At 60.6% G+C, this 40,711-nt stretch carries 33 protein-coding genes and 1 pseudogene (1 of these 34 only partly in view); 13 read left to right on the forward strand and 21 right to left on the reverse strand.

Going from position 1 to position 40,711, the window contains the following annotated elements:
• On the forward strand, nucleotides 1–642 hold the 3' portion of the coding sequence (locus tag H097_RS14950) for a DeoR/GlpR family DNA-binding transcription regulator (RefSeq protein ID WP_032860652.1). It extends 138 nt beyond the left edge of the window; only the last 642 of its 780 coding nucleotides appear in the window; its start codon lies off the left edge, out of view; its stop codon occupies nucleotides 640–642.
• 4 nt (nucleotides 643–646) lie between these two features.
• On the opposite strand, the gene H097_RS14955 is transcribed toward H097_RS14950, so the two are convergent.
• From H097_RS14955 to H097_RS14965, 3 genes are read right to left on the reverse strand one after another with little or no spacing between them, the layout of a single operon-like run.
• A complete protein-coding gene (locus H097_RS14955; protein WP_032860654.1) occupies nucleotides 647–2,062 on the reverse strand; it encodes a glycerol kinase in 1,416 nt (471 codons plus the stop codon).
• 25 nt (nucleotides 2,063–2,087) lie between these two features.
• Nucleotides 2,088–3,326, reverse strand: coding sequence for an NAD(P)/FAD-dependent oxidoreductase (locus tag H097_RS14960; RefSeq protein ID WP_032860655.1), 1,239 nt, complete (start codon nucleotides 3,324–3,326; stop codon nucleotides 2,088–2,090).
• Entirely contained in the window at nucleotides 3,313–4,722 is a 1,410-nt protein-coding gene (locus H097_RS14965; RefSeq protein WP_032860656.1) for an NAD(P)/FAD-dependent oxidoreductase, read from the reverse strand. The genes H097_RS14960 and H097_RS14965 overlap by 14 nt, the downstream gene beginning before the upstream one ends.
• Before the next feature lie 589 nt (nucleotides 4,723–5,311).
• Between H097_RS14965 and H097_RS14970 the strand changes: the two genes are divergently transcribed.
• The 4 genes from H097_RS14970 to H097_RS14985 all read left to right on the forward strand — a co-directional run bounded on the left by H097_RS14970 (nucleotide 5,312) and on the right by H097_RS14985 (nucleotide 14,414).
• Nucleotides 5,312–5,827: a sigma-70 family RNA polymerase sigma factor gene (locus tag H097_RS14970; RefSeq protein WP_032860657.1), complete on the forward strand. Its 516-nt coding sequence runs from the start codon at nucleotides 5,312–5,314 to the stop codon at nucleotides 5,825–5,827.
• Complete coding sequence (locus H097_RS14975) at nucleotides 5,824–6,753, forward strand: FecR domain-containing protein (protein ID WP_032860658.1); 930 nt, start codon at nucleotides 5,824–5,826, stop codon at nucleotides 6,751–6,753. The genes H097_RS14970 and H097_RS14975 overlap by 4 nt, the downstream gene beginning before the upstream one ends.
• A 75-nt stretch (nucleotides 6,754–6,828) precedes the next feature.
• The gene (locus H097_RS14980; protein WP_082445596.1) at nucleotides 6,829–9,240 is read left to right on the forward strand and encodes a TonB-dependent siderophore receptor; all 2,412 of its coding nucleotides are present in this window, start codon (nucleotides 6,829–6,831) and stop codon (nucleotides 9,238–9,240) included.
• 161 nt (nucleotides 9,241–9,401) lie between these two features.
• The gene (locus H097_RS14985) at nucleotides 9,402–14,414 is read left to right on the forward strand and encodes a glycosyltransferase (RefSeq protein ID WP_032860659.1); all 5,013 of its coding nucleotides are present in this window, start codon (nucleotides 9,402–9,404) and stop codon (nucleotides 14,412–14,414) included.
• Nucleotides 14,415–14,441: 27 nt separating this feature from the next.
• Here H097_RS14985 and H097_RS14990 read toward each other — a convergent pair whose 3' ends face one another.
• A complete protein-coding gene (locus tag H097_RS14990) occupies nucleotides 14,442–15,770 on the reverse strand; it encodes a PLP-dependent aminotransferase family protein (protein WP_032860661.1) in 1,329 nt (442 codons plus the stop codon).
• 91 nt (nucleotides 15,771–15,861) lie between these two features.
• Between H097_RS14990 and H097_RS14995 the strand changes: the two genes are divergently transcribed.
• From H097_RS14995 to yghX, 3 genes are read left to right on the forward strand one after another with little or no spacing between them, the layout of a single operon-like run.
• Nucleotides 15,862–16,752: a DMT family transporter gene (locus H097_RS14995; RefSeq protein WP_032860662.1), complete on the forward strand. Its 891-nt coding sequence runs from the start codon at nucleotides 15,862–15,864 to the stop codon at nucleotides 16,750–16,752.
• A gap of 51 nt (nucleotides 16,753–16,803) precedes the next feature.
• Complete coding sequence (locus tag H097_RS15000; RefSeq protein WP_032860663.1) at nucleotides 16,804–17,298, forward strand: PaaI family thioesterase; 495 nt, start codon at nucleotides 16,804–16,806, stop codon at nucleotides 17,296–17,298.
• 46 nt (nucleotides 17,299–17,344) lie between these two features.
• Nucleotides 17,345–18,232, forward strand: coding sequence for a YghX family hydrolase (gene yghX / locus H097_RS15005; protein ID WP_032860665.1), 888 nt, complete (start codon nucleotides 17,345–17,347; stop codon nucleotides 18,230–18,232).
• Nucleotides 18,233–18,281: 49 nt separating this feature from the next.
• On the opposite strand, the gene H097_RS15010 is transcribed toward yghX, so the two are convergent.
• Nucleotides 18,282–19,160, reverse strand: a complete 879-nt coding sequence (locus tag H097_RS15010; RefSeq protein ID WP_032860667.1) for a LysR family transcriptional regulator — start codon at nucleotides 19,158–19,160, stop codon at nucleotides 18,282–18,284.
• Between the two features lie 132 nt (nucleotides 19,161–19,292).
• On the opposite strand from H097_RS15010, the gene ampC reads away from it, so the two are divergent.
• Nucleotides 19,293–20,435 (forward strand): class C beta-lactamase, encoded by a 1,143-nt coding sequence (gene ampC, locus H097_RS15015; protein WP_032860668.1) that lies wholly within the window; start codon nucleotides 19,293–19,295, stop codon nucleotides 20,433–20,435.
• 151 nt (nucleotides 20,436–20,586) lie between these two features.
• Here the strand turns inward: ampC and H097_RS15020 are convergent, their stop codons facing one another.
• The 7 genes from H097_RS15020 to norR all read right to left on the reverse strand — a co-directional run bounded on the left by H097_RS15020 (nucleotide 20,587) and on the right by norR (nucleotide 27,178).
• Nucleotides 20,587–21,054 carry an SCP2 sterol-binding domain-containing protein gene (locus H097_RS15020; RefSeq protein WP_032860669.1) on the reverse strand — a complete coding sequence of 156 codons (468 nt, stop codon included), beginning with the start codon at nucleotides 21,052–21,054 and terminating at the stop codon, nucleotides 20,587–20,589.
• Nucleotides 21,048–21,938, reverse strand: a complete 891-nt coding sequence (locus H097_RS15025) for a U32 family peptidase (protein WP_032860670.1) — start codon at nucleotides 21,936–21,938, stop codon at nucleotides 21,048–21,050. Before H097_RS15025 ends, H097_RS15020 begins: the two co-directional genes overlap by 7 nt.
• A gap of 10 nt (nucleotides 21,939–21,948) precedes the next feature.
• Nucleotides 21,949–22,944 (reverse strand): peptidase U32 family protein, encoded by a 996-nt coding sequence (locus H097_RS15030; protein WP_032860671.1) that lies wholly within the window; start codon nucleotides 22,942–22,944, stop codon nucleotides 21,949–21,951.
• Between the two features lie 90 nt (nucleotides 22,945–23,034).
• Nucleotides 23,035–24,270, reverse strand: coding sequence for a gephyrin-like molybdotransferase Glp (glp, locus tag H097_RS15035; protein WP_032860672.1), 1,236 nt, complete (start codon nucleotides 24,268–24,270; stop codon nucleotides 23,035–23,037).
• Nucleotides 24,267–24,821, reverse strand: a complete 555-nt coding sequence (moaB, locus tag H097_RS15040) for a molybdenum cofactor biosynthesis protein B (protein WP_032860673.1) — start codon at nucleotides 24,819–24,821, stop codon at nucleotides 24,267–24,269. Before moaB ends, glp begins: the two co-directional genes overlap by 4 nt.
• Nucleotides 24,822–24,912: 91 nt before the next feature.
• Nucleotides 24,913–25,560 (reverse strand): pyridoxamine 5'-phosphate oxidase, encoded by a 648-nt coding sequence (gene pdxH, locus H097_RS15045; protein WP_032860674.1) that lies wholly within the window; start codon nucleotides 25,558–25,560, stop codon nucleotides 24,913–24,915.
• 100 nt (nucleotides 25,561–25,660) lie between these two features.
• Nucleotides 25,661–27,178 (reverse strand): nitric oxide reductase transcriptional regulator NorR, encoded by a 1,518-nt coding sequence (gene norR, locus H097_RS15050; protein ID WP_032860733.1) that lies wholly within the window; start codon nucleotides 27,176–27,178, stop codon nucleotides 25,661–25,663.
• Nucleotides 27,179–27,368: 190 nt separating this feature from the next.
• On the opposite strand from norR, the pseudogene H097_RS15055 reads away from it, so the two are divergent.
• A pseudogene (locus tag H097_RS15055) lies at nucleotides 27,369–27,806 on the forward strand (hemerythrin domain-containing protein); the annotation flags it as partial.
• A gap of 113 nt (nucleotides 27,807–27,919) precedes the next feature.
• Here H097_RS15055 and H097_RS15060 read toward each other — a convergent pair.
• On the reverse strand, nucleotides 27,920–28,351 hold the full coding sequence (locus tag H097_RS15060; RefSeq protein WP_032860675.1) for a membrane protein: 432 nt from the start codon (nucleotides 28,349–28,351) through the stop codon (nucleotides 27,920–27,922).
• A gap of 10 nt (nucleotides 28,352–28,361) precedes the next feature.
• Nucleotides 28,362–29,549 carry an NnrS family protein gene (locus H097_RS15065; RefSeq protein ID WP_032860676.1) on the reverse strand — a complete coding sequence of 396 codons (1,188 nt, stop codon included), beginning with the start codon at nucleotides 29,547–29,549 and terminating at the stop codon, nucleotides 28,362–28,364.
• Nucleotides 29,550–30,063: 514 nt separating this feature from the next.
• Here H097_RS15065 and H097_RS15070 point away from each other — a divergent pair.
• A complete protein-coding gene (locus tag H097_RS15070) occupies nucleotides 30,064–30,765 on the forward strand; it encodes a Crp/Fnr family transcriptional regulator (RefSeq protein ID WP_032860678.1) in 702 nt (233 codons plus the stop codon).
• Nucleotides 30,762–30,962 (forward strand): hypothetical protein, encoded by a 201-nt coding sequence (locus H097_RS15075; RefSeq protein ID WP_032860680.1) that lies wholly within the window; start codon nucleotides 30,762–30,764, stop codon nucleotides 30,960–30,962. Before H097_RS15070 ends, H097_RS15075 begins: the two co-directional genes overlap by 4 nt.
• Here the strand turns inward: H097_RS15075 and H097_RS15080 are convergent.
• The 3 genes from H097_RS15080 to H097_RS15090 form a co-directional block, all read right to left on the reverse strand.
• Nucleotides 30,956–32,797, reverse strand: a complete 1,842-nt coding sequence (locus H097_RS15080; RefSeq protein WP_032860681.1) for a VWA domain-containing protein — start codon at nucleotides 32,795–32,797, stop codon at nucleotides 30,956–30,958. The genes H097_RS15075 and H097_RS15080 overlap by 7 nt on opposite strands.
• Before the next feature lie 73 nt (nucleotides 32,798–32,870).
• Nucleotides 32,871–34,292, reverse strand: a complete 1,422-nt coding sequence (locus H097_RS15085; protein ID WP_032860682.1) for a cbb3-type cytochrome c oxidase subunit I — start codon at nucleotides 34,290–34,292, stop codon at nucleotides 32,871–32,873.
• Nucleotides 34,293–34,295: 3 nt separating this feature from the next.
• Nucleotides 34,296–34,736 carry a cytochrome c gene (locus H097_RS15090; protein ID WP_032860683.1) on the reverse strand — a complete coding sequence of 147 codons (441 nt, stop codon included), beginning with the start codon at nucleotides 34,734–34,736 and terminating at the stop codon, nucleotides 34,296–34,298.
• Nucleotides 34,737–35,001: 265 nt separating this feature from the next.
• Between H097_RS15090 and H097_RS15095 the strand changes: the two genes are divergently transcribed.
• Nucleotides 35,002–35,877 carry a LysR substrate-binding domain-containing protein gene (locus H097_RS15095; RefSeq protein ID WP_032860685.1) on the forward strand — a complete coding sequence of 292 codons (876 nt, stop codon included), beginning with the start codon at nucleotides 35,002–35,004 and terminating at the stop codon, nucleotides 35,875–35,877.
• On the opposite strand, the gene H097_RS15100 is transcribed toward H097_RS15095, so the two are convergent.
• The 4 genes from H097_RS15100 to fae form a co-directional block, all read right to left on the reverse strand.
• The gene (locus tag H097_RS15100; protein WP_032860735.1) at nucleotides 35,824–37,197 is read right to left on the reverse strand and encodes an MFS transporter; all 1,374 of its coding nucleotides are present in this window, start codon (nucleotides 37,195–37,197) and stop codon (nucleotides 35,824–35,826) included. The genes H097_RS15095 and H097_RS15100 overlap by 54 nt on opposite strands.
• 104 nt (nucleotides 37,198–37,301) lie before the next feature.
• On the reverse strand, nucleotides 37,302–38,735 hold the full coding sequence (locus H097_RS15105; RefSeq protein WP_032860688.1) for an NAD-dependent succinate-semialdehyde dehydrogenase: 1,434 nt from the start codon (nucleotides 38,733–38,735) through the stop codon (nucleotides 37,302–37,304).
• The gene (locus tag H097_RS15110) at nucleotides 38,732–39,766 is read right to left on the reverse strand and encodes an aldo/keto reductase (protein WP_032860690.1); all 1,035 of its coding nucleotides are present in this window, start codon (nucleotides 39,764–39,766) and stop codon (nucleotides 38,732–38,734) included. The genes H097_RS15105 and H097_RS15110 overlap by 4 nt, the downstream gene beginning before the upstream one ends.
• A 10-nt stretch (nucleotides 39,767–39,776) precedes the next feature.
• Nucleotides 39,777–40,289 (reverse strand): formaldehyde-activating enzyme, encoded by a 513-nt coding sequence (gene fae / locus H097_RS15115; protein WP_032860693.1) that lies wholly within the window; start codon nucleotides 40,287–40,289, stop codon nucleotides 39,777–39,779.
• Between the last annotated feature and the right edge of the window lie 422 nt (nucleotides 40,290–40,711).

Here is a 40,711-nt window from a genome sequence, read left to right on the forward strand (position 1 = left end):
GGCCAGGTCACCAAGTTCCACGGCGGTGCCTCGCTGCCACCCAGCGGTGAACATGAGAACGCGTTCCAGATCCGAATGAATGAATTCTCCCAGGAGAAACGTGCGGTGGCGCGGTTCGCCGCCGGGCTCTATGCGCCGGGCGACAGCCTGTTGATCGATACCGGTACCACCACTCTGTTTTTTGCCCGTGAACTGGCAAAGCTCAACCGCATCACTGTCATCACCAACTCCTTGTTGATCGCCTCCGCCATTGGCACCAGTGGTAATCGCGTATTCATGATCGGCGGCGAATACCGCCCCGAATCGGAACAGAATATCGGCGCCCTGGCCATGGAGCAGATTGCACGCTTCAACGCCGAACATGCCGTGGTCACGATTGGCGCCCTGAACACCGACGGTGCCTTCGACTTCTCCATCGAAGAGGCCGAAATCACCCGCGCCATGATCGCCCGCACGCGCTACCTCACGGTCATTGCCGACTCCTCGAAAATGGGCAAACACGCACTGTTCCAGGTATTTCCCCTGGAGCGCATCGATCGCTTGATCATCGACCGCAAACCCCTGGGCGAGCTGGCCAAGGCCCTGGCACAGGCCCAGGTTGAAGTACTGGAGGCCCCTGCCCTGACCCGGCCTGAATGGTGACCGGTCAGCGCCAGTCGCGGCAACGGGTGACCGCATCGCTGAACGAGGCACGCCACTGCCGGGCTTGCTCGGCACTGACTTTGGGGTGAAAGGTGGTACTGGTGTTACGCGGCGGCTTGAGCGCCACGCCAATACCTTTGGCTGCCAGCGCCGCGCAGCCAAACGCAGTCAGTTCATCAAAACGCTGGGTGACAATGCAACGCTGCAAGGCATCGGCGAGAAACTGCGCGAAATACGGGCTGCGCGCCAAGCCACCATCGATGGACAGGTGATCGGTCACGCTGAGAAATTCGTCCATCGCCGTGATCACTTCAACACTGCGCAACGCCACGCCTTCGAGCACCGCCTGACACATATCCTGGCGCGTGGTGCTGCCATTCATGCCCACCCACAGGGCCGCCGCACTGCGATCCCAATGCGGGCAGGCCAACCCGGACAACGCCGGCACAAAGGCCAACTGTCGACCAATCGCCGGCGGCTCGTCGAACGCCGCCAGCTCCGAAAAGTCGCTGAACAAACCGAGGCGCCCGGCCCACTCCACTGCCGAACTGGCATCGTAGACACCACCGTCCATGGCATAAGTGGGCTTGCCGTCGATCTGCCAGGCAATGGTCGCCAACAGGCCCTTATCCGGCGCGCGGATGATCTGCTCGCCGGTCAATGTCAGGGCAAACGCCCCGGTACCGAAGGTGATCTTGGCGTCGCCCTCATTGCGGCAGCCATGGCCATACAGTGAGGCTTGCTGGTCAACAATCGAGGCGGTAATCGGCGTAGCGCCGATCTCACCAAAGTGCCCGACGGTGTCGCGGATCTGCGGCAACGTTTCCATTGGCACGCCAAACAGCTCGCAGAGCTGGCTGTCCCACTGCCCGGTCGCCAGGTTCATCAGCGAGGTGCGCGAAGCGGTGGTGACGTCAGTGGCGAAGACCCCGGTCAGGCGGTCGAGGAAATACGCATCGGTGGTGCCCAGGCGCAGCCTTCCGGCCCGCAAGGCGCTCTGCGCGGCCGGCAGATTGCGGATGATCCAGGCCAGCTTGCTCGCCGAAAAGTATGGATCCAGGGGCAACCCCGCACGCTCCAGGGTCAGGGCCTCGCCGCCATCACCACGCAGTTGGGCGATCTCGGCCGAGGTGCGATTGTCCTGCCAGACAATGACCGGCGATAACGGCTCACCGGTCTTGGCGTCCCACGCCAGGCAACTCTCGCCCTGGTTGGCCAGGCCGATGGCATCTACCCGGCCGGTGGCCTCCAGGCAACGCTGCAGGTTATTGAGCAACTCCAGCGGGTCGTGCTCCACCCAACCGGGGTGGGGATGATGCTGCTGGTGGCGTAACGAGAGCTGGATATCAGCAGACCCATTTTGGCTCACCACCAACACACGGGTGCTGGTAGTGCCTTGATCGAGCGCGGCAATGCGCATAGTGAAGACTCCTCGGCAGGTCTTGTTATTGGCCGACAAAGTCGACTTCGAGTTGCTGTACGCCCTGGGGCAGGTTCAGGCTGGCGATGGGGATCAGCAGCCTGCGCTCGGGCAGCGAACTGCCGGCGCGCGACCAGATTTCCTTGCCATCGGCCCGCACCACCAGGCGCCCTTTCACCGCACGGCTGACACGCAGTTGCAGGTGCTGCATGCCCACCACAGAAGAGTTGCTCAAGCACTGCGGCACGCACAGTTTCAAATCGCCCTTGCAGGCAATCTCGATACTCGGCGTGGCAGCCGGCAACTGCCCCTGCAGATCGCGGGCGATCATCGTAGCGATCTTATGACCTTCGCGAAACGACCAACCTGCCGTCTCGACGGGGCGCAACAGATTACCTGCGGCAAAGTAGGCCGGGTCGCTACAGCGCCCGTATTGATCGATATACGGGCCGCCGCTTTTCGGGTCGAGCCGCAAATCGCTCAGGCGCACCAGGCTGGATTCGGGGGTGAACTGGCCGGTGAGCAGCACGCCGTCACAGTCGAAGGTCCTGGTCTGCCCGTCGGCCAGGCGCACCGTCGCGCCCTCCACCCGCCCGGTACCGTGGATTTCCAACAGCTGCGCGCCGAAATGCATCGGCACCCCGCACAGCCGTGGGAACAGCGACAGCGGCCAGCGCGCCGTGGCCCGAAGATTGGCTTCGATCATCGCCACCGGCTTGATCCCCGCGCGTCGGCAACTCATGACGGCCGACAGGCTGACCAGTTCGGTACCGACAATCAGCGGGCGCTCAAAGGGCTTGAGGTGTTCCAGGTACAGATAGGATTGGAACGCACCGGTATTGATCACCCCCAACGGGCGATCGCCGCCCAGCAGGCGTGCCGAGCGTGGCGTTTCCCGCGCACCGGTGGCGATCAGCACCCGGCGTGCCTGGATCACCTGGGCGCCGTCAGGGCTCACCACCTCCAGGCGCCCGCCCTGGCCCATCTGCGTCACCGAGTGTTTGACGCGGATCTGCACCCCCGCCTTCAACGCCTGCGCGACATTTTTGCGCGCATACGCAGGCCCCGTGTAAATCCGGCCATATTCGCGCAAGCCAAAGGGTGGATGCCCACAATGACGCGGGATGCCGCCAGCTTCGGGATCACGTTCGAGCACCACGACCTTGTCGACACCCAGCTTGCGCAGGGTCATCGCCGCCGACAGCCCCGACGGCCCGCCACCGATAATCGCGACATCAATGTTTTCGACTTCAATGGGCTTCATGACAAACACCTGTTGCAAGGGGAATGGCCAGGTGGCCAGCGCTCAGCTCGGCTACCCGCGCCCCACAATAAAAACCCTGGCAGCGCCCCATGCAGGCCCGCGTACGGCGCTTCAACCCACCCAGGTCACCGGGCGGCAGCGCGCTGGCCAAGGCATTCTCGATTTCCCGTAGCGTTACCATTTCACAATGGCACACGATTTCGCCGTAGCCCGGGCGCTGGTAATCGCGCGGTAGATGTTCAGCGAGGTTAGGCAGCGTCGGCCATTGCAGGATGGGTGCGGGAACCGGTGTGTGCTCGCGCTGATAGAGGCTGAACACGTGCCGGGCAATGCCCAGCGCTGCCGTCAGGCCGGTGGAGCGGATGCCTCCTACGCTGATCCAGTTCTTACCTTCGACCCGCTGCACCCGATACTCTTTCTTTTCCGTGGCCGGCCGCAGCGCGGCATAGGTGGCAGTGACCGGCATGCCTTCGAGTGCTGGAATACGCTCGACTGCGGCATCCACCAACTGGCGCAACACGTCGCTGTCGAGGCCTGCGTGCAGGCGGTCTTCCTGCTCTTCAGCGGTAGGCCCCACCAACAGGTTGCCGTAGACCGTGCGAGTGAGGACGATACCCTTGGTGCGCTCATTGGGCACCGGCAGGATGATATTGCCCAGATAGCGCGCGGCCGCCTTATCGAACACCACGAACTGACCTTTGCGCGGATGAATGGAGAAGCTCGATGCACCCAGCAACTGTTGCTCCAGCACATCGCCGAACAACCCGGCGCAATTGATGATCGTGCGCCCCCGCACAAACCCGTTGGTGGTCTCCAGGGCCCAGAGTTCGCCATCAAAATAGCCGCCGTTGACCTCGGTGTTGAACCGCACCTGCGCCCCATGCATCATCGCCTGGAGCAGGTAACCCAGGGGCGCTGACCACGGATCGATAAGAAACTCGCCAGGCACCTCGACCGCCCCCAACGCGTTGTGCGCCAGGTTCGGCTCCAGGGCACGCACCCGCTCGCGGCCGATCAGGTTGACATCGGCAATCCCGTTGGCGTGCGCCTGCTCGACAATGCCTTGCAGCTTGCCCAGGTCATCCTCGTTCCAGGCCACTACCATCGCACCGGTCTTGAGCAGCGGCAGCGACATCTTCTGGTGGATCTGCAGGTACTCCTGGTACCCGTCCTTCATGCATTGCAGCTCCAGGCTACCGGTTGGCGCATCGAAGCCCGTGTGCAAGATCGCGCTGTTGCCTTTGCTCGCCCCAGACAGGATATCCGGGCTTTTTTCCAGCAACAGCACCCGCGCGCCCTCCAGGGTAAAACGCCGGACCATCGCGCATCCCACCACGCCACCGCCCACAACGATGACGTCGTAGATACCGCTCTGATTCGGGAAGGGTTTCGTCATGATCAAGCCTATGGGTGAAGTGAGCGCATGTATTGCCTTGGAGGGGTGCAGGGCATATGCCACTGACCGAACCGGGGTTGGAATGACCGATTGGCCATAGCCGTTCACTCACTGCCCAAGGGCTCTGCGGCAGGGCAAGCATCCTCAGCCATGCAGACATCTAATGTTTATTGCTATCCGGCCTTTAAACACAACGTGGAAAAGGCTGACCGATTCGTTGCGCACAGAACTGATCCTGTCAAAAAGGCGTTACTGTGGATTCGATCAACACACATAAAATCGCTACATAAATACACAACCACTTAAAAATGGTTACCTTTAAATACCTTAAGGCATAACCAAGACCGATTCCCCAAGGCCATATCGCGCTCATCCACATCTGTTCAGTCAAAAAAACCAAGTAAATGTGACCGATATAAAAAATTAACCCTATAAACCCCGCTTATTGACGACGCGGAACCGTCTTTCTGCGGCGCCTCCTAGAAAAACGTTGAAAGGGCCGGTTCTGAGACCGAGGCTCCCTCGCCCATTGCAGCCGTCAGTCAGAAACAACTAGAATAAGATTAATTCCCACTTACGAATTTTTCGCATGAAACCAGCCCAGCCCGCCGAAGCCGCGACGCTTGAAGCCCTGTACCGCGGCTACCACGGCTGGCTGCTGAGTTGGCTGCGCCGCCGTGTGGATTGCTCCCATCACGCCGCCGATGTAGCGCACGACACGTTTATCCGCCTGCTGTCGGCCGGGCCTTACGTCGCGCCCCGCGAACCGCAGGCCTACCTTGCCACCGTGGCCCGTCGTTTATTGATGGACAAGAATCGCCGGCGTCGCCTGGAACGGGCTTATCAGGACGAACTGGAACGCTGTGCCCAGTACCTCGACCAGGCGCCCTCGCCCGAGCAGATTTTGCAAGCGGTGCAGGTGCTGGAGGCGATTGACCGGGCCTTGGCGCGAATGAAGCCACGGATTCGCGAAACCTTTATCCTGCGTCACCTCGATGGCCTGGACCAGGCACAGATCGCCGAGCGCCTCGGGGTTTCGGTGCGCACCGTACAACAAGACCTGGTGGAAGCCCTGCTGGCCTGCGATGCGTGCGCCCAGCCATGACCCCGGCCATCCTGCGCCAGGCCGCCGAATGGCTGGTCCGCCTCGACCATCAGCCCGACGCCGCCAGCCAACAGGCCTTCCATGCCTGGTTGGCCGCCGACCCGCAACATCCCTTGGCTGTTGCGCGCTTGCAGGGCCACCTGTCACCCCTCAAACAAGCCCCGGCCCGTGCGGCATTGCGCCGGGCGCGCCAACAGCCGAAGGCGATCAAGGGCCTGGCACTGGGCCTGTTAATCGGCTTGCTCGCCCTGCCGGTCTATCAGTACAGCCAGCGTGGTTATCTGTTCGCCGACCTCAGCACTGCCAGTGGCCAGTGGCAGCAACAACGCCTGGACGATGGCAGCGCACTGCAACTGGACGGTGGTTCGGCCGTCGATCTGCACTTCGATGCCAACCAGCGCCGTGTGCGCCTGCTGCAGGGTGAATTGCTGGTGGATGTGGCCAAGGATGCCCGGCGCCCGTTCTATGTCGATACCCCGCAAGGCAGCATTCGGGCGCTGGGCACGCGTTTTATCGTCGAACGCAGCGGCGATGCGACGGTGGTCAGGATGCTTGAATCGTCCACCCGCATCGACAGCGGTACACAACAACTGACGCTCAACCCCGGCCAGCGTGTGCGCCTTGAGGCAAGTGGCCCGGGGCGCGTGGAAGCATTCGATGCCCGCGCCCACGAAGCCGCCTGGGATACCCATCAACTGTTGGCCAGCGACGAGCCCCTGGCCGATGTCCTGGAGCGCCTGGGCCGTCATCGCAGCGGCCTGTTGCTGTTCGATCGCCAGGCCCTGCACGGCTTGCGGGTCACGGTGATGCTGCCGTTCGACGACCCGGCGCGGGCCTTGCGCCTGCTCCAGCGCACATTGCCGATCGAGATCAGCAGCTACACCCCATGGGTCACCCGTGTGTCTTTGAAAAAACAGCGCGAATAATTCTCAATAAAGTCTGCGTGTTTTCAGTTCTGCCGCGTCCTTTTCTTGGCCAACATCCAAAGGAGCAGCGATTCCATGTCTTCCACCCCGTCCCCCCGTGCCAGCCTGCTGCTGGCCAGCCGCTTGTTGTTTGGCTGCCTGCCGCTGGCACTGCCAGCCATTGCCTGTGCGCAGCAACAGGTCCAGGCCTTTGACATCGCCCCAGGAACCCTCGGCGAAGTCCTCGGCCGTTATGCCCAGGCCGCCGGCACGCCGATTGTGTTCCAGTCGCAACAAGTGGCCGGCCTGAACAGTGCTGGCCTGCGCGGCAGCTACAGCGTGGCGGAGGGCTTTGCCAAGGTCCTGGAAGGCACGGGCTTCACGGCGCAGGCCAGCACCGATGGCTACCAGTTGCAGGCACTGACCGAGGCCAGCGGCACCCTGGCGCTGGCGGCCACCGAGATCACGTCGAACCAGTTGGGCACAGTCACTGAAGGCACGGGTTCCTACACCCCAGGCACCATCGCTACCGCCACACGCATGGTTCTGACGCCCCGGGAGACCCCACAGTCGATCACCGTGATCACCCGCCAGCACATGGACGACTTCGGCCTCAATGCCATTGACGATGTGATGCGCCACACGCCTGGCATCACCGTCTCGACCTATGACAGCGAGCGCACCAACTATTTTGCCCGTGGGTTTTCCATCGAGAACTTCCAGTACGACGGTATCCCGACCCTGCGCAACTCGGCCTACTCGTCCGGGCAAACCCTCACCGACATGGCGATCTACGACCGCGTGGAGATTCTCAAGGGCGCCACCGGCCTGCTGACCGGTGCCGGCGCGCCGGGCGCGACCCTCAACCTGATCCGCAAAAAGCCGACCCGTGACTTCAAGGCCAGTGTCGAACTGGGCGCCGGCAGCTGGGATAACTATCGCTCCCAGGTCGACGTCAGCGGCCCGTTGACCGAGCGCGGCAACATCCGTGGGCGGGCCGTGGCGGCCTATCAGGACAAGCATTCGTTCATGGAACGCTACCAGCGCAAGACCAGCGTGTACTTCGCCACCCTGGAAGCAGACCTCGACGACGACACCTTGCTGACCGTGGGCGTTGACTATCAGGACAACGACCCGCAAGGCTCGGGCTGGTCCGGTAGCCGCCCGTTATTCAACACCAACGGTGACCGTATTGACGTCAAGCGCTCGTACAACAACGGCGCCAAGTGGAGCCGCTGGGAACAGTACAACCGTGGCGCATTCGCCACGCTGGAACGCAGCTTCGCCAACGGTTGGGTGGCCAAGGCGCAACTGACCCACCAACTCAGCGGTTACTACGCGCCCCTGGGTTCGATACAGAGCGCGCCCAATCCCACCACCGGCCTGTCTACCGTCTATGCCAACAAGTTCACCGGCCAGACCCGCGCCAATGCCGCCGATGTCTACGTCAGCGGCCCATTCAACCTGCTGGGACGCGAGCATGAGCTGGTGGTCGGCGGCTCGGCCTCCAGCTCCCACTGGAAAGGCAAGGACTATGGCAGCCCCAAACACCCCAACGGCAATGTGGTGGACTTCTGGAACTTCGACGGCAATATTGCCGAACCTGACTGGGGCGCACCCACCTACATCAACGACCTGACCACCCGCCAAAGCGCGGGCTACATGAGCGCACGCTTCAACCTGACCGACCCGTTGAACCTGTTCCTCGGCGCCCGCGTCGCCAACTACAAATTGCGTGGTACCGACGACTCCACGGAAACCGGGCGGCTGGTGCCCTACGCGGGCGTAACCTACGACCTGAACGAAAACTTCACCGCCTATGCCAGCTACACCGATATCTTCATGCCGGAAAGCTACAACCGCGACCGCAACAACAAACTGTTGGAACCCTCCGAAGGCAAGAACTACGAGGGCGGTTTAAAGGGTGAATTCTTTGGCGGCCGACTCAATACCAGCCTGGCCTATTTTGAAGTCCACCAGAGCAACCGAGCAGAAGCCGACTCCGAGTACAACGCCGCGCCGACCAACCCATCATTGGGTTATGCCTCCAAGGGTATCGAAGCCAAGACCAAGGGTTTTGAGGCCGAAATGTCCGGTGAACTGGCGCCCGGCTGGCAGGCCCAGGCAGGTTACACCCACAAAATCATCCGTGACGAGAGCAGCAAGAAAGTCTCGACCTGGGAGCCGGAGGACCAGCTCAGTTTCTACACCACCTACAAACTCCAGGGCCCACTGGACCGCTTGACCGTGGGCGGCGGTGCGCGCTGGCAGAACCGCAGTTGGCAGGAGCTGTACAACCGCTACAAGGGCAAGAATGAGGAGTTTGCCCAGCAAGCCTACTGGCTGGTGGATGTGATGGCGCGTTACCAGGTCACTGAGAACCTGTCAGCGACGTTGAACCTGAACAATGCGTTCGACAAGAAGTACTACACCAACATTGGGTTCTATAACACCGCCTACTACGGCGACCCGCGCAATGTGATGCTTACCACCCGCTGGAATTTCTGATTCACCGACCTGGAGCTGTCGACAGGCGTTGCTTGAAACATAAGGCAAAAGCCTATTGACAGAACGAGGGAATCATCTTGGGGCAAACAACTACTCATAGCTCATGCCATGGCAGTTGTTTACCCCAAGACCTCTCCTCGATTCCTCAGGCGGCAACCCTTATGAACAGTGTTTCCAATCACATGACTGCGCAACCTCGCCCATTCTGCGCACCAAACTCTCTCTCGCCACAGCCGCCCTCCCGGCCCAAACGTGAAGCCCCGGCCCCATCAGAATCAACCGAAAGCGCTCGCACCCAAGGCGATCGCGAGTTAGCCATGGCGTATCACTCGGCACTGCTCCTGGCCGCCAATCGCGAAAGAAATGTCACGATCAACACTATTGCTCCCGACTCCACATTCGGCCAATGGTGGGCCCAGCTGAAAGAGGCTTTTCACTCACCCGAAGTCCGTCAGTGGATTGAAGATAAAGGCATCAACACAGGGTCGATCACACTCAACCCGGAGTCAGGCCAGATCTCTTTCAAGCGTCAACGCCACCTTGATCCCGAACAGAAGCGATTCACCGTCGGGCAAGACGACTGGCAATGGGCTGCAATCAGCGGGCCTATCCTCCAGGCCGGACGAGTCCTCTCTGCAGGCCGCGCCGACACTACGTTCACCCCACCTGCAACCGATCTCGATCAACCGGTTCCATATGAGTTGATCGGGCATTTTTATAAAGAACAGCCGAACCTTACGCAGCCTTCGATGCGCCAGCGTGCGGTGGAAATTGACCGCAACCAGGGTTTTACAACACTCGATCCGAGCACCTTTGCAAGTTTGATTAAATCGCGCAGCGAGGACGCACTTCAAAACCAGAAAGCTTATTTGGGCGACATTTACGATCGACACCAAGCCAGCGCCGAGCTCCGTCACTTGGCAACGTCAGTGGAGGGTGGCATCGAATATGCCGGGCAAATCAAGGATGAACTGAAGAAGAGGATGATTGATCTGTCCCTGGACAGCACCTATCAGGCAACCACCCACCCCCCATCGAACAGGGTCAGTCTCCTGCAATTCATTGAAGATCATGGTTGGGATATTCCCGACCATCATGAGCAACTGGTGAATCTTGCGAGCGCCCTCTCCACTCCCACACCCAAGGCACCCGTCAATGGCAACCTGGGTGGCGCACTGACCTGGCCCGCACCGCTTGAGCAGGACAGCCTGGAGCAATTGAAAGCAGATCTGCGTACAGGCACGTTAGGCGCCATAACACTCCTCCCCTTTAACAGGGTTCTGGATTATCTGCTTGATGGCCGGCCCATCTCTCCTGAAGAGCAGAGTAATCCACGCGTGTTGATTGATACCCTGGTCAATTCCCCCAGGGGCAAGGCACTGGGTCAGGCCATCCAGGGCACATTCGAGGCGCGCAGTGTTAAAGGCAGCGCTGCTGACTGGCTACTGGCGGCCTTGAACGTGGAGAACGACGGCCGTACGAGTGACCAGACGAAAAATCAATCACACGGCGAGATTCAAGGTTACCGATTGGTCTCGCCTGACAATACGGGTAAATCCCCCTCAACGATCATCAAGGAACTGGTCAATCACCTCGTCGCCAAAGGCATAGCGTCGTCCTCCGAAAAAGCTGCGGTCCAGGCTCATCTTTTGCTGGCCAATCGGGCGCCAGCGTTCCTGGTCAAGGGCATTCCGAATCAGGTAGTCGTGGGCACCCACAGTTGGGTCAGCCTTGTCACGGCGACCGCCCGCATAGAAGCAAAATCGCCTGGAGCAACTGCGGCGATGAGCTACACGCAAATCATGCTCGAAGCCGGTGTTGCACCGATCACTGATGAAGAACGTCGTGTTGAATATGCGGCCCAAAACGAGGCAATCAAAGACTGGGGGGTCGCCAACGGCTTGAGCTACCCCGTAGATAAAGTCGCCTTGAATGCCGTCCGCGAGGCGTTCAATGCACAAATCCGCGAGCTGAAAGAGGCTTCCGAAACGCAACTCCCAGGCATGCCCACGACCCAAAATATTGCACTGGAACAATTGAAGAAAGCTCTGCCGGAGATGGACCCAAAACTGTTCACCCAAAAATGCATTACCTCGAAACCCTCCAGCAGGTTTTTTCCGGGGCCTTACTCGATACTGGATATGTATATTGATGGTCGTGGGCTGCGCGGAACACCTGACTCGGCTGATAACTGGGGAGAGCCCGGCCGTCACCTTATAAAGTCCGTTACTTCTGGGGCCGTCGATCTTCCTCCTGATGGAAAACCGGCGACATGGGTCGCCTCATCGGAGGCTATCAACATCAACGATGTCATGACAAAGCTTCAAAAGCTGCCACGCCCGCTGGACGCATTTAATGAGACCTTTGCGGGCTATGCCAAAGCTGTCAAAAAAGCTACGTCAGCACAACTCAAACTCCTAATTTCGAAACTGCCACTGGAAGACCGGAAGAACCTGGAGTTCGGCAAACTAACCATCCGTAAAGAAATCAAATACCTCAGAAACGATCACCCCACTCGCGTTGAACCAGGCGTTCTACTGGTCAAGACCGAACGCAACGGCAACGTCATGACGTACGCAATCGATCGTTTGAAGGGTACTGTGACCAGGCAACCCAACCAGAATTATAAGGAGTATGCCCCGAGCAGCAGCTTTATGAGTTCCTCAGGCGGTAAAAGATTCGATGTGGTAAAACCTGCAGGTCAGTACTCGCCTGAAATAACGAATGAAAATAACGCTGCACAGGGCGTACCTAATAGTTTCAGCAGTGCCAGAACTCAATATATTGTTGATGCCATGATCACGGACATGGACCTACCAGCGGTAGAACGATACGCCAAAGGGGCAACGACCTTTGACACTGAAGTACCGACCTATAAGATACTTGAAGAAATTGCGCTGAGTTTGATCCCACTCAGATCAGCCATAAAGAATTTTATAGAGGGGAAAGTTAGTGACGGCCTTATCGACCTGGCCTTTGACATCTTCGGTTTTGCAGTTGGCCTGGGTGCCGCTGCCAAGGGCGCCAAGGCCTTTGCCGTCGGAGCATCGGCACTTTCAAAAGTAGGCCAAGTCGGCAAAATTATAGGCCGGGCGGCGGTGGGCGCACTTAATCCACTGGGCGGAATTGATGACCTGGCACGTGGTGTTGTATTTGTCGGGCGTAAGGCCCTGCACGGGGTCAAATACCTACGCGGCTCTTACCGCAGTCTCAATCTGCTGGAGTTGGCAAAAAAGTCTGATATTGCCGAAGGCACCTACAAGGCAACCAATAGCGCACGTGAAAGCAAAACCTTGGCTAAGTTCGATGAGGCAAGCAATAAATGGTACGCCTTTGATCCGCGTACAAAATTAGCATACGGTAAACCGCTGGATAACTTTGTCGTGGCCACTCCCAGGCTAAACGATCCCGACAGCCTGTATACAATCGGTAGCAATGATGCAGTAAAGACCGCGAGTCAGCAGCACGGCCTGGCGGCAACCGGTACATTCAAGATTGGACAAGAGACGATTGAAGGTAATGTCGTCATGTTTCAAGGCAATTGGCATCAGTACGACGCGTTGAAGAAACGAGCCTTTGGTCCCCCACTAAGCGATTTCAAACCGAGCCGGGTGGCGGCCAATGGTGAGGTCAAATCACTCCACGCCGACTTACTGGATTATGAAGTCAAGCATATAGATCCGGACGAGCTAAAGATCAGGGGATTGCAAGGCAATATCTATGTGGGCCGGAGTAACAAGGAGTATGTAAAAGTTAATGGGAAGCTTTATTCCTCGCACTTGAAAGAGGGTCAACGAGTCATCCGTCATGCCAGGGGAGCAGGCCCGGACATACCCATCAAGGATCTGGGCCCTTCTGGATGGGGTCTCGCCTCAAGAGAAAATCGTTTGCTGGGAGGAGCAGGCAACGCCCCAACGCCCTGGAAGCTCGGCGACACTACTTATGTGGCACCGATGGACGATATTAAAGCAGCAGCGGGTTCTAACCCCCCGTATACGCTCAACTATCTGGGCGTGGACCACACTGTCATCTTCGACAGCTCCATCGGGGGATGGAAAGCGGCCAATATCTCTGTCGGCATCGAAAATCAAGGCCAGAATTACTTCTGGAGAGTCGGTAAGAACAAATGGCAACGGGGAACATTCAAGGAACTTAAAAACGCTAAGAAAATCGACTCCCACAGATTCCAATTTATTGATGTCTCCCCCTCGACAATTACAAAAATTCCGATAGATGCGAGGCCTTTGCCCAAAGAACTCCACTATTTCTGGGCAGGTCAGGACGTACCCACCCACCTTATAGAAAACATGGCTAACAATGCAGCCAAAACATCAGGCTATAAATCCATTTTGCATGTAGATGCCGACACCCCAGCCATTTTTCAACAAATAAAAAGCAAATTAGAAAAAAAGGCCCCTGGTCTGACGATAATGGACCTCAATAAAGACGACGTTTTTAAACAATTGAAACAGAGTGAACTGTACGATTATTTTCGCCAAGGGCAAGGAAAAAATCTTGCAGCAGCGTCGGACGTCGCACGTTATCCCATCATGAATAAATACGGGGGCATTTATCTTGATACCGACGATATCATTCAATCCGACATCGGCAATGCTTTATTAAACGCGGGTTCTAATGACATCCTGCTCAGCAAACCTGTTGCGCACAAGCTTACTGAATACCGGCCATTCTACAATACCAGTAATTTTGCAACACAGCCTGGCAACCCTGTGATTACAGATATAATCGCAGAAATGAACGAGCGGTTTTCCGCCAACAAATCCTACTTTGCCGCCAATCGCCCCGTCGCCACGAGGGGCCCCGATGGAAACGTTTTATATACTTCTGCGTTCGACGCCTATGAGGGAAAAATTTTTGAGACCGTTGGCCCCAATCTATTTAATGACATCCTAAAGAGAAAAAGGCCTGACATGTATGAGCTGGGTTTCGATGGCATCACTAAAGAATCAAAAATCGTTGACAACAAGCTCGTCGCATCCGGACCCACTGTCAACATTCTAGCCACCACACGAAAATTTTACACAAACAAGGGAATCGCTCCTCCCGACCTCTTGGGTTTACACATAAAAGCAATGAAAGAGCACTATCTTGCACTTTCCCAGAAATTCAACATCAAGATTGGCGCCGAACACTCTTGGATCAATACAAGATGAGAAGTCAGTGGGTAACCTGCAAAAACCTTAATAACCCGCCACCACCCACCGCACCTTCAGTAAAGCCGCCCGCAGCGCACTTTTGTCCACTGAGCCCAAAGCCAGTCGAACAGCATGGGGCACCAGCGTCGACACGCAAAACGGCTCAGCCGTGGAGACCGAGATATTCTCCCGGGCCAGCGCCATGACGATCTGATCCGCCCGCGTATCCTCTCCCAATGGCAACCATAAAAAGTACGACGATGGATGAGCGATGTAGTCCAGCCCCACCAATACTTCTGTCGCCAGTGCCTGCCGGGCCTGGGCGTCCTGGCGTTTTTGCGCCTCCAGTTGCAGCACAGTGCCGTCGTCGATCCAGCCCGCAGCGATGGCCGTCATCACGCCGGGCGCGTTCCACACGGTGGCCATGATCGTGCGCTCCAGCGCCGGCACCCATTGGGCCGGCGCAACCACAAAACCAACCCGCAGGCCGGTGGCGACACTTTTGGACAAGCCGCCCACATACACCGTGCGCTCCGGCGCCAATTGTGCCAGCGGTGGCGGTGCGTCTTCTGCGAGGAAGGCATAGGCGGCGTCTTCGATCAGGATCAACTGATGCTTGCGAGCGATGCACACCAACTGCTCGCGCTGCTCAAGCCCCAGCACCCAGCCCAGGGGGTTGTGCAGGGTCGGCATGCAATACAGTGCCCGCACAGATCGGTGTCGACACAGTTGCTCAAGGGCAGCAAGGTCAGGGCCGGTCGGCGTGACCGGGATCGCGACGATCTCCAGATGCAACGTTTCGGCCAGCACCTTGAAACCGGAATAGGTCAACGCATCCACGGCAATCACATCGCCCGGCTTGAGCATGGCCATCATCGCCACCGTTAATCCATGCTGGGCACCGCTGACCACCAGTACCTGTTCAGCCTCGACCGTGAGCCCGCGATGCAACAAGTGCCGCGCCATTGCCGCCCGCTCATGGGGGCGCCCGGCATGGGGCTGGTAGCGCAGCAATGCCTCCAGGTCACCGGACAACGCCAGTTGGCGCAACGCCGTGCGCAACAGATCGGCCTGGCCGGGCAAGGACGGGTAATTGAAATTAAGGTCCACCATGCCCGCCGCCACGGCAATCTGCCCGACGCCCTGCCCTGGCGACAAGGAAATTTCCCGCACAAAGGTGCCGCGCCCGGTCTCGCCACTGACCAGACCCATGGCCTCCAGCTCGCTGTATACCCGGCTGGCCGTCACCAGGGCCAGGCCATGGGTCGCGGCCAATTGGCGATGGGTAGGCAAGCGGGTGCCGGGCACCAGGGTTCCTGCACGGATATCCCTGGCAAAGGCATCCACCAACGACTTGTAACGGGCACGGGGCATGGGCGATGTATCCATGACAATTTTTTGATTGTCATCATCTTCAACCCTAGGATGCCCAAAACACAACCCATCCCTAGCGAGCCTTCCTGACATGGAACAGACTTCCCGGTTGATCACTCCAGAACGCAGCAGCCACGGCTGGATCAATGGCTTGATCGGCGTACTGATTTTCAGCGGATCATTGCCCGCCACCCGCCTGGCGGTGCTGGAATTCGAGCCGGTCTTCCTGACCGTGGCCAGGGCCAGCATTGCCGCCGTGCTTGGCCTGGCGCTGTTGTGGTTGTTCAGGGCGCGGCGTCCGGCAGCCGACCAATGGTGGCCGTTGCTGATCGTCGCCTTTGGCGTAGTTATCGGCTTCCCGTTGTTGACCGCACTGGCCTTGCAGTACGTGACCTCTGCCCACTCCATCGTGTTTATCGGCTTGCTGCCCCTGGCCACCGCCGTGTTCGGTGTACTGCGTGGCGGCGAGCGGCCGCGCCCGGTGTTCTGGCTGTTTTCAATCCTTGGCAGCCTGCTGGTGATGGGTTACGCGTTTGCCCAGGGCCTGAGCGCCGCCCCCGCTGGCGACCTGTTGATGCTATTGGCCGTGCTGGTGTGCGGGCTGGGTTACGCCGAAGGGGCCAAGCTGTCGCGTACCCTCGGCGGCTGGCAGGTGATCTGCTGGGCATTGGTGGTGTCGCTGCCGGTGGTGGCGCCATTGACCTTTATCCTCGCCCCCGCCTCCTTCGAAGGGATCAGCCTGCCGGCCTGGCTGAGCCTGGGCTATGTGTCGTTGTTCAGCATGTTGATCGGTTTTGTGTTCTGGTACCGCGGGCTGGCGCAAGGGGGGATTGCTGCGGTCGGCCAGTTGCAGTTATTGCAACCGTTCTTCGGTCTGGCACTGGCCGCGACCCTGCTGCATGAACAGGTCAGCCTGGGCATGCTGGCGGTGACCGTCGCGGTGATTGCCTGCGTGGCCGGGGCGAAGAAATTTGCGCGCTAGGCGTGCCCGCCATTAGTCTCTGGGGTTGGCCCAAAACAATAAGGATCAACCATGCACAGCCCTTCCCTGCAAGACACCACTGCGCCGGATGGCGTCTGTTACGGCTGCGGCCCGAGCAATGCCCACGGGCTGCACATCAAGAGCCGCTGGGATGAGGACGGCGTGCATATCGTCGCCGAGCATCTGCCCGACGCCCAATACTGCGGCTGGCCCGACCTGGTCTACGGTGGCCTGATCGCCATGTTGGTCGATTGCCACTCCAACTGGACCGCCATGGCCTATCACTACCGCGCAGAACAGCGCACACCCGGTGAGCTACCGCGCATCAACTGTGTGACCGGCAACCTGGGCATCAAATTTATCAAGCCGACTCCGATGGGCGTGCCACTGATCCTGCGCGCCAGGGTCGAGGGTGAGGTCGGGCGCAAGAGCCGCGTGGTCTGCGAGGTGTATGCCGATGGTGTGCTGACGGCAATTGGCGATTCGATCTTCGTGCGGGTCGATACCGGGCACCTGGCCGATGCCGCCCATGGCCGACAAGCCTGACAATGGTCTACATTCAACGCCACATGCCCAAAAGAGGAGCTTGCCGATGACTCGCCTGACCGCCAAAGACTTCGCCCCGCAACTGCTGGAACTCTACGACGGCTACGCCCATGGCAAGATCAACCGTCGCGAGTTTCTCGACCGTGCGGCCCTGTTCACCTTTGGCGGGCTGACCGCCTCGGCGCTGCTGGCCTCCCTGAGCCCCAATTACGCATTGGCCGAGCAGGTGAAGTTCACCGACCCGGACATCGTCGCCGACTACATCACCTACCCCTCGCCCAAGGGCAACGGTTCGGTGCGCGGCTACCTGGTACGCCCGGCCAAGGCCGAAGGCAAACTGCCGGCGGTGGTGGTAGTCCACGAAAACCGAGGGCTCAATCCCTATATCGAAGACGTCGCACGGCGCCTGGGCAAAGCCGGGTTTATCGCCCTGGCGCCCGACGGCCTGACGTCGGTGGGCGGTTACCCGGGCAATGATGAAAAAGGCGTGGCGCTGCAACAGACCGTCGACCCGACCAAGCTGATGAATGACTTCTTCGCCGCCATCGAATGGCTGATGAACCACGACACCAGCACCGGCAAGGTGGGTATCACCGGCTTCTGCTACGGCGGCGGCGTGACCAATGCGGCAGCGGTGGCCTACCCGGAACTGGGCGCAGCGGTGTCGTTCTACGGGCGCCAACCTGATGCCAAGGACGTGCCGAAGATCAAGGCGCCGATCATGTTGCACTTTGGCGAGTTGGACACGCGAATCAACGAAGGCTGGCCGGCTTATGAGGCTGCCTTGAAGGCTGCTGGCACGACCTATGAAGGGTTTATCTACAAGGGTGCCAACCACGGTTTCCACAACGACTCGACCCCACGCTACGACGAGGCTGCCGCGAACCTGGCCTGGGAACGCACGTTGGGTTGGTTCCGTAAATACCTCGTGTAATTGCCAGCGATAGCGACTTCACGGGCGCCATCGCAGGCAAGCCTGGCGTCTACAGGTTCGTCACCTGCTCCAGCAACCATTGCTTGAACGCCAGCATCGCCGGGGTTTCGATGCGTGACTGCAGGCGCGTCAGCCAGTAACTACCCGTAGTGATACCCACATCGAACGGCTGGCGGATCACGTCCTGGGCCAACTGCCGCGAGAACATCAGTGCCGGCGCCAGGGCCACGCCATTGCCCTGCAACGCCGCTTCCATCATCGCCAGGGACGAGTCGAACACAATGCTGCGCGGCACCAGGGTGTCGGCGGGCAAGCCTGCGGCCTGGAACCAGAGGCTCCATTCATCCGCCCGGTAAGAACGCAATAACGTGTGCTTCAACACATCGCCCGGGTCGTGCAGTTGGCGGGCAATCGACGGCACACACAACACCGTCAGTGGCGCCACCAGCAACTCATAGGCGTGGGTACCATGCCACGCGCCAGCACCAAAGCGGATCGCATAATCCAGCCCTTCGGCCGCTACATCCACCCGGTTGTTATGGGTGGACAGCCGCAGGTCGATAAACGGGTAGCGCGCCTGAAACTCCGCCAGGCGTGGCAGCAGCCAGCCCACCGCAAACGTACCCACCGCGCCTACCGTCAGCACTTCTCGATAATGCCCAGCCTGGAACTGGCCGAGGGTCTGGGCAATGCGGTCGAAAGACTCACGCAGCACCGGCAGTAAAGTCTCCCCCTCGCTGGTGAGCATCAAGCCACGGGGCAGACGCTTGAACAGGGTGACATTGAGCTGTGCCTCCAGGCTCTTGACCTGGTGGCTGACTGCCGCCTGGGTCACGCACAGTTCGATGGCCGCCCGGGTAAAGCTCAAGTGCCGGGCAGAGGCTTCGAAGGCACGCAGAGCGTTAAGGGGCAAATGGGAACGCAACATGGTCTAAGCCCAAATTTTTCTAATGACTGGTGCGAGATATCATCGGTTGTCCAGGCTCGGCAAACTGCCTATCTTGGCCACGCCTGCGCAGGCGCGATTACCTCCGATCATCCTCATGGAAGCGACATCATCATGTATGAACATGTGCGCAACGTCACGATTCTCAGCCTATTGCTCGGCGCCGGCAACTGCATGGCCGCTGCCGACCTGCGCCAGGTGGTGGATGCCACCGTCAAGCCCTTGATGCAGCAACAGGCCATTCCCGGCCTGGCGGTCGCCATTGTTCAGGACGGCAAGGTCCGATACTTTAACTACGGTGTCGCCGCAAAAGACAGCCAACAGCCCATCAGCGAAAACACCCTGTTCGAGATCGGTTCGGTGAGCAAGACCTTCACCGCGACCCTGGCCGGCTATGCCCAGGCCACCGGCAAGCTGAAGCTGTCGGAGCCGGCCAGCCATTACTTGCCAGCCTTGCGCGGCAGCCTGTTCGACCACATCAGCGTACTCCACCTGGGCACCTACACGGCCGGCGGGCTGCCGTTGCAGTTCCCGTCCGAGGCGGACAATGCGCAGCACATGATCAGCTACTTCCAGCACTGGAAAGCCGATTTCGCCCCCGGCACCCAACGCCAGTATTCCAACCCCAGCCTGGGCCTGTTCGGCTATCTGGCGGCGCAAAGCCTGCAGCAACCTTTCGACGTGGTGATGGAAAAGACCCTGCTGCCCAAGCTCGGGCTCAAGCACACCTATCTCACGGTGCCCAAGGCACAAATGAGCCTGTACGCCCAGGGCTATGACAAGACCGGCAAGCCGGTGCGCGTCAGCCCTGGGGCGCTGGACAGCGAAGCCTACGGGGTGAAGACCAGCCCGGCGGACCTGATCCGCTACGTAGCGGTGAACATGAACCCAACGAACCTGGAAAAGCCCTTGCAAGCGGCGATCGCCACCACTCACACCGGCTACTACACCGCCAACGGCACCACCCAGGGGCTGGGCTGGGAAATGTCCGCCTACCCACTGACCGTTGACACCCTGATGGCGCGAAACTCAACGGCCTGGGCAATGGAGCCGCACAAGGTCAACTGGCTGACCCCGCCGCAACCCTTGCAACCCAACACGCTGGTCAACAAGACCGGCTCGACCGGTGGTTTTGGCGCCTATGTAGCCTACGTACCGAGCAAGGCCATCGGCGTAGTGATCCTGGCAAACAAGAACTACCCCAATGCCGAACGGGTGAAAGCGGCCCATGCGATCTTGCAGGCCATGGAGCAATAACCGACCTGAACATTTTTTGAACCCACCACATTCCAATGTGGGAGCGGACTTGCTCGCGAATGCGGTGATTCAGTCGACATATCCGGCGACTGACACACTGCATTCGCGAGCAAGCCCGCTCCCACAGGGAAGCAGCTTCGCGGGCTGGTCTTCAGGCGGCCAAGCCCTTCCCCGCCCGTTCCAGATTGCGCCACAACCAGGGTGGCAACACATCCGGATCGAGGCTGTCGATCAGGTTCTTCAGGCCCAACCCCAACTCTGTATCCCCTTCGATCACCAGCCGCCGGCGGAAGAACAAGGTGTCCGGATCTTCTTGGCGGCTGGCCAATAACAGGAACTCACGCCAGTTGCCGCTGATGGTCACCTGGGCCTCGGCCCGTTCGGCGATGCGCAATCCGTCACGACCAAGGGTCAGGTACCAGCGCAAACCCAGGTCGGGAATGCGCAGGCACATCCAGCGTCCGCGCAGCAGTTCGAAGCCGCCATCGCGCAAGGGTTCGGCCAGGCAGCGATTCAACGCCTGTTGCAACGCCAGGCGCTGCACCACAAATGGCACCTTGCGCATCAGCGGCAATAAACGGTCGGCACCCTTGAGCAGCCATTGCTTGCGGTTCAGCACAGCCCCACCTCCTCGACCCGCAACATTCCGGCCTGGCCATGCCAGTAGCCATTGCAGCCGTCGACAAACAGTGGCGGCGTGGCGCCCTGGCGCACCCGGTCAAAGGCTTCGACGATGCCCACCATGCCCTGCGCCCTTGGGCTCAGGCGCAGTAGCTCAGCACCGCAACTGACCAGCCCCGGATAGTCGGCCAGCAGATTAGTGACATCCGCCGACATGGTCTGGATGCCATTTAATGTAAACAGCGCCTGCCCTTCCTGGCTGGTCAAGGCCATGCCATCGGGGTAGTTCAGGCAACAGAACTGGCAGTCATCCTTAGGCCGGTTTTCCGCACGGGCAGTGAAGCAGCGCGCCGAGTAGGCCAGGGGCAGGTGCCCATAGGCGAAGACTTCCACTTCAGGCAGCGGCCGGCCCAGCTCACGCACATGCTCCAACACATCGCCAATCAGCGCAGCCGAGCATTCCACCGGCGGCACCCAACGCATCATCCCGGCATCCAGCAATTGCACCAGGGCGTGACCGTTGTACAAATTCAATGCCGGCCCTCCGACAAAGGGCAACTTGCGCTCGGCGAGCAATTGCACCGCGCCCATGTCATTGGCCTCGACCAGCACCTCGCCGTTGTCACACAGGCGGCGCAGGCTCGACAGCTCCGATGCGGCCTCGATCAAGGTCAGGCTCGACAGCACAATTTGCGCGTTGCCTGCCGACCGCAATTCGCGGCCCAGGCCCAACCATTGATCGAGGTTGAACGCGCGGCGCTTGGAGCACACGGTTTCCCCCAGGTAGATCACATCCAGTGCCAGGTTGGCCATCTCGCAGTAGAACTGCCCCAGTTGTTGCTTATCCCAATAAAACAGCACCGGTCCCAGGCTGAGTTTCATGTGCGGTTCCTCATTGCCACGAACGATGGTAGGCGCCCAGGGTGGTCTGGCTGCCTTCGGATAGACCGGCCAGCACACTGCGCCATTGGTCCTTGACCACAAAACGCTCCGGCGCACTGCGGTGGGCGTCCAGCGCCGCGCGCCAGACCCCGGTGACTTGCTCGACATACGCCGGGCTGCGCTGGCGACCTTCGATTTTCACCGCTTCGACGCCCATGGCGATCAACTCGGGGATCAGGTCCAGGGTATCGAGGCTGGTGGGTTCTTCGAGGGCGTGGAAGCGCTTGCCATCGACCATGAAACGGCCCTTGCACAGGGTCGGATAACCCGCCGGTTCGTCCGGGGTATAGCGGTCGATCAGCACTTCGCTCAGGCGCGCGCTCAGACCCTCGGCGTCTTCGCTCCAGCGCACCGCCTTGGCCGGCGAGCACACGCCGCACAGGTTCGGTGATTCGCCAGTGATGTAGGAAGACAGATGGCAACGGCCCTCAGCCATGATGCACAGGCTGCCGAAACCGAAGACCTCGATCGGCACCGAGCTGCTGGCGGCGACGTGCTTGACCTGGGCCAGCGACAGCACCCGTGGCAGCACCGCACGACGGATGCCGTAGCGCTCGGCGTAGAACTGCAAGGCCGCCGCATGGGTCGCCGAACCCTGTACCGAGAGGTGCAAGGCCATCTGCGGATGACGGCTACTGGCGTATTGCAGCACGCCCGGATCACCGGCAATCAGCGCATCCACGCCATGGTCGGCGGCGCGATCCACTGCCCGTTGCCAGCGTTCCCAGCCCTTGGGCTGCGGGTAGGTGTTGACCGCCACATAGAGCTTGCGCTGGTGCTGGCGGATATGCGCGACGGCGCCGTCGAACTGCTTGTCGTCCATGTTCAGCCCGGCAAAATGCCGGGCGTTGGTGTCGTCGCGAAACCCCACGTACACCGCATCGGCACCTTGGCGCACGGCGGCTTTAAGCGCAGGCAGATTACCTGCCGGGCAGACCAGTTGCATGGTTGATCCTCATCAGAAAATACATCACCAACACCGCATGTTCCTTGTGGGAGCAAGCCTTGCTCCCACCTTGACCACCACCACCGGCAGTTACTGCATCAGTTCGGCAAAGGACACGAACCGCACCAGCCCGCCCTTTTCCACCAACTGCTCGCGCTCCACAATCGCCAAACCATCGGCCCAGCACGCCGCGCTCAGCATCGCCGAGCTTTGCCGTGGGTGCAGGGTGACGCGCGCCTGGCCATCGATGCCCGGCGCCAGGCGTGCGCGCAGGTATTGCCGGCGACGGTTGCGCTGGGGCCACACAAAGTCGGCGGGCAGCAACATCGGCGCCGATGTGACCTCAGTCACACCCTGGGCGCGCAACAGAAACGGGCGGACCACCACCAATGCGGTAATCAGCGCCGCCGAAGGATTGCCAGGCAAGCCGATCCACGGTTTGCCGGCGACATCGCCAAAGGCCAGGGGTTTGCCCGGCTGGATCGCCAGGCGCCAAAAATCCACGCGGCCCAGTTCCTTGATCGCTTGCTTGAGGTGGTCCTCCTCGCCCACCGACACCCCACCGGAGGTCAGCAGCAGGTCGCATTCCGAGGACGCCAGGGTCAATGCATCGCGGCTGACGGCCAGTTCATCGGCCATCACCCCATAGTCATGCACTTCAACGCCCCAGCCTTGCAGCAGCGCCGCCAGGCAGTGGCGATTGCTGTTGTAGATCTGCCCCGGTGCCAGGTGATCCCCCGGCTCACGCAGTTCGTCGCCACTGCTCAACAGGCACACGCGCAACGGTCGATAGACCTTGACCTGGGCCAACCCGGCGGCCGCGAGCAAGCCCAATTCCTGGGCACGCAGACGCTTGCCGGCTGGCAACAGCAAGGCGCCTTGGGTCACCTCTTCACCTTGCTTGCGCACATGTTCACCGGTCCGCATCGGCGGGCACCAGATGCGCTGGCCGTAGACCCGGCAACGCTCCTGGGGCACCACGGTGTCAGCACCGGCCGGCAACGGCGCACCGGTAAAAATCCGCATGGTCTGCCCGCTGACCAGCGCGGTCGCGGCTTCCTCGCCTGCGGCAATCCGCCCGGCCAGACGCAGGTAGCCCCCCTCGGCCGGCAAGTCCGCAGCACGCAGCGCGTAGCCGTCCATGGCGCTGTTGTCCCAGGCCGGCAGGTTCACCGAGGAAAAGATATCGCTGGCCAACACCCGGCCCAGGGCCAGGGCGGTTTTCACCTGTTGGGTGGACGGCGGCGCAGGTGCCTGGGCTAACAGGCGGTCGATGGCCTCATCCACCGGGATCAACTCGCCGCTTTCACACACCGATAGGTTCATGACCGCGCCTCGCAGGCTTGCAGGGCCTGGGCGACCTGGGGCTTGAGGTGCGGGGCGAAATTGCATGGCCCGGTGCGGCTGTCCAGTTGCCCCAGAAGGATCTTGTCCCAACCGGTACGGCACGCGCCTGGCGAGCCGGGCATGCAACACACCAGCACACCATTGCTCATGCCGGCCAGGGCACGCGACTGCAGGGTCGACATGCCGATCTCTTGCAGGGAAACCTGGCGAAACAGCTCGCCAAAACCTTCGACATGCTTGTCCAGCAACGGCAGCACCGCTTGCGGAGTGTTGTCCCGCGCAGTGAAACCGGTGCCACCGGTGGTGAGGATCACCTGCACCTGCGGGTCGGCGATCCATTGCGAAAGCCGTGCGCGGATCTGGTAGATGTCGTCTACCACCAGGGCCCGGTCGATCAGTTCATGACCGGCCGCTTGCACGCGATCGCACAGGGTTTGCCCGGAGGTATCGTTGTCAAAGTTGCGCGTGTCGCTGATGGTCAGTACAGCGATATTCAGCGAGACAAAATTGCGTTGAGTCAGATGTGCCATGGTGAAAATCCCGGGATAAATGAGCAATGGCCCAGCCTGCACCGCAAAGGCCGGCGGGCCTATTCCTCCGAGGAGGTACCTCTAGGCGGCGTCAGGGCGCCAGGCGGCTGCGCTGCCAGATGCCGTCGTGGCGGCGGTAATCAAGACGGTCGTGCAGGCGGTCGGCGCGGCCTTGCCAGAACTCCACGCGCTCGGGCTGCAGGCAATAGCCACCCCACTCCGGCGGGCGCGGCGGTTGTTGCCCGGCAAAGCGTTGAGTCACATCGCGCAGGCGACCTTCCAGCTCGGCGCGGTGGGCCAGGGGTTGGCTTTGCGGCGACGCCCAGGCGCCGACCTGGCTGGCCAGCGGCCGCGAGTGGAAATAGTCGTCGGACAGCTGCGGCGCCAGGCGCACCACCGTGCCTTCGATGCGCACCTGGCGCTCCAGGCCCGGCCAGAAAAAGGTCATGGCCGCGCTGGGGTTGCTCGCCAGCTCCTGGCCCTTGGCGCTCTGGTAGTGGCCGAAAAAGGTGAAGCCCTCGGCGCCAAAGCCCTTGAGCAGAAGGATCCGACAATGGGCGCGGCCCTGGGCATCGACCGTGGCCAGGGCCATGCTGTTGGCCTCCACCGGCGCCACTTCGGTCTTGCGCGCCTGCTCCAGCCACTGGCCGAACAACACGAGGGGATCGTCCTGTACCAGGTCATCCCGCAAACCGTACAAGGTGTAGTTGCGGCGCATCTGCGCCAGGGAAAGGGGCATGGGGCGAACCTCCGGTCAGTTCGCCACAGTCTGATCAGCCGACGCGCCTGGCACCTTGACCGCGATCAACTGCGCGCCGCGGCATGGCGTCGCAGCGCCGCTACTTGAGCCCCAGGCGCCGCGCCAATTTGTGCAGGTTGCTGGAGTCCAGGCCGAGCATTCGCGCAGCGCTCGCCCAGTTATCGCCCGACAAGCTCAACGCCTGGCGCACCTTCTGTCGCTGGCAATCGTCCACTGCGTCGCTCAAGGTCTGGAACGCCTGCGCCGGGGCTTGAACCACAGGAGCCTGCACCAAGGTGGCGCTGTCCAGATCCAGCAGTTCGGCTTCCAGGGTCATGATCTGGTTGCGATTGCCGCCCCGGCTCAACTGCTTCAGCGCCGCACGGCTGATCACGTGCTCCAGCTCGCGCACATTGCCCGGCCAGCCATAACCGAGCAGCGTCTGCTCGGCCGCCGGTGACAGGCGCAAACCACGCAGGCCAAGTCGGGCGCGGTTGAGCTCAAGGAAATGCCCGGCCAGCAGCAACACATCGTGGCCACGCTCACGCAGCGCCGGGATCGGCACCGGGTACACCGACAGCCGGTGGTACAGGTCGGCGCGAAACAACCCTTCGCGAATGCTCTCGGGCAGGTGTCGGTTGGTGGCGGCGATGATCCGCACATCCACATGCAACGGCTTGTCGGCGCCCAGGCGCTGGATCTCACCATTCTGCAAGGTGCGCAATAGCTTGGCCTGCACACTCAACGGCAGCTCGCCCACTTCATCGAGGAACAAAGTGCCGCCGTTGGCTGCATCAAAACGCCCGGCACGGTCACTGGTGGCGCCGGAAAACGCGCCTTTGACATGCCCGAACAACTCGCTCTCGGCCAGGGACTCCGGCAGCGCCGCGCAGTTGACCTGGATCAGCGGCTTTTTACTGCGCCGCGACAGGCGATGCAGGCGCCGGGCGAACAGCTCTTTGCCGACCCCGGTTTCGCCAAGCAGCAGCACGGGCAGGTCCGAGTCGGCGAGCACATCCAGCTCGTTGAGCAACTGATGCAACACCGGGCTCTGGCCGAGGATTTCACCGTCTTCGACGCCGGGCGAACCCACCACCGGCTCGCTGCGCGACAGGCGCAGGCTACGGTTTTCCTGTTCCAGGCGCGTAACCCGTACCGCCGCCTCGATCTGCAAGGTGCAGCGCTTGAGTTGCTCGCGCGCGTTGGCATCAAAGGTACCGGCATGCAGCGCATCCAGGGTGATCGCACCCCACGGCCGGCCTTCGACGAACAGGCTCACGCCCATGCAATCATGCACCGACAGCGGTTCGCCGACCTGGTTGTCCAGCAGCCCGTCGTACGGGTCCGGCAGGCGGCTGTCGGGTTCGAACCAGGTCGGCTCGCGAGAGGCCATGATCGCCGCCAGTCGCGGATGCTGGGCAATCACAAAGCGCCGGCCAAGGGCTTCATGCACCAGCCCCACCGTGGCCACGGGGCGCAGGCTGTCGTCACCATCCAGGCGCAACAGGCCGACGGCGCCGCTATGAAAATATTCACGCAGGGTCTGCACCAGGCGTTGCAGGCGCACCGCGTTGGGTAATTCAACAATCAGGTCGGCCGACAGACTTTCACGCAGCATGGTCATTACTACCCTTGTATGGTCGGTTCTACCGTGCAGCATCAGGGTGATCCTGACCACCACAAAAAATTAATCTCTACTTTTCAATAAATTGGCGATGGCACACAGCATGCAATCACCGCTTCATCTGTTCACTTGATGAGGAAACCCCATGCACGCCATCGCCCCGGACACCTTGCCCCAGACGCAACTGATCGAACATTTGCTGGAGCGCTACCACGCCCGCCACCGCGAACAACTGCCGGAACTGATTCGCCTGGCCAGCCGCGTCGAGCAGGTTCACGGTCACCACCTGGCCTGCCCCAACGGCCTGGCCGACTTGCTGCGCGATATCGAGCAAGAGCTGGAAGGCCATATGCTCAAGGAGGAGCAGGTATTGTTCCCGATGCTGCAAATGGGCCTGGGGCCCCAGGCCGCGCCGCCGATCCAGGTCATGCGTTTTGAACATGAGCAACATGGCCAGGCCCTGGAGCAGTTGCAGGCGCTGACCAACCGCATCCAGCCGCCCAGCGATGCGTGCAATACCTGGCGTACGCTGTATCACGGACTGGAAGTGTTTCATCGGGATTTGCTGGAGCATATTCATCTGGAAAACGATGTGTTGTTTGTCCGTGCGCTAAACCTGTAGGAGCGAGATTGCTCGCGAAGAACTCACGGACAACGCGTTTACCCAGGCAGCCCGCGTTTTCGTTGATGTTTTTCGCGAGCACGCTCGCTCCTACAGGATGGGATCGAGGTGTCTTAGCGCAGCATCAGCTTGGCGAGGATCACGATCAGTACCATGTGCCCAAGGATGCTGCGGCGGATCCACACCGCCCGCAGCGGGCTCAGGCGCTTTTGCGTCAGCCAGTACGCGAGCAGCAGGTAGTGCCCGATGATACTCAGCGCCAACACGATCTTCAGGCTCAACATCGCCGAAAAATGGCTGGCCCATGGCGCGCCCAGCACGCCGCGGTAATGCCAGGCCAGGCCGATGCCCGCGCCATACAACAGCACCACCACGCCATGCAGCACCTGCCGCGAACGTCGGGCAATGGCTTGCTCGCTGGTGAACTGCGCCGACCAGGCCAACGCTTCACGGGCGCGGTGCCAGATGAAAACCTCAAAGAACAGCGTGCCGATAAAGGCGATGGCCGCCAGCAGATGCACAATCAATAGCCACGAATACAGCATTCCCATTCTCCTAGCCCGGATGGCCGTCAACCCGCGCGCGCCACAGCATTGGGGCATAGCGCCATAGATACACACCCAGGCCCAGGGTCCAGCACAGGCCCGCCAGCCACAGCGCGGCATACGGCCAGATCAGCACCAGCATCACCCGGCTCAGGCAGGCCAGGTTCAACAGGATGAAGGCCAGGGTCATGCCCTTGGGCGGCGCCAGCGGTCGGCCGGTATGGCCGAGACTGACCCGTGCGATCATCGCCAGGATCAACCCGCCCATCGCCCCAACCGTCAGCGCATGCACCGCCAGACTCGGGTTAAGCGCCACGCCGAAATGCCACAGCGCCATGCCCAGGCAAGCCACGGCCAGCCAGGCATAGGCCAGGTGCAGCGACCACAACAACGGCACGCGCCACAGGCCACGGTCGTGCCAGCGCACCAGGCGCAGCAGATGACCGAGCCCCAGCAAGCCGAACAACAGGCCTACCCACAGGCTAGCGGTCAACGCCAGGCCGCTGGCGTATAGCAGCGCCACCGCTGCCGAGCCGCCCAATAACAGGTAATCCAGCCACGGCCAGGGTTTCACGGCTTCCGTGCGCCCCAGGCCACGCTGGGTGAAAAACGGAATCACCCGACCGCCGATCAAGCCCATCATCGCCGCCACCAGCCACAGCCCGGTCAACACCGCCTGGCGCTGCCAGCCTTCGTCACCGCGCAGCAAGCCATACAGGGACAGGCCATCAGCCAGGGTCAACAGCAGCAACACCAGCACAATCGGGTAGTTGCGCTGTTGCCGCACTTTCCACAAGGTCCAGCCCATCAACCCGGCGACGGCCAGGGGAAAAGTCAGTTCCAGTACGGCCAACAGCGGCCATGGCAGGTTGAACAGCCAGGCCAGGCGTGCCGCCAGCCATACCCCGGCCAACATCGCGAGGGGCGTACCGCTGATGCCGGGGCGACCGGTCCAGGTCTGCACCGCCGTCAGCAGGAACCCGCCGATGATTGCCAAGGCAAAACCGAACAGCAGTTCATGGCGATGCCAAGCCAGCCAGCCACCTGCCGGCTGCCAACCCGCGTCGCCGGCCAGGGCCAGCAGCCACAAAGGAATCGCCAGCAGCGCCAACAGGCAGCCACCGAGGAAAAATGGCCGGAAAGCCAGGCGAAACAACGGGGTTATCGACATGGCCTTGCGTCGATCCAGCACTTGCATACCACCACTCCTCAAGTCATTGCCGGCCCGATCATCCGGGATTGTCCGCGCCGGGCCCTTGTCGCAGATCAAGCAGGGGCCAGTGGCGGCGCAATATCCTGGGGGCCGTCGCGGGATGGGCGTTGCAAGGGCCGGGCCGGGCCCTCAGGCCCACCGCAATCATGTGTGGGAGCGGGCTTGCCTGCGATGGCATCGCTGCGGTTTTACTGGAAGACCGAGGTGCCTGCATCGCAGGCAAGCCAGCTCCCACATGGGATTGGCGTTGTTTATGAGGGTTTAAATAACCGTCAGAGGGTTAAAAGAACCCTTAATGGCAGGGTCATTTTAACCCTTTAGGGGCTACAGCTCTGATTTTACGTGGCCCGTGCCTTGGCCCAGCTCTTGCTCTACCCGGTTATCCCGTCATTACCCTGCCCCACGGAGTCCCCATGAAAAAAGTCATCCAGCCCCTGGCCTGGTTCGTGATCCTCGGTTCAATGATGGCGGCGGCCAGTGGCCTGTCGTTGTGGCTTGTATGATCCTCGACGCGCCGAGGGTCCTGCACCGCGTACATCATCAGATCCTGCGCAGCCATCACCTGTTTGAACCACTTAACGAAGAGCAGATGGATGAGTTGATGGCCAGCAGTCAATTGCTGAGTGTCGACAAGGGCGAGCCACTGTTCCGCCAGGGCGAGCCGGCCGATGGGTTTTACTTCGTGATTGCCGGCGCGGTGAAGATCTACCGCCTGACCCCGGACGGCCAGGAAAAAGTCTTTGAGGTGATTGGCGAGCGGCAGACCTTCGCCGAGGCGATGATGCTGATGGACACCCCCAACTACGTGGCCTGCGCCGAAGCGGTGTGCCCGACGCAGTTGTATCGCCTGTCCAACGCCACCTATATGCGCCTGCTCCACAGCAACAGCCGCCTGACCTTCGCCCTGCTGGGCAAGTTGTGTGTGCGCCTGCACCAGCGGGTCAACGAGATCGAGACCTTGTCCCTGAAAAACGCCACCCACCGCGTGGTGCGCTATCTGCTGACGCAACTGGTGCGCTTGCACAATGCTGACAGCTCATTCGAGCTGCCCATGGCCAAACAGTTGATCGCCGGGCACCTGTCGATCCAGCCGGAGACGTTCTCGCGGATCATTCGCCGGCTGATCGATGAAAAAATCATCACCCAGGACGGTCGCCAGATCGCCATTCTTGATCGCCTGCGCCTGGAGCAATTCGAATGAGTGCAGCGTGTGTGTGCCTGTATTGCCAACATGCCAACCCGCCGACACAGCCGGCCTGCGAACGCTGCGCCATGCCCCTGCCCGCATCCACCGCCAGCCTTGAGGCCCGCCGACTCAAACGTTTCCAATGGTTCTGCCTGGGGCTGGCCGTGTTCTGCATCACGATGTTCTTCTGGCTGCCCCGCAATTTCTACTGATCTTCGGTCAACTGCCGGTACAGCTGCGGCAAGCGCAACGGCAGTTGCTCCGGCTGGCGGATCAAGGTGTAGCCATGGGCGCCGAACATGTACGGCAGGTAATCCCCGGCCTGTTTGTCGATAGTGATGCAGAACGGCACCAGGCCCTGGCGCCGCGCCTCCATCACGGCCTGGCGGGTGTCCTCCACGCCATAGCGCCCCTCATACAAGTCCAGATCGTTGGGCTTGCCATCGGTCACAATCAACAGCAGTTTGCGCCGCTGCTTACAAGCGCCAAGGGTCTGGGTGGCTTGGCGGATGGCTGCGCCCATGCGCGTGTAGTAACCCGGTTTCAGGCCCTGGATGCAGCCGCGAGTGTGGTCATCATAGGGTTGCTGGAATGACTTGAGCTGTTGCAGGCGCACCTGCTGGCGACGCAGGGAAGAGAAGCCATACAGGGCAAACGCATCGCCCAGGCCCGCCAGGCTCTCGCCAAACAGCAACAGGCTGTCGCGGATCACGTCGATGACCTTTTGCGTATCGTTCAGGTGGGCGTCGGTGGACATCGACAAATCGGCCAGCAGCAAACAGGCCAAGTCACGCCGGGTGCGGCGCTGCTCCTTGAACAGACCGCGCTCGGCGCACGCGCCGTGCTGGCGCTCGACATGAAAATCCAGCCACGCCTGCAGGTCCAGCTCCGCGCCCTGGGGCTGTTGGCGCAACCATTGACGGTCGGTGCGCAGTTGCTGGAACTGGCGGCGCAACCGCGCGGCCTGGGGCAGCAGGCGCGCCGGCAGCGGCTGGGGCGTGCTGTCGCGGGGTTGCATCAGTTGCAGGTTGACGAAGTTGGCTTGCAGGCACTGCTGTCGGTAGTCCCACTCCGGCAGCTTGATGCCTTCGCCCAGGGGAATGTCATCGACGTCGGCCGGTGGCAGATCCAGGTGCAGCTTCAGCCCGCCGCTCTTGCGCACACGCTGGCGTGACAGGCTCAACTGGTCGAGGTCTTCGGCGACCCGGGCGGCATCTTCGTCCTCGGAGTCATCGGCCCAGCGATCGAGGTCGACGTGTTCGGTCCAACTGAACAGGTTTTCCAGGCGCACCACCAGCAGGCCGCCGTCGCGGCTGTTGTCATCGACCCGGTTGGCTTGTTTGGGCGCGCCCTGTTGTTCGCCGGGGCGGGTCGCCAGGTCATCGCCCTCCTCATCCAGATCGCCGGCCTGCGGGCTGTGCAGGTGCAAAGGTGGATACAACCACAGCGGCAGCGGCCAGGCGGCGCGCTCGCTACGGGGTAACTGGCGGATGCTGCCGGGTTCACGCAGGGCCTTGCGCAAGGCCTTTTCCACGGCGGCTTCGGCGGGGTTGAGGGTGGCGGGATCCGGGCGCAATTGCAGATGGGCGTCCACCAGGCGCTGATAACTGGGGAGCATGGCCGGGTAGCGCTGCAACAATAGCCAGGTCCAGCGCTGGTTGTCGCGGGCCCAGTGGGTCATCGGTCCGGCGTGTGCGGCCAGTAGCGCCAGCCAGCGGTACAGTTCCAGGTTCAGGGCCACCGAAGGAAACACCGCCAGACTTGCCGGCAGGCGCAGTCGATGCCCATCGCACGAGGCCAAGGGGACTTGCCGGCAAGTGCCGGCGATGCGCATCAGCAGATTGCGCCGCAGCAGCAGGTCGCGCTCGCTGGCGGCCTCCAGGGCAATCCCGTGGGCGCCGCCCAGGGCGCGGAACAACAGGGCCAGGCTGCGCTGGCGGTCGACCAGATCAACCCGCGCTTCGGGGAAGTCAGCACTGGCGCGGCGGGTGATAAAGCGGTGCCAGATACTGCCAACCCACTCTTCCAACTCAAGGGTGAAGGCCATGTGAAGTGCTCCAGACATAAAAACGGCCCGCACTACCTGCCGGGCCGCCCTCTTGGGGATTAACGTTGACCGCTCAAGCAGCCACGGGGATGGCTGCGTTCAAGCCCTTGCCGCGCTGCCGGAAGCTCCACAGGTAGCAGAGCAGGCCCAGCAGGAACACCACGCCACTGGCCAGTCGTGCCCAGAACAGCAGGCTCAGGTGGTCCATGGTGGCCATGAACGGCAGCGCCACACCGTCCACCTGCCAGCGTTGCAACCAGACTTGCACGGCACCGGCCGCCGTCAGGAACAGCGTGATCATCACCATCGACAGAACCATCATCCAGAAGCCCCAGATCTCCAAGGTCTGCGAGCGTGCGTCCGGCGCTTCACCGATACCGCGCAAACGCGGCATGGCGTAGCTGATCAGGGTCATCACGATCATCGCGTAGGCGCCGAAGAACGCCAGGTGGCCGTGGGCGGCCGTCAGTTGAGTGCCGTGGGTGTAGAAGTTGACCGGTGCCAGGGTGTGCAGGAAGCCCCAGACCCCGGCGCCGAAGAACGCCGTGACCGTGGTGCCCTTGGCCCACAATGTGGCCGCCCGGTTCGGGTGCTGGCGCCGACGCTGTTTGACCATGGTGAAGGCAAACATCACCATCGCCAGGAACGGCAGCGGCTCCAGGGCCGAGAAGATCGAACCGACCCACAACCACACCTCGGGCGCGCCGATCCAGAAGAAGTGGTGACCGGTACCGATGATCCCGGTGATCAGGGCCATGGCGATGATCACGTACAGCCATTTTTCCACCACCTCACGGTCGACACCGGTGACTTTGATCAGCACGAAAGCCAGCATCGAGCCCATGATCAGCTCCCACACGCCTTCGACCCAAAGATGCACCACCCACCACCAGTAGAACTTGTCCCGTGCCAGGTTGCCGGGGTTGTAGAACGAGAACAGGAAGAACACCGCCAGGCCGATCAGCCCGGTCATCATCACCATGCTCACGGTAGTCTTGCGGCCCTTGAGCAGGGTCATGCCGATGTTGTAGAGAAAGCCCAGGCACACGACCACAATGCCCATCTTGGTGATGGTCGGCTGCTCCAGGAATTCACGGCCCATGGTCGGCAGCAGTTCGTTGTGGGTCAGCTTGGCCAGGGCCGCATAGGGCACCAGCAAGTAACCGAGGATGGTCAACACCCCCGCCACGGCGAACACCCAGAACAGCAGGATTGCCAGCTTGGGGCTGTGCAACTCGCGGTCGGCTTCTTCCGGTACCAGGTAGTAAGCGGCGCCCATGAAACCGAACAGCAGCCAGACAATCAGCAGGTTGGTGTGGACCATGCGGGCCACGTTGAAGGGGATCAACGGGAACAGAAAGTCGCCGACCACGTATTGCAGGCCCATGATCAAACCGAACAGCACCTGGCCCAGGAACAGGATCAGGGCGAACACAAAGTAGGGTTTGGCCACGGCCTGGGATTGGAATTTCAGATATGGATTGACGGTACGCATCCCTCAGCCCTCCTTGTTTGGCGGCCAGCCGTTGGTGTTGATCTTCGAGCTCCACTTGAGGAACTCGGCCATATCGCCCACCTCTTGGTCGCTGAGGTTGAATTGCGGCATCGCGCGCCGGCCGGGAACGCCCAACGGTTGCATCTTCATCCAGGCATGCAGGAACGGCTTGAACGCTTCCTCGCCGCCACGGCGGTTGAACACATTGCCCAGTTCCGGCGCAAAGTACGCGCCTTCGCCCAGCAGAGTGTGGCAGCCGACACAGTTGTTGCGCTCCCAGACGCCCTTGCCGCGCACCACTGATTCGGTGAGTAGCTCCTGATTGCTGCGAGAGGGAAAGGTTTGTTCGGTGTGATAGGTCAGGGCCAGGAATATCAGGAAGAAGAACACGCTTCCTCCGAAGTAGATATTCCTGGCCATGCCCTTGGTGAAGGTCTCTGACATGGTCGCTTCCTCATTGCTTGGCGGGGACCATGATAGAAAGCTGGGAGGTGAAACCTGCTTGATGGCGATCAAGAAATGCCGATGGTTTTGGTCGGGTATTGGGACTAACAGGTTTGGTTAACTCAATATCCTTTTATTTGAGGGACTCTTAGAGAGAGAAAACCAAGGTGTTACCAAATACGGCGCTCGCTTGGCGCGATTGAAGGCGGCGCGACGGTGTATCCTTGCTCCGAGTACTCGAATAATAAATATGGAGTCGCGCTCGATGCGCCAACTGCCCCCCCTAAATATGCTGCGGGTCTTTGAAGAGGTCGCGCGCCATCGCAGCTTCAGCCAGGCCGCCGTGGGTCTGAACGTGACCCAAGGCGCCGTCAGCCGTCAGATCAAGCAGTTGGAAGACTACCTGGGCATCGCGCTGTTTGTCCGCACCCCCCAGGGCCTGTCGCTGACCCAGGCAGGCATGGCCCTTTCCCCGCACCTGAGCGACGCCTTCGACCATATCGAGCGGGCCATGCAAGCCGTGCGCGTACCCAATCTGCGTCAGCGACTGCGCATTCTGGCGCCACCGACCTGGGCCACCCGCTGGTTGTCGGCGCATTTGCGCGGATTCTGTGAGCGTTACCCGGATATCAACCTCAGTGTTACCCACCAGAGCAGTCACGACAATTTGGCGGAAATCGACTGTCAGATTCGCTTCGGACTTGAGCCCGCCACCCATTGCAACAGCGAGTTGCTGGTGATGGAACGACACATCGCCGTGGCCAGTCCAGAACTGTTCGAAGGCGACCATCCGCCTGACCTGCGTCGATTTCCGTTGCTGCATATCCTGCACGACGGTAAACGCCTGAAAGTCTGGGAGAACTGGATCGCAGCCATGGGCCGTGAGGATATCGAAGCCGATCAGGGCCTGGAGTTCAGCACCCTGGATCAAGTCATCCATACCACCCTGGCCGGAGGTGGCCTGGCGGTGATCGACCGGCAGATGATTGAGCGTGAACTGGCCAATGGCAGCCTGTTGCCGATCACCCCGGTAGAAGTGATCGGCCCCTATGGCTACTGGCTGGATGTGCCGGGTGACAAACAGGGTTTATCCAAGGTTCGTTTGTTTACCCAATGGCTGAACCAGGTGAGCAATCCCTGATTCGCCGGGCTCGGCCTGGCACGCCTGATTCAACGTCAGGGCTTTGGTCTCTGGTGCCCAGGCCCAGGAGATCACCGCGCCAAACACCAGAATGCCGGCAAGGATGCCCATGGTCGGGCTCAAGCCAATCCCCGCCACACTCACCGGTAACAAGAACGTACTTACCGCCGAACCAAGCCGGCTCACCGCCGTCGCCAGGCCGATACCGCTGGCGCGCAGATGGGTCGGAAAACTCTCAGCCGGGAATACTCCCACCAAATTACTCACCGCCGATAACACCAGGGTAAATACACCAAAGGTCAACACCATCAACCAGGCCAGATTGCCCGGCAGTATTGCCAACAGAAACAGCGCCACCGCCAGAATAATGAATGAGTTGATCAAAAAGCCGCGCCGGGAGAATTTCACGGTGCACCAGATACCGATCAGTGCACCGATGATCAACAGCAGGTTAAGCATCAATTCGGTACCAAAACCTTCGGCCAAGCCCATCGTCTGCAAAATCGATGGCAAGAAGGTGTAGATGGCAAAGTACGGCATGACAATACACACGAAAAACAGACAGTTAAACGCGGTGCGCTTACGGTACTGCCGGCTGAACAACACCGCATATCCCGAGTGTTCCTGCGGCGCAGGCTCTTCGTCGAGCACGACATGCTCGCCCAAGTATTTCTTGACGATGGCCCGGGCCTCGGCGATTCGCCCACGGTTGACCAGCCAACGTGGCGATTCCGGAGTACCAATACGGGCAATCAGAATCAAACCGGCCGGGATTGCCGACGAAGCCAACATCCAGCGCCAGGCATCATCGCCCAGGCTGAGCATTGTGGTGCCGACAATCGTGGCGGCTACATAGCCAAAGGTCCAGATCACGCTGAAGGCACCCAGCAATACACCGCGATATTTCTTTGGCGAGAACTCCGCCAACAGGGCATGACCGACACTGTAATCACCGCCAAGACCAATACCGATCAGCACCCGGCACAGGACCAGCGCCAAGGCTGTCTCGACATAAAACTGCATCGCCGAGGCGATGGTGATCAGAACAAAACTGACCAGGAAAATTTTCTGCCGGCCAAGGGTGTCGGAAATCCAGCCAAAAAACAGGCTACCGAGAAACAGCCCAATCAGCGCCGAAGCTCCGACCAGGCCCTGCCAGAAAGCATCCAGTTGCATCTGTGGGCTGATCAGGGTCAGCGCAATACCGATCATCCCCAGGATGTAGCCATCAGCAAGGTGTGCACCGAACGTCAGGCCAGCGATTTTCAGGTGAAACCGACCGATGGGCAGGTCGTCGATGTTTACTGGTTGAGTAGACATGGTGTTCTCCATATTGTTGTTCTTGACGGAGTAACGGCAGCTACCCCCATTCCCTCGGGGGTGCGGGCTTGGGCGGGATGGGGCTTTTGCTCAGGTGGTTGTGTTCACAACCCCCCCATCAGCAGGTATTTGATTTCCAGGTAGTCGTCCAGGCCGTACTTGGAACCTTCACGGCCCAGGCCCGATTCCTTGATGCCGCCAAAGGGCGCGACTTCGGTGGAGATAATCCCTTCGTTGATGCCGACCATGCCCGCTTCCAGCCCTTCAGCCATACGCCAGACACGGCCGATATCACGGCTGTAGAAATACGCCGACAAACCGAATGGTGTGTCGTTGGCCCGTTGCAACACCTCAGCTTCATCATTGAATCGGAAGCAGGCGGCCACCGGGCCAAAGGTTTCTTCCTGGGCAATCAGCATCTCGCCGCTGGCTTCGGTGAGGATGGTCGGCTCAAAGAAGGTGCCGCCCAATGCATGGCGACGACCGCCGCACAATAGTTTGGCGCCCTTCTCCAAGGCGTCACCGACATGCGCTTCAACCTTGGCCAGGGCGGCAGCGTTGATCAGCGGGCCTTGTTCGGTCTCACCGTCCAAAGCACTGCCAATGCGCATGGCGCTAACCGCTTGCGCCAGTTTACCGGTGAACGCGTCGTAAACACTGTCCTGGATAAAGAAGCGGTTGACGCACACACACGTCTGCCCGGTATTGCGGAACTTGGACGCCATGGCGCCTTTGACGGCAGCGTCCAGGTCCGCATCCTCGAACACGATAAACGGCGCATTGCCGCCCAGTTCCAGCGAGACTTTTTTGAGGGTGTCTGCCGCCTGGCGCATCAATAACTTGCCGGTCCGGGTGGAGCCGGTGAAGGACAATTTACGCACTACGCTGGAGGCTTGCAGTGCGCCGCCGATGGCCACTGCGTCGCCAGAGACGATATTGAATACACCGGCGGGAATACCCGCCTGCTCAGCCAATACTGCCAGGGCAAAAGCTGACAGCGGGGTTTCTTCCGAAGGTTTGAGGATCATCGTGCAACCGGCCGCCAGTGCCGGACCAACCTTACGGGTGACCATGGCCAGGGGGAAGTTCCACGGCGTGATCGCAGCAACCACGCCAATCGCTTCCTTGGTCACGATGATTCGTGCATCGGCCTTGTGACTAGGGATCACATCACCATAGGCACGCTTGGCTTCTTCGCCGAACCACTCCAAAAAGCTCGCGGCGTAGACCACCTCCCCCATGGCTTCGGCCAGGGGCTTGCCTTGTTCAAGGCTAAGCAAGTGAGCCAGATCCTTCTGATTGCTCAGCATCAACTCGCTCCAGCGCTTGAGGCGTTGGCTGCGTTCCTTGGCAGTAAGCTTGCGCCAGGCCGGCAAAGCGCAATCAGCGGCTTTGATAGCCAGGTTGGTTTCCTCAGCGCCAGCGCGCTGTACATCTACGATCAACGCGCCATTGGCCGGGTTGACCACCGGGTAGGTCAGACCACCGCTGGACCATTGGCCATCGATGTAGTTGCCAGTACGGATCAACGGGTTCATGCCACAACCTCAATCAGGTTAAAACGGTCCAGGCCCGGACGGGCGCTGCGCAGGATGCGCTTGCCAGCGGTGTAATCGTTGATCACATCGCACGGGGTGTAGTTGCGCTCCAGTTCATGCAGTTCCTCGGCATCCAATTGGGTATCCAAGGCCGCGAGAGCGCTATCAAATTGCTCGGTGGTATCGGCGCCCACCAGCATCACATCCACGCCAGGATGGTTGGCGACCCACGCCTGAGCAATTTGCGCATTGCTCACACCACGGGCACGGGCCACGCGTTGTACAGAGCGGGCAATGTCGAACGATGCCTGGTCGCTGTACATCTGCTGGGTAAAGAAGTCAGTCTGGTTCCGGTTGGACTGCGCATCACCGGTGAGCAACCCACGAGCCAGTGGACTGAACACCGAGACGCCCAGGCCCTGGTCGCGGCAGAACGGGATCATTTCGCGCTCTTCCTCGCGGTAGGCGCAGTTCAGTTGCAGTTGCATGTTGATCGGCTTGACCCAACCGTTGCGCTCACACGCTATGAGGATCTTCGCCAACTGCCCGGCAAGCATGGTGGACACACCGATATAGCGCGCCTTGCCGGAACGCACGATGTCGTTCAACGCCCCCATGGTCTCTTCCACCGGGGTGTTCACATCAAAGTAATGCAGCATGAACACATCGACGTAATCCATGCCCAGGCGGCTCAGTGAAGCGTCGATGCTGTCCATGATGTGCTTGCGTGAATGGCCGCTGGCGTTGATGCCGCTACCGGTGCCGTAGCCAACCTTGGTGGTGACCACGATATCTTCACGCCGTGCCAGGCGCTTGAGGATGCGCCCCACCACTTCTTCACCAACACCTGCGGAGTAGAAGTCCGCCAGGTCGATAAAGTTGACACCATTGTCCAGGGCGTGAGCAACGATGGGTTCGCTTTGCTTCTCGTCAAAAATCCACGGTTTCCAGTCCGCAGTACCCATGTTCATGGTACCCAGGCACAGACGCGAGACTTGCAGGCCGGAGTTACCCAAGCGGATATATTGCATAGGGTTATCCTCAGGCTTTTGGCGTGTAGAAAGGGTTACTGATGTGGTTGACCACATCGGCTAACTGCGCAGTCTGCGGTTTGCCAGTAAGGGCGGCGCGGATCGCGGTGCGGCAGGCGTTGTAGTTATTCAGGTAGACCGCATCCAGGTCGTCGCAGGCCGGATTCACCCAGTTGGCCGTGACGATGGCCCATTCATCTTCCGCTTCCGGCGGCAAAGTCCCATCCAGCAGAGCCTCAAGTACCGCTTTGGCGATACCGGCCTGGGACGCGCCCCAGGTGGCATTGCCATGCAACTCGCTGCCAATCGCAGCCTTGTTGACGTAGAGGGTCATGGGTTTGACGGGGATATTGGGCTGCGCAATGACCATGAACGGGCAGTGCCCCTGGCTTGGGGACGCGAGGCTATTGGCGAAGGCCTGGCCGGCCGGGCCATTACGCGGACCGATCAGGATATTGATATGGGCGGCATTGACGCCTGGGCCTTCGAAGCCTTCGCCGATGTACAGATCAAGTGCTTTCATTTCGCAAACGCTCTTTGTTGTTATGGGGAGCTGGTTGGCGATTTTTTAGCACTGGCGATGAAATCGGGCGTAACCATTAAAAGTCATGGTGATGTGAGTTTTACTCATAGCGCCCTGCGACAACGGACCCTTCTTGTGCGTTGACCATCTTTCCTACACACCATATAGTGTGCCAACAAACACAGCCGACCACTACATAGTGTGCAAGCCCGCTATTCGTCGACCACACTATGCGCAGCATTTCAATGCCTTGAAGCCTGCAAATTACATATTTTTGGACGGGTCTACACGCCCGTCAGCACAGACCAGGAAGGAGTATTTCATGCTGAGTTGGGATGAAGTCGACAACGAAGACACCGGTGCAGCCGTGATCCGCGGCGCCAACGCCGGCCACGCCACCGAAGCCAACATGGACCGCCTCG

Origin of the sequence: Pseudomonas sp. FH4, from assembly GCF_000510915.2 — a bacterium.
GTDB classification, from domain to species: Bacteria; Pseudomonadota; Gammaproteobacteria; order Pseudomonadales; family Pseudomonadaceae; genus Aquipseudomonas; species Aquipseudomonas brenneri.

What these genes read in the sequence shown, in the direction of transcription:
- H097_RS14955 (WP_032860654.1), bottom strand. Translation starts at nt 2,062, where the DNA reads ATGCGCATTGCCGCGCTCGATCAAGGCACTACCAGCACCCGTGTGTTG.
- H097_RS14960 (WP_032860655.1), bottom strand. Translation starts at nt 3,326, where the DNA reads ATGAAGCCCATTGAAGTCGAAAACATTGATGTCGCGATTATCGGTGGC.
- H097_RS14965 (WP_032860656.1), bottom strand. Translation starts at nt 4,722, where the DNA reads ATGACGAAACCCTTCCCGAATCAGAGCGGTATCTACGACGTCATCGTT.
- H097_RS14970 (WP_032860657.1), top strand. Translation starts at nt 5,312, where the DNA reads ATGAAACCAGCCCAGCCCGCCGAAGCCGCGACGCTTGAAGCCCTGTAC.
- H097_RS14975 (WP_032860658.1), top strand. Translation starts at nt 5,824, where the DNA reads ATGACCCCGGCCATCCTGCGCCAGGCCGCCGAATGGCTGGTCCGCCTC.
- H097_RS14980 (WP_082445596.1), top strand. Translation starts at nt 6,829, where the DNA reads ATGTCTTCCACCCCGTCCCCCCGTGCCAGCCTGCTGCTGGCCAGCCGC.
- H097_RS14985 (WP_032860659.1), top strand. Translation starts at nt 9,402, where the DNA reads ATGAACAGTGTTTCCAATCACATGACTGCGCAACCTCGCCCATTCTGC.
- H097_RS14990 (WP_032860661.1), bottom strand. Translation starts at nt 15,770, where the DNA reads ATGCCCCGTGCCCGTTACAAGTCGTTGGTGGATGCCTTTGCCAGGGAT.
- H097_RS14995 (WP_032860662.1), top strand. Translation starts at nt 15,862, where the DNA reads ATGGAACAGACTTCCCGGTTGATCACTCCAGAACGCAGCAGCCACGGC.
- H097_RS15000 (WP_032860663.1), top strand. Translation starts at nt 16,804, where the DNA reads ATGCACAGCCCTTCCCTGCAAGACACCACTGCGCCGGATGGCGTCTGT.
- yghX (WP_032860665.1), top strand. Translation starts at nt 17,345, where the DNA reads ATGACTCGCCTGACCGCCAAAGACTTCGCCCCGCAACTGCTGGAACTC.
- H097_RS15010 (WP_032860667.1), bottom strand. Translation starts at nt 19,160, where the DNA reads ATGTTGCGTTCCCATTTGCCCCTTAACGCTCTGCGTGCCTTCGAAGCC.
- ampC (WP_032860668.1), top strand. Translation starts at nt 19,293, where the DNA reads ATGTATGAACATGTGCGCAACGTCACGATTCTCAGCCTATTGCTCGGC.
- H097_RS15025 (WP_032860670.1), bottom strand. Translation starts at nt 21,938, where the DNA reads ATGAAACTCAGCCTGGGACCGGTGCTGTTTTATTGGGATAAGCAACAA.
- H097_RS15030 (WP_032860671.1), bottom strand. Translation starts at nt 22,944, where the DNA reads ATGCAACTGGTCTGCCCGGCAGGTAATCTGCCTGCGCTTAAAGCCGCC.
- glp (WP_032860672.1), bottom strand. Translation starts at nt 24,270, where the DNA reads ATGAACCTATCGGTGTGTGAAAGCGGCGAGTTGATCCCGGTGGATGAG.
- moaB (WP_032860673.1), bottom strand. Translation starts at nt 24,821, where the DNA reads ATGGCACATCTGACTCAACGCAATTTTGTCTCGCTGAATATCGCTGTA.
- pdxH (WP_032860674.1), bottom strand. Translation starts at nt 25,560, where the DNA reads ATGCCCCTTTCCCTGGCGCAGATGCGCCGCAACTACACCTTGTACGGT.
- norR (WP_032860733.1), bottom strand. Translation starts at nt 27,178, where the DNA reads ATGCTGCGTGAAAGTCTGTCGGCCGACCTGATTGTTGAATTACCCAAC.
- H097_RS15060 (WP_032860675.1), bottom strand. Translation starts at nt 28,351, where the DNA reads ATGCTGTATTCGTGGCTATTGATTGTGCATCTGCTGGCGGCCATCGCC.
- H097_RS15065 (WP_032860676.1), bottom strand. Translation starts at nt 29,549, where the DNA reads ATGCAAGTGCTGGATCGACGCAAGGCCATGTCGATAACCCCGTTGTTT.
- H097_RS15070 (WP_032860678.1), top strand. Translation starts at nt 30,064, where the DNA reads ATGATCCTCGACGCGCCGAGGGTCCTGCACCGCGTACATCATCAGATC.
- H097_RS15075 (WP_032860680.1), top strand. Translation starts at nt 30,762, where the DNA reads ATGAGTGCAGCGTGTGTGTGCCTGTATTGCCAACATGCCAACCCGCCG.
- H097_RS15080 (WP_032860681.1), bottom strand. Translation starts at nt 32,797, where the DNA reads ATGGCCTTCACCCTTGAGTTGGAAGAGTGGGTTGGCAGTATCTGGCAC.
- H097_RS15085 (WP_032860682.1), bottom strand. Translation starts at nt 34,292, where the DNA reads ATGCGTACCGTCAATCCATATCTGAAATTCCAATCCCAGGCCGTGGCC.
- H097_RS15090 (WP_032860683.1), bottom strand. Translation starts at nt 34,736, where the DNA reads ATGTCAGAGACCTTCACCAAGGGCATGGCCAGGAATATCTACTTCGGA.
- H097_RS15095 (WP_032860685.1), top strand. Translation starts at nt 35,002, where the DNA reads ATGCGCCAACTGCCCCCCCTAAATATGCTGCGGGTCTTTGAAGAGGTC.
- H097_RS15100 (WP_032860735.1), bottom strand. Translation starts at nt 37,197, where the DNA reads ATGTCTACTCAACCAGTAAACATCGACGACCTGCCCATCGGTCGGTTT.
- H097_RS15105 (WP_032860688.1), bottom strand. Translation starts at nt 38,735, where the DNA reads ATGAACCCGTTGATCCGTACTGGCAACTACATCGATGGCCAATGGTCC.
- H097_RS15110 (WP_032860690.1), bottom strand. Translation starts at nt 39,766, where the DNA reads ATGCAATATATCCGCTTGGGTAACTCCGGCCTGCAAGTCTCGCGTCTG.
- fae (WP_032860693.1), bottom strand. Translation starts at nt 40,289, where the DNA reads ATGAAAGCACTTGATCTGTACATCGGCGAAGGCTTCGAAGGCCCAGGC.